Below are 55,508 nucleotides of genomic sequence, written 5' to 3' on the forward strand. Positions count from 1 at the left end.
GACCAGGTCGAGGCCGGGAGCGGGGCGGCCCGGCTTGGTGGGGGTGGGCCAGCAGGGGCCGGTGCAGAAGTAGTCCACGCCGTCCTGGACGGCCGCGGCGGCCGCCTCCTCGGGCGTGTGCGTGGAGCGCCCGACGAGGACGTCGTCGCCGAGGATCGCGCGGGCCGCGGACACCGGCAGGTCGCCCTGGCCCAGATGCAGCACGTCGGCCCCGGCCGCGTGGGCGACGTCCGCCCGGTCGTTGACCGCGAGCAGGCGGCCGTGCCGGGCGCAGGCGTCGGCGAACACCTTCAGGTGCTCCAGTTCCTCGGCCGCCTCCATGCCCTTGTCGCGCAGCTGCACGATGTCGACGCCGCCGGCCAGCACCGCGTCCAGGAACTCGGGCAGGTCGCCCTGCCGGGTGCGGGCGTCCGTGCACAGGTACAGCCGTGCGTCGGCCAGCTCGGCGCGCGCGGTCGCGGCGGCGGTGTCGGACATGTGGTGGTCCCCCCGTTGTTCGGTACGGTGCCGGCGGGTGCGGGCGGCCTCGGGGGCCGCCCGCACCCCTTGTCTCTCGGTCGGCTCAGACGGCGAGCGCCTGGGCGCGGCGCTTCACCTCCGTGCCACGATTCTCACTCAGCGCCTGCGCGGGGGTGCCGGGCAGGCTGGGGTCGGGGGTGAAGAGCCACTCGATCATCTCTTCGTCCGTGAAGCCGTCGTCCCTGAGCAGCGTCAAGGTCCCGGTCAGGCCCTTGACGACCTTGTCCCCGTCGATGAAGGCGGCGGGGACGTGCAGCGCGCGGTTCTCACCACGGCGTACGGCGATGAGCTGGCCCTCCTTGACCAGCTGCCGCACACGTGTCACCTCGACGCCGAACTGTTCGGCGATGTCGGGCAGGGTGAGCCAGGCGGGGACGAGAGCATCGGTCTTTGCGTCAATCTCGGTCACGGAAATAAGCGTGCCATCTGGCACCGACAGTCGGAAGCCGGGGCCGTCCACCTGGGAGAACACGCTGGTCCCGGAACCGCCCCGGCGAGCCGGGCAGCAGCCGTGCGGCGGCCGTCCGCGGGGACGGCCGCGCGGCGGTGTCCGCGGGGGCGGCTACGCGAGCGCCGTCTTCAGCGGCCGTGCCGGGTCCGCCAGCGCCCGCGGGTCCATCGGGGTGCCGGCCTCGATCAGCCGCCTGCCCTGCGCGAGGTCCCGGGGCCGGCCGACGGCCAGCAGCGCCACCAGGCGGCCCTCGCGCAGCCAGCACACCGTCCAGGCGGGCCCGGCGGGGTCACCGCGCCAGACGGTCGCGTCGGCCGACGCGTGATGGCCGGCGTACTGCACGAAACGCCCGAACTGCTCGGACCAGAAGTACGGCACCGGGTCGTAGACCGTCGGCGCCTCGCCGACGATGCCCGCCGCGACCGTGCGCGGGCCCTGGAGGGCGTTGTCCCAGTGGTGCACGAGCAGGCGCTCGGCGTAGCGGGCCGACGGGAAGGAGGCGCAGTCGCCGACCGCGTACACGTCGGGCACGGAGGTGCGCAGGTGGTCGTCGGCGACGACCTCGTGGTGCGCGCCCAGCGCGACGCCGGACCCGTCCAGCCAGGCGGTGGCCGGGCGGGCGCCGATGCCGACCACGACCGCGTCCGCGGGCAGCCGGGTGCCGTCGTCGAGCACCACCGCGCCGGGCTCGACCCGCTCCACGCGCGTGCGGGTGCGCAGCTCGGCACCGCTGTCGGCGTACCAGCCGGCCATCGGGGCGGCGACCTCGGCGGGCAGCGCCCCCGCCAGCGGGCGGTCCGCGGCCTCCACGACCGTCACCGCGCAGCCCGCCTCGCGGGCCGCCGTGGCGAACTCGGCGCCGATCCAGCCCGCGCCGACCACGACGATGTCGTGCCGGCGGGCGAGGACCGGCCGCAGCCGCTCGGCGTCGTCCAGGGTGCGCAGCAGATGCACGCCGGGCACGCCGTCCGCGCCGGGCAGCCGGAACGGTTCGGCGCCGGTGGCGACCACCAGGACGTCGTAGGGGACGGGGCCGGTCTCGGTGTCGACCTCGTGGTCGGCCGGGCGCAGGCCGAGCACCTCTCGGCCGAGGAGCAGTTCGATGCCGAGCGCCTCGAAGTCGACGTCGAAGGCGGAGTCCTCGGCCTTGCCGAGCAGCACCGCCTTGGACAGCGGGGGCCGGTCGTAGGGCTGGTGCGGCTCCGCTCCGATCAGCGTCACGCTGCCGGTGAAGCCCTGTTCGCGCAGGGCCACCGCGGTCTGTACGCCGGCCATGCCCGCGCCGGCGACCACCACCCGTCGTGCCGCCGACATGCCCTGGTCCTCCGTCTGCTCGCTCACCCGATCACCATAGACAACTGACAATCTGTCAGTCCGCGGGCCGTGCGGTGAGCTGCCGCACACGAACCGCACACGATCGGCGCGCTACGCGCCCAGCTCCTCCACCACGCTGGTGCCGCTGCCGGGCTGCGACTCCCACTCCCAGGTCTCCACCAGCCGGATCCGGCCGTCCGGGAGCGCGACGACGTCCGAGACGCAGTGCCCCGAGGACGTCGTGCCGTCGCGCCCCAGCTGGACGTAACGGAAGTCGATCCGGTCACCCTCACGGGTACCCACCAGGTGGCCGCGTACGACGTCACCGCCCGCGTAGTCGGCCCAGACCGTGCCGTCCTGCTCGCGGTAGGCGAAGCGGGTGCGGGTGCCGACCTGCCCGGGGGCCTGGTCGGCGACGGGGGCGAGGGTCAGTCCGTCGAGCGAACGGGCCATGAACGGGGCTCCTTCCAGGCGCTAGGCTGGCCACCGTACAAGCACTCGCGGGAGCCCGGACGACCGGGCTGAGAGGGAGGCTGGCGGCCTCCGACCGTACGAACCTGATCCGGGTCATGCCGGCGAAGGGAGGGGCTGGACGCCCATGTCGTCACGTACGTCGGACGTTCTCGTCGTCGGGGGCGGGATCATCGGCCTGGTCACGGCCTGGCGGGCCGCGCAACGCGGGTTCGCCGCCGCCGTGGTGGACCCCGCGCCGGGCGGCGGGGCCGCGCAGGTGGCCGCCGGGATGCTGGCCGCCGTCACCGAACTGCACTTCGGCGAGCAGACGCTGCTCGGCCTCAACCTGGAGTCCGCCCGCCGCTATCCGCGGTTCGCGGCCGAGCTGACCGAACTCACCGGCCAGGACCTCGGCTACCGCCGCTGCGGCACGCTCGCCGTCGCACTGGACGCCGACGACCGGGCTCATCTGCGCGAACTGCACACCCTGCAACGGCAGTCGGGGCTGGAGTCGGAGTGGCTGTCCGGACGCGACTGCCGCCGTCTGGAGCCGCTGCTCGCGCCCGGCGTGCGCGGCGGCCTGCGGGTGGACGCCGACCACCAGATCGACCCGCGGCGACTGGCCGCGGCCCTGGTCACAGCCTGCGAGCGGGCCGGGGTGGCGTTCCACCGGGCGTGGGCCGAGCGGCTGGTCGTGGCCCGGGACCGCGCCGCGGGGGTCGTCACGGCCGACGGCACCGAACTCGCCGCGGGCCAGGTGGTGCTGGCGGGCGGCAGCCTCAGCGGGCGGCTCGCCGGGGTGCCGGCGGACGTGGTGCCGCCGGTGCGGCCGGTGAAGGGGCAGGTGGTGCGGCTGACCGTGCCGCCGCGGTACGCGCCCTTCCTCAGCCGTACGGTGCGCGCGGTGGTCCGCGGCAGCGCGGTCTACCTGGTGCCCCGCGAGAACGGCGAGCTGGTCCTCGGCGCGACCAGCGAGGAGCTGGGCTTCGACACCACGGTCACCGCGGGCGGCGTGTACGAGCTGCTGCGCGACGCCCACGAACTGGTCCCCGGGATCACCGAGCTGCCGCTCGCGGAGACCCGCGCGGGGCTGCGCCCCGGCTCCCCCGACAACGCGCCGCTGCTCGGCCCGACCGCGCTCCCCGGGCTGCTGCTGGCCACCGGCCACCACCGCAACGGCGTGCTGCTCACCCCGGTCACCGGCGACGCGCTGGCGCACGCCCTGACCACGGGCGAACTCCCGCCGGAGGCACGGCCGTTCACACCGGCCCGGTTCTCCCGTGCGGCTGCGGCCGACGCGCCGCGCCGCTCGGGGCAGCCCGCATGACGGCCTACGGCACCGCGGCCGGAGCCCGCCCGACCGGCCCCGCCGCCCGCACCCCGGGCCGCCCGGCCACCTTCCCCGCCCTCGACCCCGACCCCGCGGGCGCGGCGGCCCGCGCGACCGCCGAAGCCGCCGAAGCCGCCGAAGCGGCCCGCGCGACCGAGGACCCCGCCGAAGCGGCCCGTTCGACCGCCTCCGCCACCCGCTACGGAGCCCCCGTGAACCCCTCCGTCTCCGTCTCCATCTCCGTCAACGGCGAGCCGCGGCAGGTCGCCGCCGGTACCGCCCTCGACAGCGTCGTCCGGACGCTCACCGCGTCGCCCGCCGGGGTGGCCGCGGCCCTCAACGAGACCGTGGTACCGCGCACGCGGTGGGCGGCCACGCCGCTCGCCGAGGGCGACCGCGTCGAAATCCTCACCGCCGTCCAGGGAGGCTGACCCATGGCCGACGACCCCTTCGTCCTCGGCGGCATCGCCCTCGGGTCCCGCCTGATCATGGGCACGGGCGGCGCGCCCAGCCTGGACGTGCTGGAACGGGCGCTGGTGGCGTCCGGCACGGAACTGACGACCGTCGCGATGCGCCGGGTCGAGCCCGGGACGCACGGTTCCGTGCTGTCGGTCCTCGACCGGCTCGGCATCCGGGTGCTGCCCAACACCGCGGGCTGCTTCACCGCCGGGGAGGCCGTCCTCACGGCCCGCCTCGCCCGCGAGGCGCTCGGCACGGACCTGGTGAAACTGGAGGTCATCGCCGACGAGCGGACCCTGCTGCCGGACCCGGTGGAGCTGCTGGACGCGGCCGAGACGCTGGTGGATGACGGGTTCACGGTGCTGCCGTACACCAACGACGATCCGGTGCTGGCGCGGAAGCTGGAGGACGTGGGCTGCGCGGCGGTCATGCCGCTGGGCTCGCCCATCGGCTCCGGGCTCGGCATCCGCAACCCGCACAACTTCCAGCTGATCACCGAGCACGCGCGCGTGCCGGTGATCCTGGACGCGGGTGCCGGGACCGCGTCGGACGTGGCGCTGGCGATGGAGCTGGGGTGCGCCGGGGTGATGCTCGCCTCGGCGGTCACCCGGGCGCAGGAACCGGTGCTGATGGCCGAGGGGATGCGGCACGCGGTGGAGGCGGGCCGGCTGGCGTTCCGCGCCGGGCGCATCCCGCGCCGGCACTTCGCCGAGGCGTCCTCGCCGGTGGAGGGGCGCGCGCGACTGGACCCGGAGCGCCCGGCGTTCTAGGTGCTTCCGCTCCTCGCACCCGCGCGGCCCACCGGGCTTTCCAGCCACGCAACAGTCACAGCTCTGCTGCATTCCTTTCCCGGAACGACGCGAAACGACGGCCCTGTCGGTCCCGGCTCGTAGACTCACCTGCGTGGATACGACCCTTCAGGACCCATTGGTCGGCCGAGTGCTCGATGGCCGGTATCGCGTCGACGCGCGGATCGCGGTCGGCGGGATGGCCACGGTCTACCGGGCCCTGGACACCCGCCTGGACCGCGTGCTCGCGCTCAAGGTGATGCACCCGACGCTGGCGGCCGACGGCTCGTTCGTCGAGCGGTTCATCCGCGAGGCCAAGTCGGTGGCGCGGCTCGCGCACCCCAACGTCGTGCAGGTCTTCGACCAGGGCACCGACGGGTCGTACGTCTATCTGGCGATGGAGTACGTCGCCGGCTGCACCCTGCGCGACGTGCTGCGCGAGCGCGGGGCGCTCCAGCCGCGGGCCGCGCTCGACATCCTGGAGCCGGTGCTGGCCGCGCTGGGCGCCGCCCACCGGGCCGGTTTCGTGCACCGCGACATGAAGCCGGAGAACGTCCTGATCGGGGACGACGGCCGGGTCAAGGTCGCCGACTTCGGCCTGGTGCGCTCCGTGGACACGGTCACCAGCACCACCGGCGCCGTCCTCGGCACGGTCTCCTACCTGGCGCCGGAGCAGATCGAGCACGGCACCTCGGACACCCGGGTCGACGTGTACGCGTGCGGCGTCATGCTCTACGAGATGCTGACCGGCGCGAAGCCGCACGTCGGCGACTCCCCCGCGCAGGTGCTCTACGCGCACCTGCACGAGGACGTGCCCGCGCCGTCCGCCGTCGTCCCGGGGCTGCCGGCCGCGCTGGACACGCTGGTCGCGGCGGCCACCGCCCGCTCCCCCGAGTTCCGGCCCTACGACGCCGTGGCGCTGCTCGGCCAGGTGCTCGAGGTGCGCGCGGCGCTGACCCCGGAGCAGCTGGACGCGGTGCCGCCGCAGGCGATCACCGCGCAGCACGACAACGCCGGGGACCGCACCAGCGTGATCCCGCGCTCGCTGACCGTGCCGCGCCCGCTGCCGGTCGACGGCGACGGCCCCGACCCGCTGAACCGGACCAGCCTGCTGGCGACACCGCCCGTGCCGCCGCGGGTCCCGGGGCGGCCCCGGCGCGGGCTGCTCACGGTGGTCGTCGCCGTGGTGCTGGCCCTGGGCATCGGGACCGGCGTCTGGTACATCAACTCCGGCCAGTTCACCAAGGTCCCGCAACTGCTGGAGAAGACCCAGGCGCAGGCCGAGGCGCGACTCAAGGACGAGGGCCTCGGCGTGAAGAAGGTCGAGCACCGCTACAGCGACGCGATCCGCCGGGGCACGGTGATCAGCACCGACCCGAAGGCGGGCGCCCGCATCCGCAAGCACGACTCGGTGACCCTGGTGGTCTCCGACGGCCCCGAGACGGTGAAGGTGCCCGACCTGGAAGGGCTGAGCCTCGCGAAGGCGCGCAGCCGGCTGAAGGAGGACGGGCTGGAGCCGGGCATGGTCACCCGCGAGTTCAACGACGACGTGCCGCGGGGCTTCCTCATCGGCTCCGACCCGGAGTCCGGCACCGAGCGGCACGCGGGCTCGGCGATCGCGCTGGTGGTCAGCAAGGGCAGCCCGGTCGACGTGCCGGACGTCACCGGCGAGGACCTCTCCGACGCGCGCGCCGACCTCGCGGAGGCGGGCCTGAAGGTGAAGGTCGCCACCGGCCGGGTCAACTCGGAGTTCGACGCCGGGCAGGTCGCCGAGCAGACCCCGGAGGCCGACAGCGAGGCCGCCGACGGTGACACCGTCACGCTGACGATCTCCAAGGGCCCGCAGATGATCGAGGTCCCGGACGTGGTCGGGGACAGCGTCGACGACGCGAAGAAGGCCCTCGAGGACGCCGGCTTCAAGGTCGACGAGGACCGCGGGCTGCTCGGGCTGTTCGGCGACACGGTGAAGAAGCAGTCGGTCGCCGGCGGCGAGACGGCGCCGAAGGGCTCCACCATCAAGATCACCATCCGCTGAGCCCGGGTCCGAGCCCGCACGGGTCCGAGCCCGCACGGGTGCGCGAGGGCACGGCGAGGGCGCGGCGGGAGCCGTTCGGGTGACGTGTCACCCTTGACGGGTGACTCAGCCGCAGCCCCCCGCCCTCCGCAACCCCGTCGGCGGCCATGTGCCGGTCGCCGGCGGCCTCCGTTCCGTCGGGCTGTCGTACGCCCATGACCTGCGCGCCGAGGCGGTGCAGGTCTTCGTGGCCAACCCGCGCGGCTGGGCCACCCCGGCGGGCAACCCGCGCCAGGACGAGGAGTTCCGCGCCGTCTGCGCGGAGAAGTCGATCCCGGCGTACGTCCACGCGCCCTATCTGATCAACTTCGGCTCGCACACCGAGGCCACCGTGGAGCGGTCGGTCGAGTCGCTGCGGCACTCGCTGCGCCGCGGCCGGGCGATCGGCGCGCTCGGGGTGGTCGTGCACACCGGCAGCGCGACGGGCGGCCGGGACCGGTCGGTGGCGCTGAAGCAGGTGCGGGAGCATCTGCTGCCGCTGCTCGACGAGCTGACCCACGACGACGACCCGTTCCTGCTGCTGGAGTCCACGGCCGGACAGGGCGCGTCGCTGTGCTCCCGGACCTGGGACTTCGGCCCCTACTTCGAGGCGCTGGACGCCCACCCGAAGCTCGGGGTGTGCCTGGACACCTGCCACATCTTCGCCGCGGGACACGACCTGACGGGCCCGAGCGGGATGCACCAGACGCTGGACCTGCTGGTGGACACGGTCGGCGCGGGCCGGCTGAAGCTGATCCACGCCAACGACTCCAAGGACGTCGTGGGCGCCCACAAGGACCGCCACGAGAACATCGGGGCCGGGCACATCGGCGAGGACCCCTTCCGCGCGCTGATGACCCACCCGGCGACCGACGGCGTCCCGCTGATCATCGAGACGCCCGGCGGCAAGGAAGGGCACGCGGCGGACGTCGAGCGGCTGAAGAAGCTCAGGGACGGCTGAGGAGGCTCACGGACGGCCGGCCCGGGGCCGGTGGCGTACGGCCCGCCCTCCGGTCAGAGCTCCGGGCCCTCCCCCGGCGCCTCCTGGTAGGAGTAGCGCTGCTCCTGCCACGGGTCGCCGATGTTGTGGTAGCCGCGCTCCTCCCAGAAGCCCCTGCGGTCGGCCGTCATGTACTCGACGCCGCGGACCCACTTGGGGCCCTTCCACGCGTACAGGTGGGGGACGACCAGCCGGGCCGGGAAGCCGTGTTCGGCGGTGAGCAGCTCGCCGTCCTTGTGGGTGGCGAAGATCGCGCGGTCGGAGGCGAAGTCCGACAGCCGGAGGTTGGAGCTGAAGCCGTACTCCGCCCACACCATCACATGGGTGACGGCGGGCGCGGGCGGGGCGAGGTCGAGGATCGCGCGGGCCGGCACACCGCCCCACTCGGCGCCGATCATGCTGAACTTGGTCACGCAGTGCAGATCGGCCACCACGGTGGTGTACGGCAGCGCCGTGAACTCCTCGTGGTTCCAGGTGCGCTTCTCGCTGTCGGCGGTGGCGCCGAAGACCCGGAACTCCCAGCGCTCGGGGCGGAACTTGGGCACCGGCCCGTAGTGGGTGACCGGCCAGCCGCGCTGGATCCGCTGCCCCGGCGGCAGCGGGGACTCCGTGGCCCCTTCCGATGCTCCTGCTGCACGCTCCACCGGCTGACCCATGGCTCCATCCTGACAGACCCGGAGCGGTGCACCCGACCAGCTTCGGGTCGGGACACCGCCATTCGGACAACTCCCACTAAGCGTGCACTTACTGGACGGGTCCGCGCCCCAGTGGAATCATGCGGCGCAACCTGGCCCGACCCCCGCGCTGGAAGGAGCCTCTGCGATGCAGGGCGACCCCGAGGTCATCGAATTCCTCAACGAGCAGCTGACCGGTGAGCTGACCGCGATCAACCAGTACTTCCTGCACGCGAAGATGCAGGAGAACTTCGGCTGGACGAAGCTCGCGAAGTACACCCGGCACGAGTCGTTCGACGAGATGAAGCACGCCGAGGTGCTCACCGACCGGATCCTGTTCCTGGAGGGGCTGCCGAACTACCAGCGCCTGTTCCACGTACGGGTGGGCCAGACCGTCAAGGAGATGTTCGAGGCGGACCGGCAGGTCGAGGTCGAGGCCATCGACCGGCTCCGGCGCGGCATCAAGGTGATGCGCGAGAAGGGCGACATCACGTCCGCCAACATCTTCGAGTCGATCCTCGAGGACGAGGAGCACCACATCGACTATCTGGACACCCAGCTGGAGCTGGTGGAGAAGCTCGGCGAGGCCCTCTACATCGCCCAGCTGATCGAGCAGCCGGAGAGCTGACCCGCCCGGCGCGCCAGGGCCCCGCACGCCAGGGCCCCGGGACGGCCGGTCCGCCGGAGCCTCAGGCCGCCCGGGCCGCTTCCCCGGCCCCGGCCGTCGCGATCGCCCGCCGCTCGTCCGCCGACCGGCGGGTGGGGCAGTCGCCGCGGCCCAGCAGGGCCTGGATGCGCCGTACGCAGGAACCGCAGTCGGTGCCCGCCTTGCAGGCCGACGCGATCTGGCGGGGCGTGCAGGCACCGTCCGCCGCGTGCTTCTTGACCTGCTGCTCGGTGACCCCGAAACAACTGCAGACGTACACGCGGTTCACCTCCCGACGGGATCGAAGTGGTGCCGTCCCGACTTCCTCGGTGAGGCTAACCTAACCTTACCCGGCTCACAGGAGTCCCAAAAGAGGAGTGGGGCGCGGATCGTATGTGATCCGCGCCCCACCTCACGCTCCGGTGACCGGCACCGGCGTCACTGGTCCCGGTACATCTCCGCGACGAGGAACGCCAGGTCGAGGGACTGGCTGCGGTTGAGCCGCGGGTCGCAGGCCGTCTCGTAGCGCTGGTGCAGATCGTCGACGAAGATCTCGTCGCCGCCGCCCACGCACTCGGTGACGTCGTCGCCGGTGAGCTCCACGTGGATGCCGCCCGGGTGGGTGCCCAGCTCCTTGTGGACCTCGAAGAAGCCCTTCACCTCGTCGAGCACGTCGTCGAAGCGGCGGGTCTTGTGGCCGGAGGCCGCCTCGAAGGTGTTGCCGTGCATCGGGTCGGTCACCCAGGCCACGGTGGCGCCGGAGGCGGTGACCTTCTCGACCAGCTCGGGCAGCTTGTCGCGGACCTTGTCCGCGCCCATCCGCACGATGAAGGTGAGCCGGCCCGGCTCACGGTCCGGGTCGAGGCGCTCGATGTACTGGAGCGCCTCCTCCGCCGTGGTCGTCGGGCCCAGCTTGATCCCGACGGGGTTGCGGATCTTCGACGCGAACTCGATGTGCGCGCCGTCCAGCTGACGGGTGCGCTCGCCGATCCACACCATGTGGCCCGAGACGTCGTACAGGTCACCCGTGCGCGAGTCGGTGCGGGTCAGCGCCGACTCGTAGTCGAGCAGCAGCGCCTCGTGCGACGAGTAGAACTCGACGGTCTTGAACTCCTCCGGGTCGGTGCCGCAGGCCCGCATGAAGTTCAGCGCGCTGTCGATCTCCCGGGCGAGCTGCTCGTAGCGCTGGCCGGACGGGGAGGACTTCACGAAGTCCTGGTTCCAGGCGTGCACCTGGCGCAGGTCGGCGTAGCCGCCGGTGGTGAAGGCGCGCACCAGGTTGAGCGTGGAGGCGGACGCGTTGTACATCCGCTTCAGGCGCTCGGGGTCCGGGATGCGGGCGGCCTCGGTGAAGTCGAAGCCGTTGACGGAGTCGCCCCGGTAGGTGGGCAGCGTCACGCCGTCGCGGGTCTCGGTCGGCTTGGAGCGCGGCTTGGAGTACTGGCCGGCGATACGGCCGACCTTCACCACGGGCACGGATGCGGCGTAGGTCAGGACGGCGCCCATCTGGAGCAGCGTCTTGAGCTTGTTGCGGATCTGGTCGGCCGACACGGCGTCGAACGCCTCGGCGCAGTCGCCGCCCTGGAGAAGGAACGCCTCTCCCTTGGCGACGGCCGCCATCCGGGCGCGCAGCTGGTCGCACTCGCCCGCGAAGACGAGCGGCGGATACGACTCGAGGTCCGCGATCACTGCGCGCAGAGCCTCGGTGTCGGGGTACTCGGGCTGCTGCGCCGCGGGCAGGTGTCGCCAGGTGTTGCCAGCGCTCGGGCTGGTCTTAGCGTTCACGGTCACGACCCCAACATTACGGGGTGATGTCCTCCGTTCCGTCCCGCGCCCACCCAATGAGACGTCCGGTACGCACTCCGGACATGCGGTAGGGTGCTCGCATGCTCGCTCTCCGTACGCGCAACCAGATCCAGAACTGGTGGTGGACCGCTCACCCGGCGGCCCACTGACTGCGCGTACGCAAGACTTCGCGAAGGCCGCCCGAGGGGCGGCCTTCGGCGTTTCCCGGAGCCGTTCCTCGACCCCCCGCACACGGACGAGGAAGAGGAACGACTCCATGGACCTGGCACAGCTGCTGACCGACGACCGCCCGTTCGCCCTGCTCCGCCGCCGCACCCCGGGCCACGACGAGAACACCGTGGAACTCCTGCTCGGCCCGGTGACCGAGCACGAGCGGCTGGCCGACCTGCCCGGCGAGGGGCTCGCGCTGATCCCGTTCCGGCAGATCCGCGAACGCGGCTTCGACGTCCGCGACGACGGCACACCCCTCGCGGTGCTGACGCCCGAGGAGTCGTACGTCCTCCCGCTCGCCGAGGCGCTCGCCACGCTGCCCGCGCACGAGGTGCGCGTGGAGGACGGCGGCTTCGACGTCGACGACACGGAGTACGGCGAGATCGTCGGCCGGGTGCTGCGCGAGGAGATCGGCCGCGGCGAGGGCGCCAACTTCGTGATCCGGCGGACGTACGAGGGCCGGGTCCCCGGCTTCGGGCGCGCGGACGCGCTCGCGCTGTTCCGGCGGCTGCTGGAGGGCGAGCGGGGCGCGTACTGGACCTTCGTCGTGCACACCGGGGACCGGACGCTGGTCGGGGCCAGTCCGGAGGTGCATGTGCGGATGTCCGGCGGCACGGTCGTGATGAACCCGATCAGCGGCACGTACCGCTATCCGCAGGGCGGTCCGACCCCCGAGCACCTGCTGGACTTCCTCGGCGACGGCAAGGAGATCGAGGAGCTGTCGATGGTGGTCGACGAGGAGCTCAAGATGATGTGCACCGTCGGCGACAGGGGCGGGGTGGTCGTCGGGCCGCGCCTGAAGGAGATGGCGCACCTCGCGCACACCGAGTACGAGCTGCGCGGGAAGTCCTCCCTGGACGTGCGGGAGGTGCTGAAGGAGACCATGTTCGCGGCGACGGTGACCGGCTCGCCGGTGCAGAACGCCTGCCGGGTCATCGAGCGGCACGAGTCCGGCGGCCGCGGCTACTACGCGGGCGCCCTCGCCCTGATCGGCCGTGACACCGGCGGGGCCCAGACCCTGGACTCCCCCATCCTGATCCGCACCGCCGACATCGACGCGGCCGGGCGCCTGCGGGTGCCGGTCGGCGCCACGCTGGTGCGGGGCTCGGACCCGGCGGGCGAGGTGGCCGAGACCCACGCGAAGGCCGCGGGCGTCCTCGCGGCCCTCGGGGTACGGCCGGCGCGGCCGCGGCGGGAGCACACCCGGCCCCCGCTGGCCGACGACCCCCGGGTGCGGGCGGCGCTGGACGGGCGCCGGGCCTCGCTGGCGCCGTTCTGGCTGCGGATGCAGGAGCGCACGGCGGAGCTCGACGGGCACGCGCTGGTGGTCGACGCGGAGGACACCTTCACGGCGATGCTCGCGCACCTGCTGCGGGCCTCGGGCCTCGACGTCACCGTGCGGCGCTACGACGAGCCGGGGCTGCGGGAGGCGGTCCTCGCGCACGAGGGGCTGGTGGTGCTGGGCCCCGGGCCGGGCGACCCGGGCGATCTCACGGACCCGAAGATGCGCTTCCTGCGCGCCCTGACCGCCGAGCTGGTCCGGGACCACCGGCACGGACTGCTCGGCGTGTGCCTGGGACACGAGCTGATCGCGGCCGAGCTGGGCCTCGACATCGTGCGCAAGCGGGTGCCGTACCAGGGCGCGCAGACGGCGGTCGACCTGTTCGGACGCACCGAGACCGTCGGCTTCTACAACAGCTATGTGGCGACCTGCGACGACGACACGGCCGGTGAGCTGGCGGCGCACGGGATCGAGATCAGCCGCGGCGGCCCGCACGAGGTGCACGCGCTGCGCGGTCCGGGCTTCGCCGGGGTGCAGTTCCACCCCGAGTCGGTGCTGACGCTGAACGGCACGGCGATCGTCCGGGAGCTCGCCGGTCAGCTGCGCGGCACGAGCACGTTCTCCGAACGGCGGCCGGCCCGGTAGTCGAGGACGTTCTCGACCGTGGTGTCGATGATCTGGTGCACGGCGTCCACGGTGTAGTACGCCTGGTGCGAGGTGACCAGGACGTTCGGGAACGTGACGAGGCGGGCCAGGGTGTCGTCCTCGATGGCTTCGAGGGACTTGTCGAGGTAGAACAGGCCCGCCTCGGACTCGTAGACGTCGAGGCCGACACCGGTGAAGCGGCCCGCGCGCAGTTCGCCGACGAGCGCCTCGCTGTCGATGAGGCCGCCGCGGCTGGAGTTCACGAGGACCGCGTCGTCCTTCATCGTGCGCAGGGCCGCGGCGTCGATGAGGTGCTGGGTCTGCGGCATCAGCGGGACATGCAGACTGACCAGGTCGGACTCGGCGAGCAGCTGCTCCTTGGGGACGTACTTCATGCCGAGTTCCACGCAGGCGGGGTTCTCGGCGATGTCCCAGCCGAGCAGCCGCATCCCGAAGCCGTGGGCGATCCGGGTGAACGCCTCGCCGATCTTGCCGGTGCCGAAGACGCCCGCGGTGCGGCCGTGGAAGTCGCGGCCCATCAGCCCGTCGAGGCGGAAGTCGAAGTCGCGGGTGCGGCTGGCGGCCCGCACGATGCGCCGGTTGACCGCCATGGCGAGGGTCCAGGCGAACTCGGCCACCGAGTACGGCGAGTAGGCCGAGACCCGGGCGACGGTCAGGCCGAGCCGCTCGGCGACCTTGAGGTCGATGTTGTTGAAGCCGGTGGAGCGCTGGGCGATCATCCGGGTGCCGCCGGACGCGAGGATCTGGAGCACCCGGTGGCTCAGGTCGCAGTTGACGCTGCTGGAGACGGTCTCGTAGCCCGCCGCGATGGGCGCGGTGTCCTCGTCGAGGAAGACGCTGACGCTGCGGACCTCGTGGCCGCCCGCGAAGGCCCGCTCCAGCAGGGGCTTCTCGTCAGCCTGCACGCCGAACGCCAGAATCTCCACGGGGGCTCCTCCGGAGGGGTGGCCGAGGGCTGGCCTGTAGGTGGCTGACACCGGCGAATATACGTCGGTACGGCGCCGGCCGCCGGAGAGGCAACGCCCCGGAAGGGGCGCGGGGAACTGCGCGAGCGACCACGACGGACCCACGGGGGCACGGCGCTCAGCCGCCGGCCGCGGCCCGGTGGGGCCCCTTCGCGCAGTTCCCCGCCCCTTTCAAGACCGTCTTGGTTGCTCGCGCCGCTCCCCGCGCCCCTTTCCGGGGTGGCTCAGCCGAAGAAGACGCCGGCCTCGCGGTACAGGTCGGGGTCGACCGTCTTCAGCTTGGCCGTGGCCTCCGCGATGGGCACGCGGATGATGTCCGTGCCGCGCAGCGCGACCATCTTGCCGAAGTCCCGGTCGCGCACCGCGTCGATCGCGTGCAGGCCGAAGCGGGTGGCGAGCCAGCGGTCGAAGGCGCTCGGGCTGCCGCCGCGCTGGATGTGGCCGAGCACGGTGGTGCGGGCCTCCTTGCCGGTGCGCTTCTCGATCTCCTTGGCCAGCCACTCGCCCACACCGGAGAGCCGGACATGCCCGAAGGAGTCCAGCGACTCGTCCTTGAGGACCATCTGGCCGTCCTTCGGCATCGCGCCCTCGGCGACGACGACGATCGGGGCGTACGACGCCTTGAAGCGCGAGGCGATCCAGGCGCAGACCTGGTCGACGTCGAAACGCTGCTCGGGGATGAGGATGACGTTGGCGCCGCCGGCCAGTCCGGAGTGGATGGCGATCCAGCCGGTGTGCCGGCCCATGACCTCGCAGACCAGGACCCGCATGTGCGACTCGGCGGTGGTGTGCAGCCGGTCGATCGCCTCCGTGGCGATGCCGACCGCGGTGTCGAAGCCGAAGGTGTAGTCGGTCGCGGAGAGGTCGTTGTCGATGGTCTTCGGTACACCGACGCACGGCACGCCGTACTCGTCGGACAGCCGCGCGGCCACGCCCAGCGTGTCCTCGCCGCCGATCGCGACCAGCGCCTCGACCTCCTGCTTGGCCAGGTTGTCCTTGATCCTGCGGATGCCGTCCTCGACCTTGAGGGGGTTGGTCCGCGAGGAGCCGAGGACGGTGCCGCCGCGGGGCAGGATGCCGCGCACCGCGGGGATGTCGAGGCGGACGGTGTCCCCTTCGAGGGGGCCCCGCCAGCCGTCCCGGAAGCCGACGAAGTCGTAGCCGTACTCCTGCACGCCCTTGCGGACGATGGCCCGGATGACGGCGTTGAGTCCGGGGCAGTCGCCGCCTCCGGTCAGTACTCCGACCCGCATGGAAATGTCCCTTCGCCGCGGTTGCCTGTGGGCATCACGCTAATGGTGATCCAGGTCACAGAGGGATGGGCGGGACCGGCAATTCAGGTGAATCATGCGGCGATCGGTTGACGCCCGTCGTGCCGCCCGCGAGCGCGGACGGCACCGGCGCGGGCGGGGTCAGTCCAGGTCGTCCAGGCCCGCCTCGATCGCGTACCGCACCAGCTCGACACGGTTGTGCAACTGGAGCTTGCCGAGGGTGTTCTGGACGTGGTTCTGCACCGTGCGGTGGGAGATGACGAGGCGTTCGGCGATCTGCTTGTAGCTCAGGCCCTTGGCGACCAGGCGCAGCACCTCGGTCTCACGGTCCGTCAGGCGGGGCGCGTGGGGCTCGCCCGCGCCGGCCGCGGGGGCGGGCTCGGAGGCGAGGCGCCGGTACTCGCCGAGCACCAGTCCGGCGAGGCCCGGGGTGAACACCGCGTCGCCCACCGCCGTGCGGCCCACCGCGTCCAGCAGTTCCTCCGTGGACGCCGACTTCAGCAGATAGCCGGTCGCGCCCGACTTCACCGCCTCCAGCACGTCCGCGTGCTCGCCGCTCGCGGAGAGGACCAGCACGCGCAGCGCGGGGTCGGCGGCGACGAGTTCCTTGCAGACCTGGACGCCGGGCTTGCGGGGCAGGTTGAGGTCGAGCACCAGGACGTCCGGGGCGGCGGCCCGCGCCCGGCGCACGGCCTGCTCGCCGTCGCCCGCGGTGGCGACCACCTCGAACCCGGCCTCGGCCAGGTCACGGGCGACCGCGTCCCGCCACATGGGGTGGTCGTCGACCACCATCACCCGGAGCGGGCCCCGGGCCGCGCCCGTCTCCCCGACCGGAGCCCCGCTCCCGTCCGCCGCCCCGACCGGGTCCTGCCGCTCGCTCATCCCCGCTCCGCCTTCCCCCGCGTGATCCCCGTGCCCTTCGGCACCTTCAGTTCGACCTCCGTGCCCTGACCGGGCACCGAGACCAGTTCGGCGCTGCCGCCGATGTCCCGCAGCCGCCCCCGGATGGACAGGGCCACGCCCAGCCGTCCCTCGCCCTCGGCCTGGGCGAGCCGGCCCTCGGGAATGCCGGGGCCGTCGTCGCGCACCGTGACGATCACGTCGTCCGGCTCGTCCTCCACCAGGATCCAGGCGCCGGCGCCCTCCCCCGCGTGCGTACGCACATTGTCCAGGGCGGCGCCGACGGCCGCGGCGACCTCGCGCGCGGTGTCCGGCGCGAGCAGCACGGGGGCGCCGGGCTCGGCGAGGCTCACCCGGGCGGCGGCGTAGGGGGCGAGAAGCGTCCGCAGGTCGACGGGGGCGCCGGGGTCGGCCGCGGGGCCGTGGCCGTCGGGCCGTCCCGCCGTGTCCTCGGGCGGCCGGGGCACCGGGACCAGGCCGCCGGTGACCAGGGTGCGCAGCGCGACCTCCTGCTCGCCGGCCATCCGGCCCAGCTCGGCCGCCTCGCCGCCGATCACCGCGCCGCGCCGCTGCACCATGGCGAGCACCTGGAGCACTCCGTCGTGGATGTCCCGGGCCAGCCGCTCCCGTTCCCTGGTCGCGGCCTCGATCTCCAGGGCGCGGGCGAGGGTGCGCTCGGAGGCGCGGGCGACCTCGACGACGTAGCCGATGGCGAGCGAGGCGACCCACACGAGGACCACGTTGTGCACGGTGTCGCGGGTCGGGGCGCCGCGCTCGATCAGGTTGGCGGCCGCGACCGGGGTGGAGGCGAACGCGGCCCAGCGCCAGCCGCCCTTGATGGCGAAGGCCAGCACCGAGCCCGCCGTCCAGATCGACGGCAGGGTGGCCCCGCCGATCTGGATGTGCCGGTCGTCGGCGGCCAGCGGGGTCAGCACGATCCCGGCGAGCGCCACCGCCAGGTCGACGGCGAGGAAGGGCCGGGTGCAGGCGGCCGCGCTCTGCACGCGCGGCAGCGTGGCGAGGGTCCAGAGGAACAGGACCACGTAGTAGCCGACGGCGATGGCCGGGCGGTCGTACTCGTGGTAGGCGCTGACGAACACGCCGACCGCGTACAGCATCGTCAGTACGCGGTATCCGGCCAGCGCGCGCCACAGCGGCTGCTCTACCGACATCTTCATGACCCGCTCGGCCACGTCCCCCACCCCCGCACCCAGACTGCCCTATCCGGGAAGCTGTGGCTCAGGCTTCTGCGCCTCGGGCGCGTCGGGTTCGGCGGGTGCGTCGGCCGCGGCGGGCTTCTCCGTCTCCGCGGGCGTCTCCGTCTCCGCAGCCGCGGGAGCCTCGGCGGGCGTCTCCGGCTCGGCCGGCTTGGCGGCGGTTGCCGCCGCCTTCTCCGCCTTCTCGGCTTCCTTCGCCGCCTTCGCCGCGTCCGTGATCTGCCGCTTGGCGGCGGTCGCGTAGATGTCGACGTACTCCTGGCCGGAGAGCTTCATGATCTCGTACATGACCTCGTCGGTCACCGCGCGCAGCACGAACCGGTCGTGCTCCATGCCCTGGTAGCGGCTGAAGTCCAGCGGCTTGCCGATGCGGATGCCCGGACGCATCAGCTTGGGCATGACCTTGCCGGGCGGCTGGATCTTCTCCGTGTCGATCATCGCGACCGGGATGACCGGGGCGCCGGTGGCGAGCGCCACCCGGGCGAGGCCGCCGGGCTTGCCGCGGTAGAGGCGGCCGTCGGGCGAGCGGGTGCCCTCGGGGTAGATCCCGAACAGCTCACCGCGCTCCAGGACCTCTATGCCGCTCTTGATCGCCGCCTCGCCCGCGCCGCGCGCGCCGGAGCGGTCCACCGGCAGCTGTCCGACGCCCTTGAAGAAGGCCGCCGTCAGCCTGCCCTTGAGGCCCGGCGTGGTGAAGTACTCCGCCTTCGCGATGAAGGTGACCTTGCGGTCGAGCATCGACGGCAGGAAGAACGAGTCCGAGAACGACAGGTGGTTGCTCGCCAGGATGGCCGGACCCTCGGCCGGGATGTTCTCCAGGCCCTCCACCCATGGTCTGAAGGCGATCTTCAGCGGTCCGCCGATGGCGACCTTCATCGTGCCGTACAACAACCGAATGCCTCCTGTGTCCGTCGAACAGACCTTAACCCGGACCGCGGCCGATGACCCCGACGACCCTGGTCGGTGTCAGTGCCGTCGCGTACGGTGAACCTCACCCGGGCCGGTTCGCGTACCTCTCAGGAACAGGCTGGTTCAGGTCCCTCCGACGAACAGGAGACCCAAGGTGGCGGTGGTCCCCGGAGCCGAGCCGTTCCGCCATGAGGGCGGGGACGTCGGCGTGCTGCTGTGCCACGGTTTCACCGGCTCCCCGCAGTCGCTGCGCCCCTGGGCGGAGCGGCTCGCCGAGCACGGACTGACGGTCTCCGTGCCCCTGCTGCCCGGGCACGGCACGCGCTGGGAGGACATGCAGATCACCGTCTGGCAGGACTGGTACGCGGAAGTGGACCGCGAGCTGCGGGCGCTGCGGGCGCGCTGCGCCACGGTGTTCGTGGCCGGGCTGTCCATGGGCGGCGCCCTGGCCCTGCGGCTCGCGGCGCGGCACGGGGACGCGGTGGCCGGGGTGGTCGTCGTCAACCCGGCGAACAAGGTGCACGGGGCGGCCGCCCACGCCCTGCCGGTGCTGCGCCACCTCGTCCGCTCGACCAGGGGCGTCGCCGACGACATCGCCAAGGGCGGCGGCGCGGAGCTCGGGTACGACCGGGTGCCGCTGCACGCGGCGCACTCGCTGCGCTCGTTCCTGCGGCTGGTCGACGGTGAGCTGCCGCAGGTGACACAGCCCTTGCTGCTGCTGCGCAGCCCGCAGGACCATGTGGTGCCGCCGGCCGACTCGGCGCGCGTCCTCGGCCGGGTCTCGTCCACGGACGTGACCGAGATCCTGCTGGAACAGAGTTACCACGTCGCGACGTTGGACCACGACGCGGACCGGGTCTTCGCGGAGAGTCTCGCGTTCATCGGCCGGCTCGCACCCAGTCTCGGCAAGGAAGGGACGGCCACCGTTGGCTGAGCACGACTCCGACCGCGAGGACCGCGAGGGCCGTGAGGACCGCGAGGACCTTGCGGAGCGCGAGGGCCTCGCGGATCGCGAGGGCCCTGAGGACCGCGAGGGCGGCGCGGACCCGCAGCGCGGCGGGGAGGACCTGCCCCTCGACGAGGATGCCGCGTGGGCGGCGATCGTCGCGGGGTACGGCGAGGAGCCGCCGGACCCGCCGGGCACGAAGCCGTTCAAGCCCGTGCGGGACCTGGCGCTGCCCGAGGCCGACGTGAACGCCGCCGGGACCGAGGGGGCCGCGACCGCCGCCGGCGAGGTGGGCGACGTCGCGGACGAGGCCGCGCCCGAGCCCGAGCCGCCAGGTCCGGCCCGGTCCACGCTGCCGCTGGGCGGCTCGGTGTCGTTCGCGCCGGGCGTCGGCCCCCGCGACCACACGCCCGCCGAGCCGGCCGACGACGACGAGGGTCACTTCGTCCCGCCGGAACCGCCGCCGCTGCCGGAGGCGGACACGACCGCGAAGTTCGCCTGGCTCGGCGTGGTCGGCGGGCCGGTGCTGCTGCTGCTCGCGGTGATCCTCGGCTGGGACATGACGTGGTGGCTGACGACGCTGGGCGTCGGCGGCTTCCTCGGGGGCTTCGCCACCCTGGTGGCACGGATGCGCCCGGACGACGAGGACAACGACGACCCGGGCCGCGGCGCGGTGGTCTGAGGCCCGTACACCGGGGACCCGCGGGTCGGGGACGAGCGCGCCGCCGGCTCCCCGCGGTCAGGGGCGAGCGCGCCGCGGGCTCACCCGGCCGGGATGCGGAGGGCGGCCAGGACCGGCAGGTGGTCCGTGGCCGTTCTCAGGTCGGCCGGTGTCACGCCGGGATGCCCCTCCGGGACGCCGCAGCCGAGGACCTCGACGCCCTTGGTCGCGAAGACGGCGTCGATACGGCGGTGGGGCGGGTTCCGGACCCAGGTCTCCTCGCCGCCCCAGGGGGCGGTGGCCCGGCAGTCCTGGAGGGCGGCGGAGAGCCGCCCGAAGGCGGGGCCGCCCGGGGTCTCGTTGAGGTCGCCGCCCGCGACGGCGTGCTGGACGCCGAGGGCGGCCAGCCGGTCGAGGACCATGCCGGCCTGCTCGTACCGCTCGTGCCGCTCCAGGCTCAGATGGCAGCTCAGCACGCCCAGCCGGGCGCCGCCGAACCGGACCACGGCCGTCGCCAGGCCGCGCCGGTGCTGCCCCGGGGTGAGCGGCAGCAGGACGTCCTCCGTGCGCTCGACGGTGGCCCGCAGGCCGCACAGCAGCGCGGGCCCCGCGGCCGTACCGCCGCCGGAGAGGATCACCTGCCCCGACGCCGCCGCGAGCCGCGCGAGCTTCTTGCGCCACCGGAAGAACCGGGGCGCCTCCTGCACCAGGACCAGGTCGGGCGCGCACGCGCCGATCACCCGGGCGAGGGCGTCGGTGTCGTCGCGCATCGAGCGGATGTTGTAGCTGAGGACCCTGATGACGGCGGAACCGTCAGGCTCCGTGCGGGAGTTCGGGAGCAGCGACATGTGGATCACAGTACGCCCAGGACGGGCGGGTGTGCGGGGCGGGCGCGGCTCGCGTCGAGTGGGGGGCAGCCGCGCTTCCCCGTGCGGGGTCACGCCTGTGCGGTGGCGTCGTTGGCACCGCAGCGGCGCGCCGGGTGTCACATGATCGGGTCGGGCTCCCGGGCGAGGTCGGCCGCGCCCACCAGGCCCGCCTTGTTGCCGAGCTGCGCGGCCAGGACGTCGGCGACCGGACGCCAGTTGCCGCCGACCAGCCAGCGCTTGTACGACTTGCGGATCGGGTCCAGGACCAGCTCGCCCTCGTCCGAGAGGCCGCCGCCGACGATGAAGGCGGACGGGTCGAACAGGGAGGCCAGGTCGGCGAGGCCGGCACCGACCCAGCGGGCCAGCTCCCGGTAGGAGTCGACGGCGACCGGGTCGCCTTGGCGGGCGGCCACGGAGATGTGCTTGCCCTCGATGCCGTCGGGGGTGCCGTCGCCGAGCGCGAGCAGGACGTCGGCCGACTCGGGGGTGGCGTTGGCGCGCTGCTTGGCGTACCTCACCAGGGCGCGGCCGGAGGCGTACTGCTCCCAGCAGCCCTGCGAGCCGCAGCCGCACAGCAGGCCGTCCGGGACCATCCGGATGTGCCCGAACTCGGCGGCCACGCCGAAGTGCCCGCGGCGCAGCTTGTTGCCGATGATGATGCCGCCGCCCAGGCCGGTGCCGAGCGTGATGCAGATGACGTTGCGGTGGCCCTTGCCGGCCCCGAACCGGTACTCGCCCCAGGCGGCCGCGTTGGCGTCGTTCTCGACGACGACGGGCAGGCCCACGCGGGCCTCGACCTCCGCCTTGAGCGGCTCCTGACGCCAGTCGATGTTGGGTGCGAAGTAGACGGTGGAGCGCTGCCGGTTCACATAGCCGGCCGCGCCGATGCCCACGCCGACGATGTCGTGCCCCGCGCGCGCACCCTCCACGGCCGAGGAGATGGCGTCCACGATGGCCTCGGGCGTGGAAGGGGTCGGCACCTTGAAGGTCGAGAGGATGTTGCCTTCCTCGTCGACCACGCCGGCCGCAATCTTCGTGCCGCCGATGTCGACGCCGATGGTGAGTCCCATGAATCCCTCAGTTTCGGTCGAGCCCCGCTACGGCCAACCGTACCCGAGGGGGCTTTAGGACCGGTCGTTTGGATCAGGTTGCAGGGCATCGGCGGATCTGTCCGGTGCCGGTGAGCGGGGTCTGGTGGGTGCAGCTGCAAGGCGGAGGAGGGAGTCAACGCGATGGGGGTCCCTCCCGCGCGAGCTTGTCGAGCGTGGGGGAGTTGGCGACCGACGACAACGCGGCAGATGTGCGTGCCAGACCCCGCGTCTGCGAGCTGATCCAAACGACCGGTCCTAATCCAAGTCGATGCGTTCCCCGGGGCCGGTGCCTTCGCCCGGTTCGCGGCGTTCGGAGGGGTCCTGGGCGGGGTCGTCCGGGCCCGCGGTCCAGCGCTGTTCCTGTGTCTGGACGGCCGAGCGGTAGGCGGCGAGCAGCTCGCTGCCGGCGGCCGCCAGATGGTCGAAGACGTCCGGGTTGCGTTCCATCACCGGTTCCACGGCCGCCTTGGCCTGCTGGACGACCTGCCGGACCATCTGCTGGGCGGCGGGCCCGGCGACCGCCCCGAGCAGTGGGGACTGGAAGCCGGACAGCTTGTCCGCCACGGCGTCGACGAGCTTGCGCAGTTCCTCGGCGGCGGAGCCCGGCGGCGGGCCGCCGCGGGCGCGGCGGCGCGCCTTCTCCGCGGCGAGGTCCTCGGCGCAGGCCGTCGCCCAGGCGTCGGCGTCGGTGGCCCGCGCCTCGGCCGTCGCCTCGTCGGGCGTGCTCCCGGCCGGCTCGTGGCCACCGGGCTCCGACGGGCTGAGCTCTTCGCTGCTCATGACGGGCTCCTGACTACGTTTTGTCCCTACGACGTTACCCGAACGGGCGTACGTCGTTCACGGGGTGCGCGGCCACAGCTGGGGATCCGGCGCGAACCGGATGCGCAGCTCGTCCTCGCGCAGGGCGGCGCCGTCGACGGTGCAGCGGCGCAGCGCGGACGGCAGGGCGACGACGCGCCGGAACCCGCCGGTGCCGATGACGAGTTCGTCGCCGCGCCGGACGAGGTCGAGTTCCTCGCGTATCGCGCCGGGCAGCGGGACATGCCACACGAGCACGCCGTCGGCGGCGATCCGGTCGGTGACGGGCCACTCGACCGGGGTGGGCGCGGAGTTGACGCCGGGCACCGCGAGGGCGGTCAGGTCGTCGCCCCCGCGGGGGTCGCGGCCCAGGTGGGGGACGGTCTCGACGCGGTACGAGCCCTGCCAGTCGGCCAGTGTCTTGCGCTGCTGGGCGAGCGGTCCGGCGAGCCAGGTGTCCTCGGCGGCCTCGGGCAGCACCCGGTTGGCGAGGACGGCCTCGACGGGCAGTCCGCGCAGCGCGAGGCCGAGGGCGGTGGTGCGCACCGCGTCCGCGCCGGCCGGTCCGGGCTCGGCGACCAGCCGTACGGCGGTGCCCGGGTCGGCGAGGACGGCCTCGACGGCGGCGAGTTCGACGTCCCAGCGGGCGGCGGTCTCGTAGAGCCAGTCGGCGGGCATGGGGACGCCGGCAAGCCGGCCGAGCACCGGGCGCAGGGCGCGGGCCGCCTGCCGCTCGGGGGGCAGCAGCCGGCGCAGATAGCGGCGCAGTTCCTCGGGCAGGGCGAGCAGCGCGAGGGCGTCCGGGGCGGGCGGGAGGTCGACGACGAGCAGGTCGTAGCGCTCGGAGAGGGCCGCGTCGCGCAGCGCGCGCAGCAGGCTGAGCTGCTCGGCGCCGGGCAGCGGGGTGACCTCCTCGGCGTCCAGGCGGGACGCGCCGAGCAGGTCGAGGACGCCGGAGGCGCGCCGCTGGAGGGAGGCGAGGTCCTCACGGAAGCCTTCGGCCGCGTCGGGGCGCCAGGCGGTGAGGTGCGGGGCGACCCGCGCCGGTGCGGCGCCGGTCTGCGCGCCGAGTGCCGCGCCCAGGGTGTCGGTGCGGTCGGCACTCAGGACGAGGGTCTCGGTGCCCTCGGCCGCCGCCGTGCGGGCGAGGGCCGCGGCGAGAGTCGTACGGCCCGCGCCGCCCGGTCCGGTGATCAGGATGGTGCGCATAAGGGTGAACGCTACCTAAGCTCCCGGCTTCACCGTGGCCGCGTGGCCACCTGCCGGTGGGGTGGGGCGGGGTCTGGCCCGGTGGGCCCGTGCGGGTGCGTCGTGGTCGGTCGCGCCCGTCCCTGCGGGGGCTCTGCGTCTGATCGTGCGGGTGCGTCGTGGTCGGTCGCGCAGTTCCCCGCGCCCCTCAGGGTGTGGGGGTGGGGCGGGGTCGGGGCGTGCGGGTAACCCTCGGGGGGCCGTGCGGGTGCGTCGTGGTCGGTCGCGCAGTTCCCCGCGCCCCTGGGGGTGTCGGGGCGGGGTGCTGCGATCAGTTGTCCGAGTCGGTGGAGGCCGGGGCCTCGCCGGATTCGACTCGCTTCTTGAGGCCCGCGAGGGCGCGGTCGATGATGACCTTCTCGGCCTTGCGCTTGATCATGCCGAGCATGGGGATCTTGACGTCGACGGTCAGCCGGTAGGTGACCTCGGTGGCGCCGGCGCCCGCCGCCTTCAGGAGGTAGGAGCCGTCGAGGGAGCGCAGCATCTGGGACTTGACCAGGGTCCAGGAGACCTCGTCGGCGCCGGTCCAGGTGTAGGCGAGGACCTGGTCGTCCTTGATGGCGCCGGCGTCCATGACCAGCCGGACCTGCTCCGCGCGGCCCTGCGCGTCGCTGGCGAGGACCTCGGCCTCCTTCACCTCGCCGGTCCAGTCCGGGTAGCGGGCGAAGTCGGCGATCACCCCCATGACATCGGCCGGTGCCGCCTCGATCGTGATGCTCGAGCTGGTGTGTTCCGCCATCGCCGTGGCTCCTCCAGGTGCGGGCCGGTAGAGAGGTCTCACAGGTGCGCGTACCTGGTCGGGTGTGCGCACGTGTGTGCAGCGTGAAGGCTACCGCGCGGCCGACCTGCCGCCTTCACCGCCGTCGGGCCCGGGGCGGCGCGGTCACCATTCCAGCGCCCACGGCTTTCCGGTGCCCGCGAAGTGGCCGACGTTGACGCACTCCGTGGCGCCGATCCGCATGCGCCGCGCCAGCGGCTGGTGGACGTGGCCGAAGAGGGCGTAGCGGGGCCTGGTGCGGCGGATGGCGGCGAGCAGGGCGCGGCTGCCGCGCTCGAAGCGGCGCGCGACGGTGTCGTAGACGAGTTCGGGGACCTCGGGCGGGATGTGCGTGCACAGCACGTCGACCTCGCCGACCGCCTCGATCTTCGCGGCGTACTCCTCGTCGCTGATCTCGTACGGCGTCCGCATGGGGGTGCGCAGGCCGCCGCCGACGAAGCCGAAGACCCGGCCGGCGATCTCCACCCGCTCCCCGTCCAGGACGGTGGTGCCGGGGCCGGCGTACTCCCGCCACAGGGGCGGCATGTCGACATTGCCGTAGGTGGCGTACGTCGGTGTGGGGAAGGCGGCGAACAGCTCGGCGTACTGCTTGCGCACGGCCTGTTCGATGACCGCGGCGCGGTCCGTGCCGATGCCGCCCCACAGCCGGGCGCCGAGTTCGCGCGCCTCGTCGAAGCGGCGGGCGGTGCGCAGGGCGACGATGCGGTCGGCGTTCTCCACGCCGAACAGGTCGGGGAAGATGCCGCGCGAGTGGTCGGCGTAGTCGAGGAACAGCACGAGGTCGCCCAGGCAGATCAGGGCGTCGGCGCCGTCGCCGGCCCGGGCCAGATCCCTGGCGTTGCCGTGCACGTCGCTGACCACGTGGATCCGGGTGCTGGGGTTACCGGCTCGTGTGGATGCCATGTCGATCAAGGGTAGGGGCGTGCGGCATGTGTGAACAGTGCCGACCGGGCCCGTAGCTACTGGCCGGTCAGGAAACGGGTGGACTACCGTACGCGCAGGAAACACCAACCTGTGTGACGCAGCGAACATCTCGCCGGGAACCCCTGTCGAAGAGGCCATACCGGCGGGTAACGTCCGGGCAGTCCAGTCGTGCTCAGGATTTCAACCAGTGGTCCCCCGGCCTCTGGCGTCCCGGGCACCCGCCCGAGCCTTGGACCGCACCGTCGCATCGCACAACGTCGTGGCGCCGGCGCCCTATGAGGAGCAGCAGTCTTGCGCGAGTTCAGCCTTCCGGCTTTGTACGAGGTCCCCGCGGACGGGAATCTGACCGACATCGTCCGCAGAAACGCCGCGCAGCATCCCGACGTCGCCGTGATCGCCCGCAAGTCGGGCGGGGCCTGGCAGGACGTGACCGCCCGGGAGTTCCAGGCCGAGGTGCACGCCGCCGCCAAGGGCCTGATCGCCTCGGGCGTGCAGCCGGGCGACCGGGTCGGCCTGATGTCCCGCACCCGGTACGAGTGGACGCTGCTCGACTTCGCGATCTGGAGCGCGGGCGCGATCACCGTGCCGGTCTACGAGACCAGCTCCCCGGAGCAGGTGCAGTGGATCCTGTCGGACTCCGGCGCGACGGCCTGCATCGTGGAGCTGGACGGGCACACCGCCGCGGTGGAGTCCGTGCGCGAGGCGCTGCCCGCCCTCAAGCACGTCTGGCAGATCGAGGCCGGAGCCGTCGAGGAGCTCGGCCGGCTCGGCAAGGACGTCACCGACCGGGCCGTCGAGGAGCGCAGCTCGCTGGCGAAGGCCGACGACCCGGCGACCATCGTCTACACCTCTGGCACCACCGGCCGCCCCAAGGGCTGCGTGCTCACCCACCGCAGCTTCTTCGCCGAGTGCGGCAACATCGTGGAGCGGCTGCGCCCGCTGTTCCGCACGGGCGAGTGTTCGGTGCTGCTGTTCCTGCCCCTCGCGCACGTCTTCGGGCGGCTGGTGCAGATCGCGCCGATGATGGCGCCGATCAAGCTGGGCCTGGTCCCGGACATCAAGAACCTCACCGACGAGCTGGCCTCGTTCCGGCCGACGCTGATCCTCGGCGTCCCGCGCGTCTTCGAGAAGGTCTACAACTCGGCGCGCGCCAAGGCGCAGGCCGACGGCAAGGGCCGGATCTTCGACAAGGCGGCCGACACCGCGATCGCCTACAGCAAGGCGCTGGACACCCCCTCGGGCCCGTCGCTGGGCCTGCGCATCAAGTACCGGACCTTCGACAAGCTGGTCTACGGCAAGCTGCGCGCGGTGCTCGGCGGCCGGGGCGAGTACGCCATCTCCGGCGGCGCCCCGCTGGGCGAGCGGCTCGGGCACTTCTTCCGCGGCATCGGCTTCACGGTCCTGGAGGGCTACGGCCTGACCGAGTCGTGCGCGGCGACCGCGTTCAACCCGTGGGACCGGCAGAAGATCGGCACGGTCGGGCAGCCGCTGCCGGGCTCGGTGGTGCGCATCGCGGACGACGGCGAGGTGCTGCTGCACGGCGAGCACCTGTTCAAGGGCTACTGGAACAACGAGGCCGCGACCGCGGAGGCGCTGGCCGACGGCTGGTTCCACACCGGTGACATCGGCACCCTCGACGAGGACGGCTACCTCAGGATCACCGGCCGCAAGAAGGAGATCATCGTCACCGCGGGCGGCAAGAACGTGGCCCCGGCCGTCATAGAGGACCGCATCCGGGCGCACGCGCTGGTCGCGGAGTGCATGGTGGTGGGCGACGGGCGGCCGTTCGTGGGCGCGCTGGTCACCATCGACGACGAGTTCCTGGGCCGCTGGGCCGCCGAGCACGGCAAGCCCGCGGGTGCCACCGCGGCGTCGCTGCGCGAGGACCCGGATCTGATCGCGGCGGTCCAGGACGCGGTCGACGACGGCAACGCCGCGGTGTCGAAGGCGGAATCGGTGCGGAAGTTCCGCATTCTGTCCTCCCAGTTCACGGAGGAGTCGGGCCACCTGACACCGTCGCTGAAGCTGAAGCGCAATGTGGTGGCGAAGGACTACGCGGCCGACATCGAGGCCATCTACCAGAAGTAGCGGGCCCCTTGCCGAGCGCCTGTACGCGACTCCCTGTTTCGGCAAGGTTCCTGACAGTGCGTCATGGCGCGGTGTCCTCCACGAGGACCCGCGCCATGGTGCGTTCGGCGAGCGCGGTGATGGTGACGAACGGGTTCACGCCGATGTTGCCCGGCACGAGCGAGCCGTCGGTGACGTAGAGCCGCGAAGTCCCCTTCACCCGGCCGTAGTCGTCGGTCGCCTGCCCGAGGACGCAGCCGCCGAGCGGGTGGTAGCAGAAGTCGTCGGCGAAGACCTTGCTCGTGGAGCCGAACAGGTCGTAGCGGTAGATCGTCGCGTTGGCCAGGTTGATCCGGTCGAAGAGTTTCTTGGCCATGGCGACGGAGACGGCGCTGTGGGCGGCGGTCCAGCCGAGTTTCACGCCGTCGCTCGCGCTGTCGTAGGTGAACGACGCCCGTGAGGGGTTCTTGGTGATCGCCAGGTAGAGACTCACCCAGGTCTCGAACCCGATCGGCAGGGGGGCGATCTCGGCGAAGACCGGGTTGGCGGTGTTGGCCCAGTCGTCGATGCCCATGACCGGCATCGTCGACTGGTTGGCCCCGGTGGTGTCCCAGATGTGGTTGGCGCGGCCCACCATGGTGTTGCCGTTGGTGCCCCAGCCCGCGCCGACGCGCGCGTCGAGGTCGGGCAGGGCGCCGGTGTCCCGTGCCCGCACGAGGAGTTCGCTGGTGCCGAGGCTGCCGCCGCCGAGGAACAGGTAGGTGCAGTTGTACTGCTTGGTCTCGACGACGGTGCCGGTGACGTCGATGCGGTCGGCGGTCAGCAGCCAGGTGCCGTCGGCGGCCCGCTCGATCCGCTTGACCTTCTCCAGGGTGTTGACGGTGACGTTGCCGGTGCCGAGCGCGGCGGCCAGATAGGTCTTGTCGAGGCTGCGCTTGCCGTAGTTGTTGCCGTAGATGACCTCCTGCGCGAGCGCGGACTTCGTCGCCGTGCCGGCGGCCTCGCGCTGCATGTAGTCGAAGTCGTAGACGTTCGGCACGAAGGTGGTCTTGAGGCCGGCGTTCGTGGCGGCCTTGCGGGAGGTGCGGGTGAAGCGGTACCACTCCGTGGACTCGAACCACGTGGAGTCGACGGTGTTGACGCCGAGCATGGCGCGGGCGCGCGGGAAGTACGTGCCGTACATCTCCGTGGCGTCCACGGTGGGGAACTGCTCGGCGAAGTACGCCTGGGACGGGGTGACCGCCATGCCGCCGTTGACCAGGGAGCCGCCGCCGACGCCACGGCCCACGTAGACCGACATCGCGTCGAAGTGCACGCGGTCGAGGGCGCCGGGGTAGGGCTTGATGTCCTTGTTGACGACGTCGAGCCAGAGGAACGAGGCGAGGGGGGCCTCGGTGCGGGTGCGGAACCACATGGAGCGCTGGTCGGGGGCGGCGGTGGAACAGAAGATCTTGCCGTCCGCGCCGGGGGTGTTCCACAGGCGGCCCATCTCCAGGACCAGGGTGCGGATGCCGGCCTGGCCGAGGCGGAGGGCGGCCACGGCGCCGCCGTAGCCCGAGCCGACGACGACGGCTGTGGCGTTGTCGACCGCGGGGGCCTCTTCGGCGGCCTGGGCCGAGGCGAGGCCGATGCGGGTCAGGCCTGCGGCGGCTGCGGTCTGGAGGGCTACCATGCCCAGGATGTGACGTCTCGTCAGCTGATGCTGCGTCAGTTTTGCTGTCATGCTCGCAGCATCCGCGGACGCTTCGCCTCCGGCTAGGGGGTCGGCAGCGCATTTCGGCTCGCGGTACGAGGGTCGGGTGCGGGTGCGTCGTGGTCGCTCGCGCAGTTCCCCGCGCCCCTGAAGGGGCGCGGGGAACTGCGCGACAAGCCACGACGGCGCCGCGCGTACGGAACCGGACCTGTCAGGGTGGCTACAGGAGGGCCTTCAGGCGCTCCGCCAGGAGGTCCCAGCGCCACTTCTCCTCGACCCACTGGCGGCCGCGTTCGCCCATGCGGCGGCGGAGTTCGGGGTCCGCGAGGAGGACGGTGACGCGTTCCGCCGTGTCCTCGGGGGAGGTGCCCCGGACCACCCAGCCCGTCTCGCCGTCCAGGACCGCGTCGGGGGCGCCGCCCGAGTCGCCGGCCACCACCGGCAGGCCCGTCGCCGAGGCCTCCAGGTACACGATGCCGAGGCCCTCGACGTCCAGGCCGCCGCGGCGGGTGCGGCAGGGCATGGCGAAGACGTCGCCGGCGCCGTAGTGGGCGGGCAGCTCGGACCAGGGCACCGCGCCGGTGAAGCGCACCGAGCGGGCGACGCCCGTCTCCTCGGCGAGGCGCCGCAGGTCCTTCTCGTAGGGGCCGCCGCCGACGATCAGCAGCACCGCGTCCGGCTCGGCGGCCAGGATCCGGGGCAGGGCGCGGATCAGGGTGTCCTGGCCCTTGCGCGGCACCAGCCGGGACACGCACACCACCACGGGGCGGTCGGTGAGCCCGAGGCGCGCACGGACCGCGTCGCCGCCGGAGGCCGGGTGGAAGACCTTCTCGTCGACGCCGGGCGGCAGTTGGACCATGCGCGCGGCCGCCGCCGGGGTCAGCGCCTCGGCGATGCGCGAGCGGGTGTACTCGCCGAGGTAGGTGATGGTGTCCGTGGACTCCCCGATCCGCCGCAACAGCTGCCGCGAGGCCGGGAGTTGGGCCCAGCCCGCCTCGTGGCCGTGGGTGGTGGCCACCAACCGCTCCGCGCCGGCCCGGCGCAGCGCGGGGGCCATCAGGCCGAGCGGTGCCGCCGCCCCGAACCACACGGACGTACAGCCGTGTTCGCGCAGCAGCAGGGCGGCCCGCCTGGTCACCGCGGGGGTGGGCAGCAGCATCGTCGTACGGTCGCGTACGACGGTGAAGGGCTGCTCCGCGTCGAAGGCGGCCGTGGCCTCGGCGCCCTCGCGGCCCCGCTTCCAGGTGGAGGCGTAGACGACGAGCTGTCCGGGGTCCAGGCGCAGCGCCATGTTGTGCAGGAACGCCTGGATGCCGCCGGGGCGGGGCGGGAAGTCGTTCGTCACGATCAGGGTCTTGTGCATCGCCGCCGACCCTACCGAACCGCGTGCCGTGCGCCCGGCGCGGCCGCGCCTCATGGCCCTCGCACAGGTGGACGCGGGACCATACGCGTCCCGGTGGCCTCCGGCGCGGGAAACGGCCGACCCAGGCGTTCGGGCGGCCCGCGGCCGTGAGAATCTTCGTCACCCAGGACACGCCGACGAACAGGGGTTCAGGTGGACGGTGCGGGCGCGAGACGGGCATGGGCGGGGCCGCCGGTGGTCTGGGCCGCCGGCAGGCTGGTACTGCTGCTGTTCGTCTTCAAGGTGTTCGTCTTCCCGGGCCCCGACGTGACCAGCGACGTGTCGGTGATCTACCAGGGCTGGTTCGGGGTGCTGCGGCAGGGCACGTTCCCGCTGGCGGACGTGGCCTGGCAGTACCCGCCGGCCGCGGCCCTGCCCATCCTCGCGCCCGGCCTGCTGCCGTTCCTGAGCTACCCGCACGCCTTCTACGTCCTCGTGCTGCTCGCCGACGCGGCGGTGTTCGCGCTGCTGGCGTACGCGGGCCGGCGCCCCGGCAAGTCGATGCGCGGACTGTGGATGTGGGTCATCGGCGTGCCGCTGCTCGGCCCGACCGTCTACGCCCGCTACGACGTGATGGTGACGGCGGTGGCCGTGGCGGCGCTGCTCGCCGGGGCCCGGCACCCGCGGATCATGGGAGCGCTGGCCGGGTTCGGGGCGCTGCTGAAGGTGTGGCCGGTGCTGCTGCTCGTGGGTCCGGTGCGGCGCCGGGCCTGGGCGTCGGCCGCGGTGACCGGGGCCGTGCTCGCGGCGGGCTTCGCCGCGGTGATGCCCGGCGCGTTCTCCTTCCTGACCTACCAGAGCAACCGCGGCACCGAGGTCGAGTCGCTGGGCGCGCTGGTCTTCCATGTCGCCCGGCACTTCGGCTGGAGCGGCCAAGTGCTCCTGAACTACGGATCGGTGGAGTTCCTCGGCCCCGGTGTGAGCCTGGTCAGCACGATCGCGCTCACGCTGACCGGGGCCGCGTTCGGCTGGCTGCTGCTGTGGCGGATGCTGGCGGTCCGGTTCGCGGCGCACTCGCTCGCCGACGCGGCGTTCACGGCGGTGCTGCTGTTCACCGTGACCAGCCGGGTGATCAGCCCGCAGTACCTGGTGTGGCTGATCGGCACCGCGGCGGTCTGCCTGTGCTTCCGCGGCACCCGGATGGGGCCGCCGGCCCTGCTGGTGCTGCTGGCCGCGCCCGTGACGATGCTGGAGTTCCCGCTGTGGTTCGGTGACGTCGTGGCGAGCGACGGCCTGGGCCTGACCCTGATGTTCCTGCGCAACGGGCTGCTGGTGGCGGCCGCGGTGACCGCGGCGGTCCGGCTGTGGCGAGCCACGGTGCCCGCGGCGCCGCGGACCGGGATCCCCGCTCAGGCCACCGACACCGAGGAGACCCCGGTCTCCTCCACCTGAGGGCGGGCGCGCCGGAACAGCACCGCGACCGCGGCGCACTGCACCGCCATGGCGAGCGCCATGGCCAGGCACACCCCGGGCAGCCCCGCCCCCGACAGGGCGGTGGCGAGCAGCAGTTGTACGGCCGTGCCGAGCACCGTCACGCGCAGCAGCGCGGGCGCGCCGCCGCTGCCCTCGAAGACCCCGCCGAGCGCGATGCAGCAGGCCGTCAGCAGCAGGTAGGGGCCGATGCAGCGGAGGAACAGCACGCCGTCGTGGGCGACCGCGCCGCCGGCGCCGAACGCGGCCATCACCCAGGGCGCGCCGGCGGCGAACAGCGCGGCCGCGGCGAGGCCCACGGCGCCGGAGAGCCGTACCGCCTCCCGGCCGACGGCCCGCCGCGCGTCCACGCCTGCGCCCCGGGTGTGCGCGGTGTGGATGGAGGCCGCCTGGCGTACGGAGTAGAACGCCATCGTGGCGACGTAGAGCACCTTGTAGGCGATGGCGTAGGCGGCGACGGCCGTCACCCCGAGCCGGGCCACGATCGCGATCAGCACGAGCGTGCCGGTCTGCCGGACGGTGAAGTCGGCGGACATGGGCAGCCCGGTGGTCAGCGTGCGGCGCAGCGCGGCGGGCAGCGGCTCGGCGGGGCGGGCCCCCGCGGCGGCGCGCAGCAGCGGGTCGCGGCGCAGCGCGCGCAGTCCGGCGGCGAGGGCGGCGGCGCGGCACAGCACGGTGGAGGCGGCGGCGCCGCGGACGCCGTAGAGGTGGATCAGGAACGGGTCGCAGACGAGGATCAGGCCGTTCGCGAGCAGGGCGAGGCGCATCGGGGTGCGGGTGTCGCCCGCGCCCTTGAGGACGCCGTCGACGAGCTGCTGGGCGTAGAAGACGGCGATGCCCGGCAGGGAGACGGCGAAGTAGCCGGCCGCGAGCGTGCGGGCGGGGCCCTCGGCGCCGCCCAGCACCAGGTGGGCCAGCGGGACGCGCAGCAGCAGGCCGCCCGCGGCAACGGCCGGGGTGACCAGCGCGCACAGCGCCCAGCCGCCGCGGACGGCCGCGCGGACGGCGGCGGGCGAGCGGGCGCCCCGGGCGTGCGCGACGAGCACGGTGGTGCCGGAGGCGAAGACCAGGGCGACGCCGAGCAGGACGTTCTCGGTGTTGGTGGCCACGGCGACCGCGGCGACGGCGGGGCCGCCGAGCCGGGACACCCAGACGGTGTTGATGATCCCGGCGGCGACGGAGGCGAGCAGCGAGAGGTAGACGGGGTGGGCGAGGGCTATGAGCTGCCTGCGGTGGGCGTTCACGGCGTGGACCGAGCCTTCCTGGCTGTCGTGGTATCCCTGACCGAGCTACCTCTTATCGAGCTACATCGATTCGAGGTAGCTCGATAAGAGGTACCATGGCGTTCGGTCCACGGCAAGGAGGACGAGACCCGTGCTGGAACTGTCGATCCTGGGCTTCCTCGCCGAGGAGCCCCTGCACGGCTACGAGCTGAAGGAGCGCATCAGGGCGCTCAGCGGCCATGTCCGCCCGGTCAGCGACGGCGCCCTCTACCCGGCGATCAACCGCCTGGTCGCCGCGGGCCGCCTCGACGAGCACACCGAGGAGGGGGCGAGCGCCGCGCCGCGCCGCATGCTGACCCTCACCGAGGCGGGCCGGGAGGCCCTGCTGGAGCTGCTGCGCCGGCCGAAGCAGACCGAGATCACCGACCAGGTCCGCTTCAACACCGTGCTGGCCTTCCTGCGCCACCTGCCCGACCCCGCCGAGCAGGCCGCGGTGCTGCGCCGCCGGCTGGACTTCCTCGACACGCCCACCAGCTTCTTCTACGACGCCGGCCGCCCGGTGCCCGCGGAGGAGGCGGACGACCTGTTCCGGCAGGGGATGCTGCGGGTGGCGCGCGCGACGGGCACGGCGGAGCGGGCCTGGCTCGGCGAGGCGATCGCCACGCTGGAGGCGAGGGCCGGCTGACGACAGCGCCCCTGACGGGGCGGCGTTGTCGTCAGCCCAGCTGGGCCGTCAGATAGGCCCGCCACTGCGTGGTGAAGTCGTCGAGCGTGGTGCCGAGGACCTGCTTCATCGCGCTCTCGACGGCACCCTGCCGCTTGCCGTGGTCGCCGACGGCCCGGTAGAACGCGTCGAGCTTCTCCGGCCCCCAGCGGTCCGCGATCATCCGGCAGGCCAGCCAGCCACCCTCGTACGCCCGCGCCAGCTCGTTCGCGTCGCTGCCGAAGCCGAAGTCCTTGTCCGTGGGCAGCGCGCCCGGGGTGTGCCCGTCCTGGAGGTAGCGCGACAGCTCCGGCGCGGCCTGCGGGGCGCTGCGGCCGCTGTCGAGGTAGCCGACCCAGTCGGCGTACCCCTCCGACAGCCACAGCGGGGTCGCCCGGGTGGTGTGGGCCCGGGTGGCGACATGGGTGGTCTCGTGGGTGAGCACGACCTGTTTGCCGACGGCGCCGAGGACGGCGTACGCGGCCGGGTTGACGATGACCCGGTCGGCGGGGGCCTGCCCCGAGCCCCCGGCCTCGCCGGTGGTGACCGCGGCGATCCCGCGGTACGAGGACGCGGGCGAGCCCAGCAGTCCCGCCATGTCGTCCAGCGAGTCCGGCACCAGCACCACCACCCGCCCGGCCCACTCGGTGCCCCAGGCCCCCGAGACGGAGGGCACGGCGTGGTCCGCGAGGGCGGCGTAGTCGCGCAGCAGGCCGCCGGAGGCGCCGACCCCGAGGACCAGGCTGTGCCGGCCGCGCACGACCCGCACCGTGCCCTGGTCCCACAGCTGCTGCGCGGTCTTCTTCGCGGGCCGGTCGGACTCGACGTACCACTGCCCGTCGGCGGTACGGCGCAGCGTGAGCGTGCGGGCCGCGGTGACCGGGGCCTTGTCGTAGCCCTGGAAGCGGTAGCGCAGGTCCGCGGCGGCGGTCGCGGTGGCGCCGGTGCGGTGCAGCGCGGTCACCCGGTAGCTCCAGGCCGCGAGGGGCACGGCGCCGACGTGGGCGAACTCGGTGCGCTCGCCGGTCCGCGCGAAGGCGCTCTCGTCGTGCGCGAGCAGCGCATCCGCCCGCCGGTCGAGCAGCTGCTGCACCTGCGTGCGGGCGCCGTCCGGCTTCGGTCCGCCGCCGCAGGCGACCAGCGAGGCGAGCAGGGACACCAGCAGCAGGACCGTCCCGGGTGCGGAGCCACACCTCCGCCTGCGACCAGCCATTTCACGATCGTACGGCGGCGCGCCGCCGGGGACGCCCCTCAGACCCGGGTGACCGAGGAGATCGGCATCATCCCGACCGGGTCGTAGCGGACCGGGGCGCCCGGGTAGGGGGCGTGGATCACCTGGCCGTGGCCGACGTACATCGCCACATGACTGGCGTCGGACCGGTAGACGACGAGGTCGCCGGGGCGGGCCTCGGAGAGCGGGATCTGCCGGCCCGCGTAGCGCTGCTCCTGCGAGGTGCGCGGCAGATGGATGCCCGCGTGGGCGTACGACCACTGCATCAGGCCCGAGCAGTCGAAGCCGCCGGGGCCGTTGGCGCCCCACACGTAGGGGCGGCCGAGGGCGGAGCGGGCGGCGGCGAGGGCCGCGGCGGCGCGGGAGCCGGGCTCGCCCTCGTCGCCGGGCAGGGGCAGCCCGGGGAGATCGTCGCGCCCGGAGCGGGACGCCCGGTCGAAGGCGCCGCGTTCGGCCGGCGAGAGCGCGGCGAGCAGGGTGCGGGCCCTGGCCAGCTTCCGCTCGACGGTCTTCTTGTGGGCGGCGACGGCCTCGCGGCTGCGCTCCAGTTCGGCGAGTTTGCCGTCCGCCTCGGCGCGCTCCTGGGCGAGTTCGCGCAGGGCCTCCTGGAGGTCCTTGAGCTGACCGGCCTGCTGGGCGGTGATCCGGTCCAGGGTGGCGGCCTTGGCGAGGTAGTCGGCCGGGTCACGGGCGAACAGCAGGGCGAGGGACGGGTCGATGCCGCCGGCCCGGTACTGCGCCCCGGCCAGCGAACCGAGCGCGTCCCGCATGGTGTTGACCCGCTGCTGCTGCCGGGCGATGCGGTCCTGGGCCCAGCCCACCTGGCGGCGCAGGGTGGCGGCGCGCTCCCCGGCCCTGTCGTACGCCTCGGTGGCCCGCTCGGCCTCGTGGTAGAGCCGGTCCACCTCCGCGCGGGTGTCGTCGTGCGGGGCGGCGGCGGCCGAGCCGGCCGGTACGGCGCCCACGGCGGCCGCGGCGGCGGACATCACACAGAGCGCGACTCCGGCGCCCCGGTCGAACCCGGACGGTGCGTTGCGGCGATGGGACCCCACGGGACGCGGTACTCCTTCCGCTGGCGGACACGGACCGTCCCCCGTGCCGGGGCGCGGGAGAGGTGCCGCCCCGGCGGAACGGGAAACGCGCCAGACAGTAGCCCCGCGGACACCCCGCGGCCAAAGACCCCGGCGGGCACACAACGTGACGCCCCGCCTCTGACGCAGGTCATCGGCGGGGCGCGGGGTCAGCTCGGCTTGTCGCGATTCGCCCGTTCGGGCGGAAGGATCAGATCCGGACGCGGAGCGGAAGGACCACGTCCGGACACCGGAACGGACGGATCAGATCCGCACGCCGAACTGGAAGGGCATGTTGCTGATCGACTCGTAGCGCACCGAGGCACCGGTGTGCGGGGCGTGCAGGACCTGGCCGTTGCCGGCGTAGAGGCCGACGTGGTGGTAGTCGCCGTAGAAGATCACGAGGTCGCCGACCTTGAGGTCGCTCTCGCTGTAGATCCGGGTGCCGGCGTTGGCCTGCGCCTCGGAGGTGCGCGGGATGGAGACGCCCGCCTGCGCGTAGGCCCAGGAGGTCAGGCCCGAGCAGTCGAACTGGGACGGGCCCGAGGCGCCGTAGACGTACGGGGAGCCGATCACGCCCTGGGCGGCGGCGAAGGCCGCGGCGGCCCGGCCGGAGGCGGCGGTGGTGCTGCCGAGGTCGACCCGCGAAGAGGAGGAGCGGTCGGCCCGGGCCTGCTCGGCCTCCAGGTCCGCCTTCTCCTTCGCCGTCAGGGTGTTGAGCAGCTTCTGGGCGGAGGCGAGCTTGGCCTGCACGTCCTTCTTCTGCTTGCCCAGCTCGGTGCGGGTGGCGGCGAGGTCCTTGAGCTTCTCGCTGGCCTCGGCCCGCTCCTGGGCGAGTTCGCGCTGTTTGTCCTGGATCTTCTTCAGCGCGGCGACCTGCTGGTCGCTGAGCTGGTCCAGCGTGGAGGCCTTGTCCAGGTAGTCGTCCGGGTCGGACGACAGGAAGAGCTGGAGCGAGGGGTCGATGCCGCCGGAGCGGTACTCGCTGGCCGCGAGCGAACCCAGGTCGTCGCGGAGCTTGTTGAGGTCCTGCTGGCCCCGGGCGACGTTGTCCTGGATGGTGGAGATCTCCTTCTGGAGCTTCTCCTGCTTCTCCTTGGCGCCGTCGTACTTCTCGGACGCCTGCTCCGCCTTCTCGTAGAGCGCGTCGACCTTGGCCTTGACTTCGTCCTTGCTGAGCTTCTCGTTCGGCGCCGCATTGGCGGCCTGCGAGCTCAGCACGACGGCAGCGGCTGCTGCGGTGGTCAGCACGGTCGCGCGTATGCGACTCGGCTGCTTCGGTCGACGGTGGGACGCCACGGAGACGGGCTCCTTCGTTTGAGTGATCACCCGCGCGGAGGTTCGAGCCATGACCTTAGTGACCTCGCTGTGATCAGTTCAAATCCTCACACCAAAAAATCCCGTCACGCCATGCATTCTTTGCCCACAACCCACATGCAGTGATGGCCGGTTGACGCTACGTTGCGTGACGGTTCCGTCAATTCGGGCATTGAACGCGTCCGTTGGACGTTCAGGACAGTCGCTTCAGAAGTACGACAGAGGCCACCGGTCGGGCACCCGCCCGCGCGACGCCGTCGGCCACCTCGCGGTCGGTCGAGACGACGATGACCGGACGGCCCGGCGGCTCGGCGCGCACCAGCTGGCGGATCAGCTCGTCGGCGGTCACCCCGGGCTTGGAGAACAGCACCCGCACCCCGCGCGGCGGCGCCAGCAGCACCGGCGCGGCCAGTTCGGCCCCGTCGAAGACGCACGTCACCTCGGCGCCGGTCTGCGCGGCCAGCTGCGACAGCTGCCCGAGCAGCCTGAGGCGCTGCTTCTCCAGCGGCATCTGCGGATAGCCGGTCTTGGTGACGTTGTAGCCGTCGACCACCAGATGCGCCTGCGGCAGCGCCAGCAACTGGTCCAGGATCGCCGGGTCGTGCTCCGACAGCGCCCGCGCCGCGATGTCCTTCGGGGTCATTCGTCCCGGTTCGACCGCGTCCACGGTCTCGGCCGGCCGCACCGACACCGGCGGCAGGGCGAGTTCACGGCGCAGCCCCTGCGCCGCGTCGAGCACGGTGTCGAGCAGCAGCCGCACCCGCATGTCCTCCACGCTGCGGCCCTCACGGGCGGCCCGACGGGTCGCCTCCAGCGCGGCCTCCACCTCGCCGAGGCGCCCCTTCAGGCGCCGCGTCTCGCTGTCCGCCGCGGACAACTGCGCCTGCCCCTCGGCGCGTACGGCCTCGGTCTCGGCGTGCAGCTTGCGCAGGGCGGCCTCGCCGCGCTTGACGTCGCTGAGCGCGGCGCGCAGCTTGCGGTGAAGCGATTCGGCCTCCTTGCGCGCCGCGTCCAGCTCGGTGCGCAGCCGTTCGGTCTCCGACCGGGTCTGCTCACGGGCCCGGTCCAGCTCCTCGCGCAGCCGCTCCGCCTCGGCGCGGCTCTGCTCGTCGGCGCGCTCGGCGTCCGCCCGCTGCGCCTCCTCGCCGGCCGCGGTGACCAGCTTCACCCAGCCCGTGGGCCGCAGCACGTAGGCCGCGGCCGCCACGTCGAGCGGGTCCGCGGCCGGGGGCGGCGAGCCGGAGTCCAGGGCGCCGGACAGCTCCGGCTGCGTCTCTCTGAACCGCTCCCCGATCCGCTGCCGGAAGAGCGGGTCGCTCTCCAGTGCCGCGGCCATCGCGTTCCCCGCGAACTTGGCCCGCCGATTCGGGGCGAACCGGGCGTACTGCCGCAATTGTGCGGGCAGTTCGCTCACGGTCAGCCCGCCGAAGCCGTCCGAGACGATCTGGACGACCTTTCTGCGCACTCCGTCGGGCAGCGGACGGTCGAGCACCTCAGCGGCGCCGTCGTCCGGCCCCCCGCCTGTGGTCTCCACCATCCCTCACACCCCAATGCCTGTACGGGGCCGCCCCTGTCAGGAGCCGGCGCCCGGCCTGTCCACGAGTTCCACCTGGTCCACCGCGTTGCACCAGCGGCAGCGCACCGACTCGATGGTCTCACTGACCACCTCGCGCTCCTCCACCTTCGGCTCTCCGGCCAGGTCGAGGTGGATGTACTCCACGACCTTGGAGGAGCGGGTCACGTCGAAGCGGGTGAGATTGCCGCAGAGGGTGCAGCGCCACCGCGTCGTGGCGGTCGGCAGGGGAACCGTCATCGTGGCTGTTCGCCTTCCTTCTAGTGTCCGTGACGCGCCGCCTCGACGCGTACGGCTCGTAACCCTACGGCCTGGCGGGTACTCGCCGCCCGTCCGTCCACGGCGGCGAGGCATTACGTGCCGTTGCGTCCCGTTACGCCATGCTCTGTGTCCATGATCGGCAAGTGGAACACGGCGACCGGCGGCGCGATCCGGTCGGTGCGCATCCCCCCGGCACCCATGACGAAGGCGCTCATCGTCCTGTGCTGCCTGATCTTCGTCGTCGGCCCGTCGGCGGGCCTGAATCCGGCGTACGGCTCCGGGGACGCCCTGGCCGCCGCGCAGCAGGCGTACTTCCGGCGCTGGGGCGTGGTCCCGGCCGAGCTGTTCCAGGGCGCGCCGCGCGCCGCCCTGACGCCCGCGACCGCACTGTTCGTGCACGGCAGCTGGCTGCATCTGCTGGGCAACATGCTCTTCCTCTGGGTCTTCGGCGTGCTGACCGAGGAGCGGATGGGGCGCGTCCAGTTCGTGCTCTTCTATCTCGGCTGCGGGTATCTGGCGCTGCTCGGGTACGCCGCCGCCAACTCCTCCTCCGAGCAGTCGCTGATCGGCGCCTCCGGGGCGATCTCGGCCGTTCTCGGGGCCTTCCTCTTCCTGTTCCCCTCGGCGCGCGTGACCACCGTCCTGCCGTTCCTCTTCTTTCTGCCGCTCCGGCTGCCCGCGTGGGTGGTGCTGCCCGTCTGGGCGGGCCTGCAGTGGCTCGCGGCCGGGCGCGCGTCGGCCGGGCCGGGGGTGGCCTACCTGGCCCACCTGGTCGGTTTCTCGGTCGGGTTCCTCTACGCGTGGGTGCGGTTCGGAAGAGAGGAGGGCCCGAAGGGCGGCCTTGGAAGGGCGGTGGTGGGCGACGGGCGGGCGACTAGAGTTGAGTCCGCCCCAGCTCTGGCACCCGAGGGAGAGAACCAGCCGTGATCACCGCGATCGTCCTCATCAAGACCAGCGTGGACCGGATTCCCGAGATCGCGGAGTCGATCGCCGCGCTGGAGTCGGTCAGCGAGGTGTTCTCCGTGACCGGCACGTACGACCTGATCGCGATGGTGCGGGTGCAGCACCACGAGGACCTCGCGGAGGTCATCCCCGGGCGGATCAGCAAGATCCCGGGCGTGGAGGCCACGGACACGCACGTCGCGTTCCGCACGTACTCCCAGCACGACCTGGAGGCGGCGTTCGCCATCGGCCTGGACAGCTGACACGTCCACCGCGGCCCCGAACGTGGCTGATCGCGCAGTTCCCCGCGCTCCTTCAGGGGCGCGGGGAACTGCGCGAAGGGGCCCCACCGGGCCGCGGACGGGTACGACCCCGACCGGAGGTCAGACCGCCGGCACGCAGCGGCCGTCCTCCGTGCGGTAGGACCACTTCGCGCCCTCGGCGACGAGTTCCCGCACCGCCCCCACGAACCGCGCCACGTGCTCGTCCGGCGTGCCCGCCCCGAAGCTCACCCGGATCGCGTTGAGCGACTTCTCCCCCGGCGCCGCCTCCGGCGACCCACACTCGCCCTGGGTCTGCGGATCGCCGCCGAGCAGCGTCCGCACCAGCGGGTGGGCGCAGAACAGCCCGTCGCGCACCCCGATGCCGTACTCCGCGGAGAGCGCCGCGGCGAAGTGGGAGCTGTTCCAGCCCTCCACCACGAACGAGATCACCCCGACGCGGGGCGCGTCGTCGCCGAACAGGGAGAGCACCCGCACCTCGGGGACGTCCGCCAGGCCCTCGCGGACCGTGCGGATCAGCTGCTGCTCGCGGGCGACGAGGGTGTCGAAGCCCGCCTCGGTGAGCGCCTTGCAGGCGGAGGCGATGGCGTAGGCGCCGATGACGTTCGGGGAGCCGGCCTCGTGGCGGGCGGCGGTCTCGTGCCACTCCACGTCCACTCCCCCGTCCTCGCGCCGGGTGACCCGGCGGCTCGCGCCGCCGCCCGCCAGGTACGGCTCCGCGGCGCGCAGCCAGTCGGCGCGGCCGGCCAGCACGCCGGAGCCGAAGGGGGCGTAGAGCTTGTGGCCGGAGAAGGCGACCCAGTCGACGTCCAGGTCGCGCAGCGAGACGGGGTGGTGCGGGGCCAGCTGGGCGGCGTCCAGCACGATCCGGGCGCCGTGCGCGTGGGCGACCTCGGCCAGCTCGCGCACCGGCCACAGCTCGCCGGTGACGTTCGAGGCGCCGGTGACGCAGACCAGGGCCGGGCCGTAGGGGTCCCGGGCGGCGAGGGCGCGCTCCAGGGTGTCGGCGGCCTGCTGCGGGGTGCGCGGGGCGTCCAGGTAGGTGACCCGCGCGTTCTTCCAGGGCAGCAGGGAGGCGTGGTGCTCGGTCTCGAAGACGAACACCTGGCAGTCGGCGGGCAGCGCCGCGGCGAGCAGGTTCAGCGAGTCGGTGGTCGACCGGGTGAAGACGAGCTGGTCGTCCTCGCGGCAGCCGAGGAACTCCGCGACCGTGCGGCGGGCGTTCTCGAACAGGTCGGTGGAGAGCTGGGAGAGGTACCCGGCGCCGCGGTGCACGCTGCCGTAGTAGGGCGCGTAGGCCGCCACGTCGTCCCAGACCCGCTGGAGGGCGGGGGCGCTCGCGGCGTAGTCCAGCGCGGCGTAGGTGACCTCGCCGCCCGTCACGAGCGGAACGGTGACGTCCCGGCCCAGGACGGGCAGCGGGGCACAGGCGGACGCGTCGACGGCGGTGCAGTCGGCGGCGGGGGCCGAGGCGGTGACGGAGGCGGCGGCAGCAGCGGCGGGGGCGGCGGAAACGGACATGGCGAAGCTCCTGTGAGGCAGGCGGAACCCACCGCGCGAGCAGACGTGCTCCGGCGCGGAGAGGAAGAGAAAGGGGGTACGCGGAGGCGGGGCTCGACGCCCTATCGCATTCGCTTGCTCACAGAAGGCTCCCTCGACGACCAGGACCCCTGGTGACGAAGGGGTCCGCGCTTGCCGTGGACCTCGCTGCCCACGACCTGGTCCTCACCCGGGGCACCCCGCCACGGACGGAGGGTTGCCGGACAGTCGGCCGGGGCCTCATGACTGTCACTCATGACCTGGAAAGGAACGTACGGGATGTGATCGCGGTCCCGCAACCCGTGTCCGGATCGCGGAACCGCGCCACCCCTGCCTGCCGAACCGCGCCACTCGTGGACGCCGAACCGCGCCACTCGTGGATGCCGCCCGGCGGACGCCGTCAGGCGTTGCTGGCGGCCACCCAGCGTTCCAGTACGCGCCTGGCCTCGCCCGAGTCGATCGAGGCGGCCGCCTTCGCCATGCCGGCGGCCAGCTGCTCGGCCAGCGGCGCCCCGGTCGGGTCGAGGGCCACCAGGGCCGCCGCCGAGTTCAGCAGGACGGCGTCGCGGACCGGGCCCCGCTCGCCGTCCAGCAGCCGCCGGGCGACCTCCGCGTTGAACGACGGGTCGCCGCCGCGCAGCGCCTCCACGGGCACCAGCTCGATGCCGACGTCACGCGGGTCGAAGGTCTCCTCGGTGACCTTGCCGTCCCGCACCACCCACACCCGCGAGGTGGCCGTCGTGGTCAGCTCGTCGAGGCCGTCGTCGCCGCGGAAGACGAGGGAGGAGTTGCCGCGGTCGGCGAGGACGCCCGCGATGATGGGCGCCATCCGCGGGTCGGCGACGCCGATCGCCTGGGACCTGACCTTCGCCGGGTTGGTCAGCGGGCCGAGCGCGTTGAACACCGTACGGATGCCCAACTGGCCGCGGGCGGCGGCCACATGACGCAGCGCCGGGTGGAACTTGACCGCGAAGCAGAAGGTGATGCCCGCCTCCTCCGCGACCTCGGCGACCCGCTGCGGGGTGAGGTCGAGGTTGACGCCCAGCTTCTCCAGGACGTCGGAGGAGCCGGACGCCGAGGACGCCGCCCGGTTGCCGTGCTTGACGACCTTCGCGCCCGTGCCGGCCACCACGAGGGCGGACATCGTGGAGATGTTGACCGTCTTCGCGCCGTCGCCGCCCGTGCCGACGATGTCGACCGTGCGGCCGGCCACCTCGATCACCTTGGCGTGCGCGTACATCGCCCGGACGACGCCGGTGATCTCCTCGACCGTCTCGCCCTTGGCGCGCAGCGCCACGACGAAGCCCGCGATCTGGGCGTCGGTCGCCTCGCCGCGCATGATCCGGTCCATCGCCCAGGCCGTCGCGTCGGCGCTCTGGTCACGGCCGTCGAGCAGGGCGTTCAGTACCTCGGGCCAGGAACGGCCCGCCGCGATGTCGCCTCCAGCGGGGGTCACAGCGCTCATCAGCCGCTCCTGGGTGAGGTCCCGGGATCCGGGACGCCGATCTCATCGCCTCCCACCCTATCCAGTGCCGCAGACGGCGAAGGGCCCCCGTCCGAACATCGGACGGGGGCCCTTCGACCGTGGCGTGGCGAAACGCAGCGATCAGTGGTGGCCGTGGCCGCTCGTGATCTCCTTGTACTCCTCGACAGTGGGCTTCGGGATCTGGGAGTCCTCGTCGAAGTACGCGCGGCTGAGCTTGGCGCGCAGCTTCTCCGCGCCCTTCACCTTGCGCTCGACACCGTTCTCGTCGACCGCCGGGCCGATCTCCGCCGGCGTGTACTGCTCGTGCGCCGTGAGCGTGTGCAGCTGCTCCTGGCTGAGCGGCTCGTGCACCTCGATGAACTCACCGTGCGGCAGGCGCTTGATGATGCCGGTCTCGCGACCGTGCAGCACCTTGTCCTTGTCGCGGCGCTGGAGGCCGAGGCAGATCCGCTTGGTCGCGAGGAAGGTCAGGACCGGTCCGACGAAGACGAAGATCCGGACGAACCAGGTGACCGCGTTGATCGACAGGTTGAAGTGCGTGGCCCAGAGGTCGTTGCCACCGCCGATCAGCAGGGTGAAGTACACCGTCATCCACGCGACACCGAAGGCGGTGCGCGTCGGCGCGTTGCGCGGGCGGTCCAGGATGTGGTGCTCGCGCGTGTCGCCGGTGACCCAGGACTCGATGAACGGGTAGACCGCGATCGCGACCAGGACCAGCGGGAAGATCACCAGCGGGATGAACACGCCCAGGACGAGCGTGTGGCCCCAGAGGTTGATCTCCCAGCCCGGCATGAAGCGGATCAGGCCCTCGGAGAAGCCCATGTACCAGTCGGGCTGGGCGCCGGTGGACACCTGGTCCGGACGGTAGGGGCCCATCGCCCAGATCGGGTTGATCTGCGCGATCGCCGCGATCACCGCGATCACACCGAAGACCAGGAAGAAGAAGCCTCCGGCCTTCGCCATGTAGACCGGCAGCAGCGGCATGCCGACGACGTTGTTGTTGGTCTTTCCGGGACCCGCGAACTGCGTGTGCTTGTGGTAGAAGACCAGGATCAGGTGCGCCACCATCAGGCCGAGCATGATGCCCGGCAGCAGCAGGATGTGGATCGAGTAGAAGCGGGCCACGAAGTCGCCGCCCGGGAACTCGCCGCCGAAGAGGAAGAACGACAGGTACGTGCCGACGATCGGCACGGACAGGACCGCGCCCTCCATGAAGCGGACACCGGTGCCGGAGAGCAGGTCGTCCGGGAGCGAGTAACCGGTGAAACCGGTGAACATGCCGAGGACGAGCAGCAGGAAGCCGAACAGCCAGTTGACCTCACGCGGCTTGCGGAACGCGCCCGTGAAGAACACGCGCATCATGTGCACGAACATGCCGGCGATGAAGATCAGCGCGGCCCAGTGGTGGATCTGCCGGATGAGCAGACCACCGCGCACGTCGAAGGAGATGTGCAGGGTCGAGCTGAAGGCCTCCGACATCATCTGCCCCTGGAGCGGGACATAGCTGCCGTGGTACTGCACCTCGTTCATCGACGGGTGGAAGAACAGCGTCAGATAGACACCCGTCAGGATGATGATGATGAAGCTGTACATGCACACTTCGCCCAACATGAACGACCAGTGGTCGGGGAAGATCTTGCGCATGTTGGCCTTGGCCAGGGAGTAGATCCCCAGCCGGCCGTCGGCCCAGTCGGCGACGCGCTCGCCGGCCGGTGCCTTCCCGCGAGAGCGGGACTCGTTGGTCGCTGAAGTGCTCATCCGCGCTCCCAGAATGCAGGACCGACGGGCTCCTCGAAGTCGCCGAGCGCCTGGAGGTAACCCTCGTCGTCCACGCCGATGTGCAGCTGCGGCAGGGCGTGGCCGGCCGGGCCGAAGATCACTCGGGCACCGTCGGAGAGGTCGAAGGTGGACTGGTGGCACGGGCAGAGCACGTGGTGCGTCTGCTGCTCGTACAGCGAGATCGGGCAGCCCACGTGGGTGCAGATCTTCGAGAAGGCGACGATGCCCTCGTGCGACCAGTCGAGCTCACGCTTGTCCTTGATGTTGTCCGGCTGGAGCCGGACGATCATCAGGGCCGCCTTGGCGATCTGGGTCTGGAAGTCCTCGTCGGTCTCCTCCAGGCCGTCGGGCTTGGCGAAGGTGAGCGAGCCCACGGCGACGTCGGAAGGACGCAGCGGCAGGTTCGTGTTCATGTTGACGAGGCGCTTGCCCTTGGCCCACATCGTGTGGCGGAGCTTGTCGCCCGGCAGCGGACCGAGGTCGCGCAGCAGCATCACGCCGGAGAGCGGCACCAGGGCCAGCGCACCGAACATCGTGTTGCGGATGAGCTTGCGGCGGCCGAGCGCCGACTCCTTGGCGCCCTGCTTGAAGTCCGCGTGGACCTTGGCCCGCACGTCCTCGGGCGCCGCGATCGCGTGACGGTCGTCGGCGACCTCGACATCGGACATCAGGGTGCGGGCCCAGTGGACCGCGCCCGCGCCGATGCAGAACAGCGCGACACCGAGGGTCAGGCCCAGCGCGAAGTTCAGCGCGCTGAGGTGACCGATCGGGAAGACGAAGATGTCCTTGTCGTGCGGGATCGCCACGTAGGAGACGATGAAGCCGACCGTGGCCAGCATCGACAGCGTGAACAGCAGGGCGACCGCACGCTCGGACCGCCTGGCGGCCCGCTCGTCGATGTCCTGGATCCGGTGCTCGTGGGGCGGCAGCCCCGGGTCGGCGAACGGGTGCTTCTCGTCCGCGACGCTCACCGCGCCGTGCGCGGTGCCCTGCTCGGAGGGCAGGTTCTCTTCTGGAATGTCTTGGCTACTCATGACTTCTTGGCCTTTGCGGTCCGAGCGGCGACCCAGACGGCGACCGCGATCAGCGCGCCGAGTCCGAAGATCCAGGCGAACAGACCCTCGGTGACCGGGCCGAGACCGCCGAGTTCGAGGCCGCCCGGGTTGGTCGACTCGCCGCTGTCGATCGCGTGCAGGTACGCGATGATGTCCTTCTTGTTCTGCTCCGACAGCGTGGTGTCGGGGAAGGACGGCATGTTCTGGGGGCCGGTGAGCATCGCCTCGTAGATGTGCTTCGGAGCGACACCCTCGAGGGTCGGGGCGTACTTGCCCTTCGTCAGCGCGCCACCCTTGCCGGTGAAGTTGTGGCACTGCGCGCAGTTGGTACGGAACAGCTCACCGCCCTTGGCGATGTCCGCGCCGTCCTTGCTGTACTGCTCCGAGGTCGGCTTCGCCGGGCCGGCGCCCAGCGACGCGATGTACGCGGCGAGCTGGTCGATCTCGGCCTGCGAGTAGATCGCCTTCTTGCGCGGGACCTGCGCACCCTGCGAGGTGGCGGCGGGCATACGGCCGGTGCCGACCTGGAAGTCGACCGCGGCGCTGCCCACGCCGACCAGGCTGGGCCCGTCGGAGGAGCCCTGGCCACCGGAGCCGTGGCAGCTGGCGCAGCCCACCTCGTAGAGCTTCTTGCCCTCTTCGATGCTCAGGGACTGGGAGGTTTCATCGGCCTGTGCCTTGCTCGCGGGCGCGAACGCGGCGTACAGCCCCCCAGTGGCCGCCAGCGCGAGGAGTAGGACGACGACCGCCGCCAGCGGATGGCGTCGTCGTGCGGAGAGCTTTTTCACGGATTACCCCGGTGTCAGGATCTTCTGCGTCGATGCGGGAAATGGATCGGTCTCGCCCTGGGGGCGACGCCGGGCTACTTGATCAGGTAGATCGTGGCGAAGAGGCCGATCCAGACGACATCGACGAAGTGCCAGTAGTAGGACACGACGATGGCCGCGGTCGCCTGCTCGTGGGTGAACCTCTTGGCCGCGTACGTCCTGCCGAGGACGAACAGGAAGGCGATGAGGCCGCCCGTCACGTGCATGCCGTGGAAGCCGGTGGTCAGGTAGAACACCGAGCCGTAGGGGTCGGAGGAGAGCGAGAGCCCGTCCTCCTTCACCAGGTTCGTGTACTCGTAGATCTGACCGCCGATGAAGATCGCACCCATGATGAAGGTGACGATGAACCAGCCCCGGAGCTTCTTGACGTCACCGCGCTCGGCGGCGAACACGCCGAGCTGACAGGTGAGGGAGGAGAGCACCAGGATCGTGGTGTTGGTCGCGGAGAACGGAAGGTTGAGATGGTCTGCCATCTCCTTCCAGTGATCCGGACCGGTCACCGACCGGAGGGTGAAGTACATCGCGAAGAGGGCCGCGAAGAACATCAGCTCGGAACTCAGCCAGATGATGGTTCCGACGCTGGTGAGGTTCGGCCGGTTGACCGACGGGTGCGCGTGCCCGGTTTCTACTGTCGTTGCTGTCGCCACGACCGACATTATGTCGGTCGCTTATCCCGCCCTCACTCCGGGGGGTGCCAATCGGAGTGTCTTGCTCGTCCGGACCGGTGTTGACGTGGTGTTCGGGGGAGTAACATCCCGCCCGAACGGCCCCGTCCGTACGACGCCGACGTCTCGGAGGAACAATGCAGCCGACCGCCACGGTGCTGGTCTACAGCGACGACTCCAACACCCGCGAACAGGTCCGGTTGGCGACCGGGCGCAGGCCGGCTCCGGACGTGCCCACCGTGGAGTTCGTCGAATGCGCGACGCCCGCCGCGGTGCTGAGCGAGCTCGACAAGGGCGGCATCGACATCTGTGTCCTCGACGGCGAGGCCGTGCCGATGGGCGGCATGGGACTGTGCCGCCAGATCAAGGACGAGGTGTTCAACTGCCCGCCGGTGCTGCTGCTCATCGGGCGGCCGCAGGACGCGTGGCTGGCCACCTGGAGCCGCGCGGACGCCGCCGTGACGCTGCCGGCGGACCCGGTGGAGTTCGCCGCCGCACTGGCGGGGCTGCTGCGTCAGAAGCGGCTCCAGAGCGCCTGACGGGGGCCGTACGGCCGTGCCGGGCCGCACCTGGGCCCACGGGACCCCGTGGGGCTCGCGGGAGCGCACGCGCATGAACGAGGGGCGGTACGGCCGTTTTCGGGCCGTACCGCCCCTGAGACCGCTTCCGATGTCCGCGTCGGCGCACATCCGATGTCCGCCTCGGCGTGTCCACTCACCCGAACGGGTGGTGTGACGCCCCTGCCGGACGGTGGGTCAGACGCTCTCCGGCCGTAGCCTCGCCATGTCCTGGGCGTTCGGGGTGGCCTGGCCGGAGCCGGTCAGCGCGCTGCCCTTGCGCCAGTCCTTCCAGGTGACGTTCCAGTCGCCGAAGCCGTTGCCGAACGGCTCCATCTCGTGGCCCTCGGAGTTGACCACCTTGACCACGTCGCCCTCGTGGATGTGGTCGAAGAACCACTCGGCGTTGCCGGTGCTCATGCCGGTGCAGCCGTGGCTGACGTTCTCGTAGCCCTGCGAGCCCACCGACCAGGGCGCGGCGTGCACGTACTCGCCGCTGAAGGTGAGCTGGGTGGCGTAGTAGACCGGGAGGTCGTACGAGTCCGCGCTGCCCTCGGCGATGCCGATGCTGGTGCCGCGCATGCGTACGAAGTACTGCTTGGCGAGGACCACCTTGACGCCGTTGCGCGTGTCGAAGCCGGGCTTGCCGGTGGTGACCGGGATCTCCTGGATTTCCTTGCCGTTCTCGTACACCGTCATCTGGTGCGTGGCGGCGTCCGTGAGGGCCAGGATGCTGTCCCCGGTGGTGATCTTCAGGGCCTTCGAGGCGCCGCCGACCAGGCGGTCGCTGACCTTCACGCCGTCCAGGTCGCTGCGCGCCTTGATGGTGGCGTGGGCGGGCCAGTAGTCCTTGGGCCGGTAGTGGAGTTCCTTGTCGTCCACCCAGTACCAGGAGCCCTGGACGGACGGGACGGAGTCGACGCGCAGGGCGCGCTCGACGACGGCCCGCTGGGTCCTGTCCTTGACGGGCTGGCTGAGTTCGGCGGTGAGGGGCTGCCCGACGCCGTACGCGCCGGCGTTCGGGCCGAACTTCACGGTGAGCCGCTTCTTGGCGGTGGGCTTGGCGGTGTCGAAGGTGAGGACCTTGCGGCCGGGGGCCCCGTCCTCGTCCTCGGTGCTGACCCGGACCGTGTAGCGGGCGTTCGCGGCCAGCGGGGACGTGCTGTGCCAGCGGCTGCCGTCGGCGGAGAGCTCGCCCGCCACCTGGCGGCCGGTCGCGTCCACGGCGGTGACGTCCGTGATGCGTCCGTCGTCGCTGTCGGCGGTGAGTTCCAGGGGCTTGTCCGGGTCGACCTTCTTGCCGTCGCCTGAGGGGCCGTTGAAGGAGATCTGGTCGGCCGCGTCGAACGGCTTGGCCGACAGGGGGTTGCCGTCGGAGCCGCAGGCGGTGACGCCCGCGCCGAGGGCGGTCACCAGCAGGGTGCAGCCGATGACTGTACGGGTGCGCGGAGAGGTGCTCATGAACTCAACGTAGGAAGCCGCGTCAACCATGGCGCGCCGGGTGACACGGACGAGGTAACGCGGTTGCGGCAAACGCAGGAACCCGGACGCTCCTGACGGAGTGTCCGGGCCCCTGGTGCGCTCGGCGCGTGCTACTGGGTGCGGTTCTCGCCGCGGTAGTACTCGAAGACCCAGCCCCACAGGCCGATCAGGATGAGCGGCGCCGCGAAGTACAGCAGCCACCAGCCGATCGCGACACCGAGGAAGGCGATCGCGCCGCCGATGCCGAGGGAGAGCGGCTGCCAGCTGTGCGGGCTGAAGAAGCCCAGCTCACCGGCGTCGTCCGCGACATCGGCGTCCTTGTGGTCCTGGGCACCCGCGTCGACCCGCCGGGCGGTGAAGCCCAGGTAGAAGCCGATCATGATGCACAGGCCGAAGGCCATGAAGAGCGCCGTGGTGCCGGCCGCCTCCTTCGACCACACGCCATAGACGATCGCCATGACGAGGACGAAGAAGCTCAGCCACATGAACATGCGGCCCTGGATCTTCACTTGCCGACCTCCTTGCTGCCCGCGGCGGCGCTGCTGCCGTGACCGGCGTGCTCCAGCTGCTCGAGCGCGGCGATCTCCGGGTGGTGCAGGTCGAACGCCGGGGACTCGCTGCGGATCCGCGGCAGGGTGATGAAGTTGTGCCGCGGCGGCGGGCAGGAGGTCGCCCACTCGAGCGAGCGGCCGTAGCCCCACGGGTCGTCGACCTCGACGGGCTTGCCGTACTTGGCGGTCTTCCACACGTTGTAGAGGAACGGCAGGATCGACAGGCCGAGGACGAACGAGCCGATCGTCGAGACCGTGTTCAGGGCGGTGAAGCCGTCGGCGGACAGGTAGTCGGCGTACCGGCGCGGCATGCCCTCGGCGCCCAGCCAGTGCTGGACGAGGAAGGTGGTGTGGAAGCCGATGAACAGCGTCCAGAAGGTGATCTTGCCGAGCCGCTCGTCGAGCATCTTGCCGGTGAACTTCGGCCACCAGAAGTGGAAGCCGGAGAACATCGCGAACACCACGGTGCCGAAGACGACGTAGTGGAAGTGGGCCACCACGAAGTACGAGTCGGAGACGTGGAAGTCCATCGGGGGCGAGGCCAGGATGACACCGGTCAGACCACCGAAGGTGAAGGTGATCAGGAAGCCGGTCGCCCAGAGCATCGGCGTCTCGAAGGACAGCGAGCCCTTCCACATGGTGCCGATCCAGTTGAAGAACTTCACACCGGTCGGGACCGCGATCAGGAAGGTCATGAAGGAGAAGAACGGCAGCAGCACACCGCCGGTGACGTACATGTGGTGCGCCCACACGGTCACGGACAGACCGGCGATCGAGATCGTGGCCGCGATCAGACCCATGTAGCCGAACATCGGCTTGCGGGAGAAGACCGGGATGACCTCACTGATGATGCCGAAGAACGGCAGCGCGATGATGTACACCTCTGGATGGCCGAAGAACCAGAAGAGGTGTTGCCATAGCAGGGCTCCGCCGTTGGCCGAGTCGAAGACATGTGCCCCGAACTTGCGGTCCGCCTCCAGGGCGAACAGCGCGGCCGCGAGGACCGGGAAGGCCAGCAGGACCAGCACACCGGTCAGCAGCACGTTCCAGGTGAAGATCGGCATCCGGAACATGGTCATGCCCGGCGCGCGCATGCAGATGATCGTGGTGATGAAGTTGACCGAGCCGAGGATCGTGCCGAAGCCGGAGAAGGCCAGACCCATGATCCACATGTCGGCGCCGATACCCGGCGAACGGACCACGTCCGACAGCGGGCTGTAGGCGAACCAGCCGAAGTCGGCCGCGCCGTCGGGGGTGAGGAAGCCGCCGACCGCGATCATCGAGCCGAACAGGTAGAGCCAGTAGGCGAACATGTTCAGCCGCGGGAAGGCGACGTCCGGGGCACCGATCTGGAGCGGCATGATCCAGTTGGTGAAGCCCGCGAACAGCGGCGTCGCGAACATCAGCAGCATGATCGTGCCGTGCATCGTGAACGCCTGGTTGAACTGCTCGTTCGACATGAACTGCAGTCCCGGACGGGCGAGCTCGGCGCGCATGAGGAGCGCCATCACGCCGCCGATCAGGAAGAACGCGAACGACGTGACCAGATAGAGCGTGCCGATCGTCTTGTGGTCGGTGGTCGTCAGCCACTTCACCACGACACTGCCGGGCTGCTTGCGCCTGACCGGGAGCTCGCTCTCGTAAGCGTCGTCAGCGGCCGCGGCACCCTGGGGTTCGTTGAGGATGCTCACAGGTTGTTCGTCTCCCGGTTCTTCTCGTGGCTCGTCTGCGCGATGCCGGCGGGAATGTAACCGGTCTGCCCCTTCTTGGCGAGGTCCTTGAGGTGCTGCTGGTAGCGCTCCGGCGAGACGACCTTCACGTTGAACAGCATCCGCGAGTGGTCGACGCCGCAGAGCTCGGCGCACTTGCCCCGGAAGGTGCCCTCCTTGTCGGGAGTCACCTGGAAGGCGTTGGTGTGGCCCGGGATGACGTCCTGCTTCATGAGGAACGGCAGCACCCAGAAGGAGTGGATGACGTCACGGGAGGTCAGGACGAAGCGGACCGTCTCCCCCTTCGGCAGCCACAGCGTCGGGCCCGGGTTGCCGGTCTGGGGGTTCTTCGTGGCGGGCGTGCCGACGTCGTAGACGCCGCCGGCGTCCGCCGGGAAGTCCTTCTTGAACCGGTCCGGGATGGAGGACAGGGCCGGGTCGGTCTTCGCGTTGCCCGACGAACCCTCGACCGGGGTGATGTAGTTGAAGCCCCAGCTCCACTGGAAGCCCACGACGTTGATGGTGACGTCGGGCTTCTTGTCGAGGCTCAGCAGCTTCGACTCGTCGCGGGCCGTGAAGTAGAACAGCACCGAGACGATGATGAGCGGGACGACCGTGTACAGCGCCTCGATGGGCATGTTGTACCGGGTCTGCGGAGGAACCTCGACCTTGGTGCGGCTGCGCCGGTGGAAGATGGCGCTCCACAGGATCAGGCCCCAGACCAGCAGGCCCACGGCGAGCGCGGCCGCCCAGGAGCCCTGCCACAGGGAGAGGATCCGCGGAGCCTCTTCCGTGGTCGGGGTGGGCATACCAAGGCGGGGGAAGTCCTTGTATGTGCAACCGGTAGCGGTCGCGAGGACCAGGCCCGCGGTCAGTGCCTGCCGCAGCTTCCGCCGCATCGGGCGCCGCGGCTTGGGGGTCCCGCCCACGCCCTTCGGGCTGTGGGGGAGGTCGGAGCCGTTGGGACTCACGTAGCGCCTTCCCGAGAGTCTCGCCCGCGCGGTATGGCTGCGGCCTGGCCTTCTCGGGGGTCGGTCGCCGTCCTGCGTCGGGCAGGGGTTTGGATGTTTATGCGGACCAAACCCTAGCCGACGCCCTCCAGGGGTTCGCGGGGAGGGGGGCATACGCGCCGCCTGTCACTCCTTAAGGGTGGGATTGGGCGCCCAATAGCTCGGGTTGTCAGGGTTTCGGGATCCGGCGCGGGTGAATGGAGGGCTGATCGCACGGCTCCTCGCGCCCCTGATGTGCGACCGGCGATCTACCGTTGCCGTGTGTCCTACTTCGACGCCGCATCGGCCGCCCCTCTTCATCCTGTCGCACGTCAGGCCCTGTTGGCCGCTCTCGACGAGGGGTGGGCCGATCCGGCGCGGCTGTACCGGGAGGGGCGCCGGGCCCGGCTGCTGCTCGACGCGGCGCGGGAGGCGGCCGCCGAGGCGGTGGGCTGCCGGGCCGACGAGCTGGTGTTCACGCCGTCGGGGACGGTCGCCGTACACAGCGGTGTCGCGGGGGCGTTGGCCGGACGGCGGCGGGTGGGAAGCCACCTGATCGTGTCAGCCGTCGAACATTCCTCGGTACTCCATTCGGCTGAGACGTTCGCGGCGAACGGAGGCACCGTCACCCGGGTGCCGGTGGACCGCGCGGGCGCCGTCGACGCCGCGGAGTACGCCGCCGCGCTGCGCCCGGACACCGCGCTGGCGTGCCTCCAGTCCGCCAACCACGAGGTGGGGACCGAGCAGCCGGTCGCCGAGGTGGCCGAGGCCGCCCGCACCGCCGGGGTGCCGCTGCTGGTCGACGCGGCCCAGTCGCTGGGCTGGGGGCCGGTGCGGGGGCCGTGGTCGCTGCTCACGGCGTCCGCGCACAAGTGGGGCGGGCCGCCCGGGGTCGGGCTGCTCGCGGTCCGCAAGGGGACCCGGTTCGCGCCCCAAGGACCCGCCGACGAGCGGGAGTCGGGGCGGGTGCCCGGGTTCGGGAACCTGCCGGCGGTGGTCGCGGCGGCGGCGTCGCTGCGCGCCGTCCGCGCGGAGGCGGCCGCCGAGGCGGTACGGCTGCGGGAGCTGACGGAGCGGATCCGGGCGCGGGTGCCCGCGCTGGTGCCGGATGTCGAGGTGGTGGGCGACCCGGAACGGCGGCTGCCGGGGATCGTCACCTTCTCCTGTCTCTATGTCGACGGAGAGACTCTGCTGCACGAGCTGGACCGGGCCGGGTTCTCGGTGTCGTCCGGATCGTCGTGCACCAGCAGCACGCTGACGCCCAGCCATGTGCTGAGGGCGATGGGGGTGCTGAGCGAGGGCAATGTGCGGGTGTCGCTGCCGCCGGGCGCGACGGCCGAGGACGTGGAGCGGTTCCTCGCCGTGCTGCCGGGGGCGGTGGCGGGGGTGCGGGAGAAGCTGGGGGTGCCGGAGGGCGGGGCCGTGCGGGCCACCGGGGGCGGGGAGG

53 protein-coding genes and 2 riboswitches (1 of these 55 only partly in view) are annotated in these 55,508 nt (G+C 72.1%); of the genes, 17 read left to right on the top strand and 36 right to left on the bottom strand.

The features are described from left to right. The 4 genes from thiE to WN71_RS06135 all read right to left on the bottom strand — a co-directional run. On the bottom strand, window positions 1-477 hold the 5' portion of the coding sequence (gene thiE, locus WN71_RS06120) for a thiamine phosphate synthase (protein WP_046590982.1). It extends 192 nt beyond the left edge of the window; only the first 477 of its 669 coding nucleotides appear in the window; its start codon is at window positions 475-477; the stop codon falls past the left edge of the window. An 85-nt stretch (window positions 478-562) separates the two neighbouring features. Next, the gene (locus WN71_RS06125) at window positions 563-928 is read right to left on the bottom strand and encodes an Rv2175c family DNA-binding protein (protein ID WP_046590895.1); all 366 of its coding nucleotides are present in this window, start codon (window positions 926-928) and stop codon (window positions 563-565) included. Window positions 929-1,081: 153 nt separating this feature from the next. Continuing rightward, window positions 1,082-2,311, bottom strand: coding sequence for an NAD(P)/FAD-dependent oxidoreductase (locus WN71_RS06130; protein ID WP_046590896.1), 1,230 nt, complete (start codon window positions 2,309-2,311; stop codon window positions 1,082-1,084). A gap of 84 nt (window positions 2,312-2,395) precedes the next feature. Then, window positions 2,396-2,737, bottom strand: a complete 342-nt coding sequence (locus WN71_RS06135; protein ID WP_046590898.1) for an avidin-fold protein — start codon at window positions 2,735-2,737, stop codon at window positions 2,396-2,398. 37 nt (window positions 2,738-2,774) lie between these two features. Beyond that, window positions 2,775-2,885, top strand: a riboswitch (TPP riboswitch). Between WN71_RS06135 and thiO the strand changes: the two genes are divergently transcribed. From thiO to WN71_RS06160, 5 genes are all read left to right on the top strand, one after another. After that, window positions 2,883-4,064: a glycine oxidase ThiO gene (thiO, locus tag WN71_RS06140; RefSeq protein ID WP_046590900.1), complete on the top strand. Its 1,182-nt coding sequence runs from the start codon at window positions 2,883-2,885 to the stop codon at window positions 4,062-4,064. (Overlaps the previous riboswitch by 3 nt.) A 215-nt stretch (window positions 4,065-4,279) precedes the next feature. Then, complete coding sequence (thiS, locus tag WN71_RS06145) at window positions 4,280-4,498, top strand: sulfur carrier protein ThiS (RefSeq protein WP_046590983.1); 219 nt, start codon at window positions 4,280-4,282, stop codon at window positions 4,496-4,498. 3 nt (window positions 4,499-4,501) lie between these two features. Then, the gene (locus WN71_RS06150) at window positions 4,502-5,296 is read left to right on the top strand and encodes a thiazole synthase (protein WP_046590902.1); all 795 of its coding nucleotides are present in this window, start codon (window positions 4,502-4,504) and stop codon (window positions 5,294-5,296) included. Window positions 5,297-5,429: 133 nt separating this feature from the next. Continuing rightward, window positions 5,430-7,349 carry a Stk1 family PASTA domain-containing Ser/Thr kinase gene (pknB, locus tag WN71_RS06155; protein WP_046590903.1) on the top strand — a complete coding sequence of 640 codons (1,920 nt, stop codon included), beginning with the start codon at window positions 5,430-5,432 and terminating at the stop codon, window positions 7,347-7,349. A 100-nt stretch (window positions 7,350-7,449) separates the two neighbouring features. After that, complete coding sequence (locus tag WN71_RS06160; protein WP_046590904.1) at window positions 7,450-8,328, top strand: deoxyribonuclease IV; 879 nt, start codon at window positions 7,450-7,452, stop codon at window positions 8,326-8,328. A 53-nt stretch (window positions 8,329-8,381) separates the two neighbouring features. Here the strand turns inward: WN71_RS06160 and WN71_RS06165 are convergent, their stop codons facing one another. Continuing rightward, window positions 8,382-9,023 (bottom strand): sulfite oxidase-like oxidoreductase, encoded by a 642-nt coding sequence (locus WN71_RS06165; protein WP_046590906.1) that lies wholly within the window; start codon window positions 9,021-9,023, stop codon window positions 8,382-8,384. A 166-nt stretch (window positions 9,024-9,189) separates the two neighbouring features. Between WN71_RS06165 and bfr the strand changes: the two genes are divergently transcribed. Then, window positions 9,190-9,669 (top strand): bacterioferritin, encoded by a 480-nt coding sequence (gene bfr, locus WN71_RS06170; RefSeq protein WP_046590908.1) that lies wholly within the window; start codon window positions 9,190-9,192, stop codon window positions 9,667-9,669. A 61-nt stretch (window positions 9,670-9,730) separates the two neighbouring features. On the opposite strand, the gene WN71_RS06175 is transcribed toward bfr, so the two are convergent. Next, window positions 9,731-9,976 carry a (2Fe-2S)-binding protein gene (locus tag WN71_RS06175; protein WP_046590910.1) on the bottom strand — a complete coding sequence of 82 codons (246 nt, stop codon included), beginning with the start codon at window positions 9,974-9,976 and terminating at the stop codon, window positions 9,731-9,733. A 149-nt stretch (window positions 9,977-10,125) separates the two neighbouring features. Next, window positions 10,126-11,478: a class II 3-deoxy-7-phosphoheptulonate synthase gene (locus WN71_RS06180; RefSeq protein WP_046590912.1), complete on the bottom strand. Its 1,353-nt coding sequence runs from the start codon at window positions 11,476-11,478 to the stop codon at window positions 10,126-10,128. Between the two features lie 95 nt (window positions 11,479-11,573). Here WN71_RS06180 and WN71_RS43405 point away from each other — a divergent pair, with 95 nt between their 5' ends. Beyond that, window positions 11,574-11,642, top strand: coding sequence for a trp operon leader peptide (locus tag WN71_RS43405; protein ID WP_107469575.1), 69 nt, complete (start codon window positions 11,574-11,576; stop codon window positions 11,640-11,642). Between the two features lie 107 nt (window positions 11,643-11,749). After that, window positions 11,750-13,630: an anthranilate synthase family protein gene (locus tag WN71_RS06185; RefSeq protein ID WP_046590913.1), complete on the top strand. Its 1,881-nt coding sequence runs from the start codon at window positions 11,750-11,752 to the stop codon at window positions 13,628-13,630. Here WN71_RS06185 and WN71_RS06190 read toward each other — a convergent pair. The 5 genes from WN71_RS06190 to WN71_RS06210 all read right to left on the bottom strand — a co-directional run bounded on the left by WN71_RS06190 (window position 13,582) and on the right by WN71_RS06210 (window position 18,880). Next, window positions 13,582-14,577, bottom strand: coding sequence for a 2-hydroxyacid dehydrogenase (locus tag WN71_RS06190; protein WP_046590914.1), 996 nt, complete (start codon window positions 14,575-14,577; stop codon window positions 13,582-13,584). The genes WN71_RS06185 and WN71_RS06190 overlap by 49 nt on opposite strands. A gap of 263 nt (window positions 14,578-14,840) precedes the next feature. Then, a complete protein-coding gene (locus tag WN71_RS06195) occupies window positions 14,841-15,869 on the bottom strand; it encodes a 6-phosphofructokinase (protein WP_046590916.1) in 1,029 nt (342 codons plus the stop codon). Window positions 15,870-16,028: 159 nt separating this feature from the next. Then, a complete protein-coding gene (locus WN71_RS06200) occupies window positions 16,029-16,769 on the bottom strand; it encodes a response regulator (RefSeq protein WP_420856461.1) in 741 nt (246 codons plus the stop codon). Next, complete coding sequence (gene macS / locus WN71_RS06205; protein WP_046590985.1) at window positions 16,766-17,965, bottom strand: MacS family sensor histidine kinase; 1,200 nt, start codon at window positions 17,963-17,965, stop codon at window positions 16,766-16,768. Before macS ends, WN71_RS06200 begins: the two co-directional genes overlap by 4 nt. 42 nt (window positions 17,966-18,007) lie before the next feature. Continuing rightward, window positions 18,008-18,880, bottom strand: coding sequence for a lysophospholipid acyltransferase family protein (locus tag WN71_RS06210; RefSeq protein WP_079177683.1), 873 nt, complete (start codon window positions 18,878-18,880; stop codon window positions 18,008-18,010). A gap of 187 nt (window positions 18,881-19,067) precedes the next feature. Here WN71_RS06210 and WN71_RS06215 point away from each other — a divergent pair, with 187 nt between their 5' ends. Continuing rightward, complete coding sequence (locus WN71_RS06215; RefSeq protein ID WP_046590917.1) at window positions 19,068-19,847, top strand: alpha/beta hydrolase; 780 nt, start codon at window positions 19,068-19,070, stop codon at window positions 19,845-19,847. Continuing rightward, the gene (locus tag WN71_RS06220) at window positions 19,840-20,541 is read left to right on the top strand and encodes a hypothetical protein (protein WP_046590919.1); all 702 of its coding nucleotides are present in this window, start codon (window positions 19,840-19,842) and stop codon (window positions 20,539-20,541) included. Before WN71_RS06215 ends, WN71_RS06220 begins: the two co-directional genes overlap by 8 nt. Window positions 20,542-20,621: 80 nt before the next feature. On the opposite strand, the gene WN71_RS06225 is transcribed toward WN71_RS06220, so the two are convergent. From WN71_RS06225 to WN71_RS06250, 6 genes are all read right to left on the bottom strand, one after another. Next, window positions 20,622-21,368 carry an endonuclease/exonuclease/phosphatase family protein gene (locus WN71_RS06225; protein ID WP_046590921.1) on the bottom strand — a complete coding sequence of 249 codons (747 nt, stop codon included), beginning with the start codon at window positions 21,366-21,368 and terminating at the stop codon, window positions 20,622-20,624. A gap of 137 nt (window positions 21,369-21,505) precedes the next feature. After that, complete coding sequence (locus WN71_RS06230) at window positions 21,506-22,459, bottom strand: ROK family glucokinase (protein ID WP_046590923.1); 954 nt, start codon at window positions 22,457-22,459, stop codon at window positions 21,506-21,508. 276 nt (window positions 22,460-22,735) lie between these two features. Next, window positions 22,736-23,260, bottom strand: a complete 525-nt coding sequence (locus WN71_RS06235) for a DUF5304 domain-containing protein (RefSeq protein WP_046590925.1) — start codon at window positions 23,258-23,260, stop codon at window positions 22,736-22,738. A gap of 57 nt (window positions 23,261-23,317) precedes the next feature. Next, window positions 23,318-24,487, bottom strand: a complete 1,170-nt coding sequence (locus tag WN71_RS06240; RefSeq protein ID WP_046590927.1) for an ArsA family ATPase — start codon at window positions 24,485-24,487, stop codon at window positions 23,318-23,320. Window positions 24,488-24,797: 310 nt separating this feature from the next. Continuing rightward, entirely contained in the window at window positions 24,798-25,265 is a 468-nt protein-coding gene (locus WN71_RS06245) for an SRPBCC family protein (RefSeq protein WP_046590929.1), read from the bottom strand. 144 nt (window positions 25,266-25,409) lie between these two features. Next, window positions 25,410-26,165, bottom strand: coding sequence for a metallophosphoesterase family protein (locus tag WN71_RS06250; RefSeq protein ID WP_046590931.1), 756 nt, complete (start codon window positions 26,163-26,165; stop codon window positions 25,410-25,412). A 354-nt stretch (window positions 26,166-26,519) separates the two neighbouring features. On the opposite strand from WN71_RS06250, the gene WN71_RS06255 reads away from it, so the two are divergent. Then, complete coding sequence (locus WN71_RS06255) at window positions 26,520-28,316, top strand: AMP-dependent synthetase/ligase (RefSeq protein WP_046590933.1); 1,797 nt, start codon at window positions 26,520-26,522, stop codon at window positions 28,314-28,316. A 61-nt stretch (window positions 28,317-28,377) separates the two neighbouring features. On the opposite strand, the gene WN71_RS06260 is transcribed toward WN71_RS06255, so the two are convergent. Both WN71_RS06260 and WN71_RS06265 read right to left on the bottom strand, forming a co-directional pair. Then, the gene (locus WN71_RS06260) at window positions 28,378-30,018 is read right to left on the bottom strand and encodes a GMC oxidoreductase (protein WP_420856464.1); all 1,641 of its coding nucleotides are present in this window, start codon (window positions 30,016-30,018) and stop codon (window positions 28,378-28,380) included. 190 nt (window positions 30,019-30,208) lie between these two features. Next, window positions 30,209-31,351 carry a glycosyltransferase family 4 protein gene (locus tag WN71_RS06265; protein WP_046590938.1) on the bottom strand — a complete coding sequence of 381 codons (1,143 nt, stop codon included), beginning with the start codon at window positions 31,349-31,351 and terminating at the stop codon, window positions 30,209-30,211. Between the two features lie 192 nt (window positions 31,352-31,543). Here WN71_RS06265 and WN71_RS06270 point away from each other — a divergent pair, with 192 nt between their 5' ends. Continuing rightward, complete coding sequence (locus WN71_RS06270; protein ID WP_046590940.1) at window positions 31,544-32,782, top strand: glycosyltransferase family 87 protein; 1,239 nt, start codon at window positions 31,544-31,546, stop codon at window positions 32,780-32,782. Here WN71_RS06270 and WN71_RS06275 read toward each other — a convergent pair. Continuing rightward, complete coding sequence (locus WN71_RS06275) at window positions 32,740-34,065, bottom strand: MATE family efflux transporter (protein ID WP_046590942.1); 1,326 nt, start codon at window positions 34,063-34,065, stop codon at window positions 32,740-32,742. The two genes, WN71_RS06270 and WN71_RS06275, sit on opposite strands and share 43 nt — an antisense overlap. 130 nt (window positions 34,066-34,195) lie before the next feature. Between WN71_RS06275 and WN71_RS06280 the strand changes: the two genes are divergently transcribed. Next, window positions 34,196-34,729, top strand: a complete 534-nt coding sequence (locus WN71_RS06280; protein ID WP_046590944.1) for a PadR family transcriptional regulator — start codon at window positions 34,196-34,198, stop codon at window positions 34,727-34,729. 31 nt (window positions 34,730-34,760) lie between these two features. Here the strand turns inward: WN71_RS06280 and WN71_RS06285 are convergent, their stop codons facing one another. The 5 genes from WN71_RS06285 to WN71_RS06305 form a co-directional block, all read right to left on the bottom strand. Beyond that, on the bottom strand, window positions 34,761-35,960 hold the full coding sequence (locus WN71_RS06285) for a hypothetical protein (protein WP_206300025.1): 1,200 nt from the start codon (window positions 35,958-35,960) through the stop codon (window positions 34,761-34,763). Window positions 35,961-35,998: 38 nt separating this feature from the next. Beyond that, complete coding sequence (locus WN71_RS06290; RefSeq protein WP_046590946.1) at window positions 35,999-37,030, bottom strand: C40 family peptidase; 1,032 nt, start codon at window positions 37,028-37,030, stop codon at window positions 35,999-36,001. A gap of 282 nt (window positions 37,031-37,312) precedes the next feature. Next, entirely contained in the window at window positions 37,313-38,347 is a 1,035-nt protein-coding gene (locus WN71_RS06295; protein ID WP_046590947.1) for a C40 family peptidase, read from the bottom strand. A 211-nt stretch (window positions 38,348-38,558) separates the two neighbouring features. Then, window positions 38,559-39,902: an NYN domain-containing protein gene (locus tag WN71_RS06300; protein WP_046590948.1), complete on the bottom strand. Its 1,344-nt coding sequence runs from the start codon at window positions 39,900-39,902 to the stop codon at window positions 38,559-38,561. A gap of 36 nt (window positions 39,903-39,938) precedes the next feature. Next, window positions 39,939-40,178, bottom strand: coding sequence for a hypothetical protein (locus tag WN71_RS06305; RefSeq protein WP_030671273.1), 240 nt, complete (start codon window positions 40,176-40,178; stop codon window positions 39,939-39,941). A 153-nt stretch (window positions 40,179-40,331) separates the two neighbouring features. Here WN71_RS06305 and WN71_RS06310 point away from each other — a divergent pair, with 153 nt between their 5' ends. Together WN71_RS06310 and WN71_RS06315 are read left to right on the top strand one after the other, a co-directional pair. Beyond that, a complete protein-coding gene (locus tag WN71_RS06310; RefSeq protein ID WP_046590952.1) occupies window positions 40,332-41,126 on the top strand; it encodes a rhomboid family intramembrane serine protease in 795 nt (264 codons plus the stop codon). Further along, entirely contained in the window at window positions 41,123-41,404 is a 282-nt protein-coding gene (locus tag WN71_RS06315) for an Lrp/AsnC family transcriptional regulator (protein WP_046590954.1), read from the top strand. The genes WN71_RS06310 and WN71_RS06315 overlap by 4 nt, the downstream gene beginning before the upstream one ends. Before the next feature lie 120 nt (window positions 41,405-41,524). Here the strand turns inward: WN71_RS06315 and WN71_RS06320 are convergent, their stop codons facing one another. From WN71_RS06320 to ctaE, 6 genes are all read right to left on the bottom strand, one after another. Next, on the bottom strand, window positions 41,525-42,943 hold the full coding sequence (locus tag WN71_RS06320) for an aminotransferase class V-fold PLP-dependent enzyme (protein WP_240529573.1): 1,419 nt from the start codon (window positions 42,941-42,943) through the stop codon (window positions 41,525-41,527). A gap of 162 nt (window positions 42,944-43,105) precedes the next feature. Next, a riboswitch (SAM riboswitch) is annotated at window positions 43,106-43,222 on the bottom strand. A gap of 139 nt (window positions 43,223-43,361) precedes the next feature. Beyond that, window positions 43,362-44,426, bottom strand: coding sequence for an anthranilate phosphoribosyltransferase (gene trpD / locus WN71_RS06325; protein WP_046590955.1), 1,065 nt, complete (start codon window positions 44,424-44,426; stop codon window positions 43,362-43,364). 141 nt (window positions 44,427-44,567) lie between these two features. Next, complete coding sequence (qcrB, locus tag WN71_RS06330) at window positions 44,568-46,205, bottom strand: cytochrome bc1 complex cytochrome b subunit (RefSeq protein WP_046590958.1); 1,638 nt, start codon at window positions 46,203-46,205, stop codon at window positions 44,568-44,570. Beyond that, entirely contained in the window at window positions 46,202-47,260 is a 1,059-nt protein-coding gene (qcrA, locus tag WN71_RS06335) for a cytochrome bc1 complex Rieske iron-sulfur subunit (RefSeq protein WP_046590960.1), read from the bottom strand. Before qcrA ends, qcrB begins: the two co-directional genes overlap by 4 nt. Then, window positions 47,257-48,069: a cytochrome bc1 complex diheme cytochrome c subunit gene (gene qcrC, locus WN71_RS06340; RefSeq protein ID WP_046590962.1), complete on the bottom strand. Its 813-nt coding sequence runs from the start codon at window positions 48,067-48,069 to the stop codon at window positions 47,257-47,259. Before qcrC ends, qcrA begins: the two co-directional genes overlap by 4 nt. Before the next feature lie 74 nt (window positions 48,070-48,143). After that, window positions 48,144-48,764 (bottom strand): aa3-type cytochrome oxidase subunit III, encoded by a 621-nt coding sequence (ctaE, locus tag WN71_RS06345; RefSeq protein WP_046590964.1) that lies wholly within the window; start codon window positions 48,762-48,764, stop codon window positions 48,144-48,146. Between the two features lie 146 nt (window positions 48,765-48,910). Here ctaE and WN71_RS06350 point away from each other — a divergent pair, with 146 nt between their 5' ends. Further along, entirely contained in the window at window positions 48,911-49,312 is a 402-nt protein-coding gene (locus WN71_RS06350; protein ID WP_046590966.1) for a response regulator, read from the top strand. Window positions 49,313-49,528: 216 nt separating this feature from the next. On the opposite strand, the gene WN71_RS06355 is transcribed toward WN71_RS06350, so the two are convergent. The 4 genes from WN71_RS06355 to ctaC form a co-directional block, all read right to left on the bottom strand. Then, window positions 49,529-50,791: a L,D-transpeptidase gene (locus WN71_RS06355; RefSeq protein ID WP_046590968.1), complete on the bottom strand. Its 1,263-nt coding sequence runs from the start codon at window positions 50,789-50,791 to the stop codon at window positions 49,529-49,531. A gap of 131 nt (window positions 50,792-50,922) precedes the next feature. After that, window positions 50,923-51,321 carry a cytochrome c oxidase subunit 4 gene (locus WN71_RS06360; protein WP_046590974.1) on the bottom strand — a complete coding sequence of 133 codons (399 nt, stop codon included), beginning with the start codon at window positions 51,319-51,321 and terminating at the stop codon, window positions 50,923-50,925. After that, entirely contained in the window at window positions 51,318-53,054 is a 1,737-nt protein-coding gene (gene ctaD, locus WN71_RS06365; protein ID WP_046590975.1) for an aa3-type cytochrome oxidase subunit I, read from the bottom strand. The genes WN71_RS06360 and ctaD overlap by 4 nt, the downstream gene beginning before the upstream one ends. Further along, window positions 53,051-54,043: an aa3-type cytochrome oxidase subunit II gene (gene ctaC / locus WN71_RS06370; protein WP_420856465.1), complete on the bottom strand. Its 993-nt coding sequence runs from the start codon at window positions 54,041-54,043 to the stop codon at window positions 53,051-53,053. The genes ctaD and ctaC overlap by 4 nt, the downstream gene beginning before the upstream one ends. A 300-nt stretch (window positions 54,044-54,343) precedes the next feature. On the opposite strand from ctaC, the gene WN71_RS06375 reads away from it, so the two are divergent. Continuing rightward, the coding region (locus tag WN71_RS06375; RefSeq protein ID WP_071369805.1) for a cysteine desulfurase family protein at window positions 54,344-55,508 on the top strand (1,165 nt) is incomplete at its 3' end.

The sequence above is a fragment of the Streptomyces mangrovisoli genome (assembly GCF_000974985.2).
GTDB lineage: Bacteria > Actinomycetota > Actinomycetes > Streptomycetales > Streptomycetaceae > Streptomyces > Streptomyces mangrovisoli.

What these genes read in the sequence shown, in the direction of transcription:
- WN71_RS06135 (WP_046590898.1), bottom strand. Translation starts at nt 2,737, where the DNA reads ATGGCCCGTTCGCTCGACGGACTGACCCTCGCCCCCGTCGCCGACCAG.
- thiO (WP_046590900.1), top strand. Translation starts at nt 2,883, where the DNA reads ATGTCGTCACGTACGTCGGACGTTCTCGTCGTCGGGGGCGGGATCATC.
- WN71_RS06150 (WP_046590902.1), top strand. Translation starts at nt 4,502, where the DNA reads ATGGCCGACGACCCCTTCGTCCTCGGCGGCATCGCCCTCGGGTCCCGC.
- WN71_RS06165 (WP_046590906.1), bottom strand. Translation starts at nt 9,023, where the DNA reads ATGGGTCAGCCGGTGGAGCGTGCAGCAGGAGCATCGGAAGGGGCCACG.
- bfr (WP_046590908.1), top strand. Translation starts at nt 9,190, where the DNA reads ATGCAGGGCGACCCCGAGGTCATCGAATTCCTCAACGAGCAGCTGACC.
- WN71_RS06185 (WP_046590913.1), top strand. Translation starts at nt 11,750, where the DNA reads ATGGACCTGGCACAGCTGCTGACCGACGACCGCCCGTTCGCCCTGCTC.
- WN71_RS06195 (WP_046590916.1), bottom strand. Translation starts at nt 15,869, where the DNA reads ATGCGGGTCGGAGTACTGACCGGAGGCGGCGACTGCCCCGGACTCAAC.
- WN71_RS06200 (WP_420856461.1), bottom strand. Translation starts at nt 16,769, where the DNA reads ATGAGCGAGCGGCAGGACCCGGTCGGGGCGGCGGACGGGAGCGGGGCT.
- macS (WP_046590985.1), bottom strand. Translation starts at nt 17,965, where the DNA reads ATGAAGATGTCGGTAGAGCAGCCGCTGTGGCGCGCGCTGGCCGGATAC.
- WN71_RS06210 (WP_079177683.1), bottom strand. Translation starts at nt 18,880, where the DNA reads ATGAAGGTCGCCATCGGCGGACCGCTGAAGATCGCCTTCAGACCATGG.
- WN71_RS06225 (WP_046590921.1), bottom strand. Translation starts at nt 21,368, where the DNA reads ATGTCGCTGCTCCCGAACTCCCGCACGGAGCCTGACGGTTCCGCCGTC.
- WN71_RS06230 (WP_046590923.1), bottom strand. Translation starts at nt 22,459, where the DNA reads ATGGGACTCACCATCGGCGTCGACATCGGCGGCACGAAGATTGCGGCC.
- WN71_RS06235 (WP_046590925.1), bottom strand. Translation starts at nt 23,260, where the DNA reads ATGAGCAGCGAAGAGCTCAGCCCGTCGGAGCCCGGTGGCCACGAGCCG.
- WN71_RS06240 (WP_046590927.1), bottom strand. Translation starts at nt 24,487, where the DNA reads ATGCGCACCATCCTGATCACCGGACCGGGCGGCGCGGGCCGTACGACT.
- WN71_RS06245 (WP_046590929.1), bottom strand. Translation starts at nt 25,265, where the DNA reads ATGGCGGAACACACCAGCTCGAGCATCACGATCGAGGCGGCACCGGCC.
- WN71_RS06260 (WP_420856464.1), bottom strand. Translation starts at nt 30,018, where the DNA reads ATGACAGCAAAACTGACGCAGCATCAGCTGACGAGACGTCACATCCTG.
- WN71_RS06265 (WP_046590938.1), bottom strand. Translation starts at nt 31,351, where the DNA reads ATGCACAAGACCCTGATCGTGACGAACGACTTCCCGCCCCGCCCCGGC.
- WN71_RS06285 (WP_206300025.1), bottom strand. Translation starts at nt 35,960, where the DNA reads ATGGCTGGTCGCAGGCGGAGGTGTGGCTCCGCACCCGGGACGGTCCTG.
- WN71_RS06300 (WP_046590948.1), bottom strand. Translation starts at nt 39,902, where the DNA reads ATGGTGGAGACCACAGGCGGGGGGCCGGACGACGGCGCCGCTGAGGTG.
- WN71_RS06305 (WP_030671273.1), bottom strand. Translation starts at nt 40,178, where the DNA reads ATGACGGTTCCCCTGCCGACCGCCACGACGCGGTGGCGCTGCACCCTC.
- WN71_RS06310 (WP_046590952.1), top strand. Translation starts at nt 40,332, where the DNA reads ATGATCGGCAAGTGGAACACGGCGACCGGCGGCGCGATCCGGTCGGTG.
- WN71_RS06320 (WP_240529573.1), bottom strand. Translation starts at nt 42,943, where the DNA reads ATGTCCGTTTCCGCCGCCCCCGCCGCTGCTGCCGCCGCCTCCGTCACC.
- trpD (WP_046590955.1), bottom strand. Translation starts at nt 44,426, where the DNA reads ATGAGCGCTGTGACCCCCGCTGGAGGCGACATCGCGGCGGGCCGTTCC.
- qcrB (WP_046590958.1), bottom strand. Translation starts at nt 46,205, where the DNA reads ATGAGCACTTCAGCGACCAACGAGTCCCGCTCTCGCGGGAAGGCACCG.
- qcrA (WP_046590960.1), bottom strand. Translation starts at nt 47,260, where the DNA reads ATGAGTAGCCAAGACATTCCAGAAGAGAACCTGCCCTCCGAGCAGGGC.
- ctaE (WP_046590964.1), bottom strand. Translation starts at nt 48,764, where the DNA reads ATGTCGGTCGTGGCGACAGCAACGACAGTAGAAACCGGGCACGCGCAC.
- WN71_RS06350 (WP_046590966.1), top strand. Translation starts at nt 48,911, where the DNA reads ATGCAGCCGACCGCCACGGTGCTGGTCTACAGCGACGACTCCAACACC.
- WN71_RS06355 (WP_046590968.1), bottom strand. Translation starts at nt 50,791, where the DNA reads ATGAGCACCTCTCCGCGCACCCGTACAGTCATCGGCTGCACCCTGCTG.